The organism is Thermomonas haemolytica (assembly GCF_004346265.1).
GTDB classification, from domain to species: domain Bacteria; phylum Pseudomonadota; class Gammaproteobacteria; order Xanthomonadales; family Xanthomonadaceae; genus Thermomonas; species Thermomonas haemolytica.
The window spans coordinates 596,110-651,389 of the sequence record NZ_SMAP01000001.1; the positions used below are offsets into that span (position 1 = coordinate 596,110).

At 68.4% G+C, this 55,280-nt stretch carries 56 protein-coding genes and 1 tRNA gene (1 of these 57 running past the window's edge); 20 read left to right on the top strand and 37 right to left on the bottom strand.

Annotated elements, in window-relative coordinates:
* Nucleotides 1-86 precede the first annotated feature (86 nt).
* Genes EDC34_RS02775 through surE form a run of 4 tightly spaced genes read right to left on the bottom strand, consistent with a single transcriptional unit; the run spans nt 87 to nt 2,966 of the window.
* A complete protein-coding gene (locus EDC34_RS02775) occupies nt 87-878 on the bottom strand; it encodes a peptidoglycan DD-metalloendopeptidase family protein (RefSeq protein WP_114960180.1) in 792 nt (263 codons plus the stop codon).
* 8 nt (nt 879-886) lie between these two features.
* Nucleotides 887-1,501: a YqaA family protein gene (locus EDC34_RS02780; protein WP_114960106.1), complete on the bottom strand. Its 615-nt coding sequence runs from the start codon at nt 1,499-1,501 to the stop codon at nt 887-889.
* Entirely contained in the window at nt 1,501-2,181 is a 681-nt protein-coding gene (locus EDC34_RS02785; protein WP_162797691.1) for a protein-L-isoaspartate(D-aspartate) O-methyltransferase, read from the bottom strand. Before EDC34_RS02785 ends, EDC34_RS02780 begins: the two co-directional genes overlap by 1 nt.
* Nucleotides 2,178-2,966, bottom strand: a complete 789-nt coding sequence (surE, locus tag EDC34_RS02790; RefSeq protein ID WP_114960107.1) for a 5'/3'-nucleotidase SurE — start codon at nt 2,964-2,966, stop codon at nt 2,178-2,180. Before surE ends, EDC34_RS02785 begins: the two co-directional genes overlap by 4 nt.
* A gap of 72 nt (nt 2,967-3,038) precedes the next feature.
* On the opposite strand from surE, the gene EDC34_RS02795 reads away from it, so the two are divergent.
* Nucleotides 3,039-3,602: a Smr/MutS family protein gene (locus EDC34_RS02795; protein ID WP_114960182.1), complete on the top strand. Its 564-nt coding sequence runs from the start codon at nt 3,039-3,041 to the stop codon at nt 3,600-3,602.
* A 64-nt stretch (nt 3,603-3,666) separates the two neighbouring features.
* Here EDC34_RS02795 and truD read toward each other — a convergent pair whose 3' ends face one another.
* From truD to EDC34_RS02840, 9 genes are all read right to left on the bottom strand, one after another.
* On the bottom strand, nt 3,667-4,755 hold the full coding sequence (gene truD / locus EDC34_RS02800; protein ID WP_114960108.1) for a tRNA pseudouridine(13) synthase TruD: 1,089 nt from the start codon (nt 4,753-4,755) through the stop codon (nt 3,667-3,669).
* On the bottom strand, nt 4,752-5,234 hold the full coding sequence (gene ispF, locus EDC34_RS02805; protein WP_114960109.1) for a 2-C-methyl-D-erythritol 2,4-cyclodiphosphate synthase: 483 nt from the start codon (nt 5,232-5,234) through the stop codon (nt 4,752-4,754). The genes truD and ispF overlap by 4 nt, the downstream gene beginning before the upstream one ends.
* A complete protein-coding gene (ispD, locus tag EDC34_RS02810) occupies nt 5,231-5,917 on the bottom strand; it encodes a 2-C-methyl-D-erythritol 4-phosphate cytidylyltransferase (RefSeq protein ID WP_114960110.1) in 687 nt (228 codons plus the stop codon). Before ispD ends, ispF begins: the two co-directional genes overlap by 4 nt.
* Complete coding sequence (gene ftsB, locus EDC34_RS02815; protein WP_162797692.1) at nt 5,914-6,249, bottom strand: cell division protein FtsB; 336 nt, start codon at nt 6,247-6,249, stop codon at nt 5,914-5,916. Before ftsB ends, ispD begins: the two co-directional genes overlap by 4 nt.
* A gap of 17 nt (nt 6,250-6,266) precedes the next feature.
* The gene (gene eno, locus EDC34_RS02820; RefSeq protein ID WP_114960112.1) at nt 6,267-7,559 is read right to left on the bottom strand and encodes a phosphopyruvate hydratase; all 1,293 of its coding nucleotides are present in this window, start codon (nt 7,557-7,559) and stop codon (nt 6,267-6,269) included.
* 23 nt (nt 7,560-7,582) lie between these two features.
* Complete coding sequence (gene kdsA / locus EDC34_RS02825) at nt 7,583-8,416, bottom strand: 3-deoxy-8-phosphooctulonate synthase (protein WP_114960113.1); 834 nt, start codon at nt 8,414-8,416, stop codon at nt 7,583-7,585.
* An 8-nt stretch (nt 8,417-8,424) separates the two neighbouring features.
* Nucleotides 8,425-10,092, bottom strand: coding sequence for a CTP synthase (gene pyrG, locus EDC34_RS02830; RefSeq protein WP_114960114.1), 1,668 nt, complete (start codon nt 10,090-10,092; stop codon nt 8,425-8,427).
* Nucleotides 10,093-10,242: 150 nt separating this feature from the next.
* The gene (locus EDC34_RS02835; protein WP_114960115.1) at nt 10,243-11,274 is read right to left on the bottom strand and encodes a glucokinase; all 1,032 of its coding nucleotides are present in this window, start codon (nt 11,272-11,274) and stop codon (nt 10,243-10,245) included.
* A gap of 72 nt (nt 11,275-11,346) precedes the next feature.
* Nucleotides 11,347-11,760 carry a globin domain-containing protein gene (locus EDC34_RS02840; RefSeq protein ID WP_114960116.1) on the bottom strand — a complete coding sequence of 138 codons (414 nt, stop codon included), beginning with the start codon at nt 11,758-11,760 and terminating at the stop codon, nt 11,347-11,349.
* A 169-nt stretch (nt 11,761-11,929) separates the two neighbouring features.
* On the opposite strand from EDC34_RS02840, the gene parE reads away from it, so the two are divergent.
* Both parE and EDC34_RS02850 read left to right on the top strand, forming a co-directional pair.
* On the top strand, nt 11,930-13,819 hold the full coding sequence (gene parE / locus EDC34_RS02845; RefSeq protein WP_114960117.1) for a DNA topoisomerase IV subunit B: 1,890 nt from the start codon (nt 11,930-11,932) through the stop codon (nt 13,817-13,819).
* Nucleotides 13,820-14,423: 604 nt separating this feature from the next.
* Nucleotides 14,424-16,367 (top strand): alpha/beta hydrolase family protein, encoded by a 1,944-nt coding sequence (locus EDC34_RS02850; RefSeq protein ID WP_162797693.1) that lies wholly within the window; start codon nt 14,424-14,426, stop codon nt 16,365-16,367.
* 91 nt (nt 16,368-16,458) lie between these two features.
* Here the strand turns inward: EDC34_RS02850 and EDC34_RS02855 are convergent, their stop codons facing one another.
* From EDC34_RS02855 to rsmD, 6 genes are all read right to left on the bottom strand, one after another.
* The gene (locus EDC34_RS02855) at nt 16,459-16,851 is read right to left on the bottom strand and encodes an MAPEG family protein (protein WP_114960119.1); all 393 of its coding nucleotides are present in this window, start codon (nt 16,849-16,851) and stop codon (nt 16,459-16,461) included.
* A gap of 9 nt (nt 16,852-16,860) precedes the next feature.
* On the bottom strand, nt 16,861-17,751 hold the full coding sequence (locus tag EDC34_RS02860; RefSeq protein ID WP_114960120.1) for an MBL fold metallo-hydrolase: 891 nt from the start codon (nt 17,749-17,751) through the stop codon (nt 16,861-16,863).
* 43 nt (nt 17,752-17,794) lie between these two features.
* On the bottom strand, nt 17,795-19,516 hold the full coding sequence (gene ggt, locus EDC34_RS02865) for a gamma-glutamyltransferase (protein WP_114960121.1): 1,722 nt from the start codon (nt 19,514-19,516) through the stop codon (nt 17,795-17,797).
* Between the two features lie 142 nt (nt 19,517-19,658).
* On the bottom strand, nt 19,659-20,147 hold the full coding sequence (locus EDC34_RS02870; RefSeq protein ID WP_114960122.1) for a hypothetical protein: 489 nt from the start codon (nt 20,145-20,147) through the stop codon (nt 19,659-19,661).
* Between the two features lie 56 nt (nt 20,148-20,203).
* Nucleotides 20,204-20,704 (bottom strand): pantetheine-phosphate adenylyltransferase, encoded by a 501-nt coding sequence (gene coaD / locus EDC34_RS02875; protein WP_114960123.1) that lies wholly within the window; start codon nt 20,702-20,704, stop codon nt 20,204-20,206.
* 22 nt (nt 20,705-20,726) lie between these two features.
* Nucleotides 20,727-21,323 carry a 16S rRNA (guanine(966)-N(2))-methyltransferase RsmD gene (gene rsmD, locus EDC34_RS12350; RefSeq protein ID WP_240311087.1) on the bottom strand — a complete coding sequence of 199 codons (597 nt, stop codon included), beginning with the start codon at nt 21,321-21,323 and terminating at the stop codon, nt 20,727-20,729.
* Between rsmD and ftsY the strand changes: the two genes are divergently transcribed.
* From ftsY to EDC34_RS02900, 4 genes are read left to right on the top strand one after another with little or no spacing between them, the layout of a single operon-like run.
* A complete protein-coding gene (gene ftsY / locus EDC34_RS02885) occupies nt 21,228-22,448 on the top strand; it encodes a signal recognition particle-docking protein FtsY (protein WP_425477462.1) in 1,221 nt (406 codons plus the stop codon). The genes rsmD and ftsY overlap by 96 nt on opposite strands.
* Nucleotides 22,445-23,716 carry a hypothetical protein gene (locus EDC34_RS02890; protein ID WP_114960126.1) on the top strand — a complete coding sequence of 424 codons (1,272 nt, stop codon included), beginning with the start codon at nt 22,445-22,447 and terminating at the stop codon, nt 23,714-23,716. Before ftsY ends, EDC34_RS02890 begins: the two co-directional genes overlap by 4 nt.
* Nucleotides 23,713-24,765 (top strand): A/G-specific adenine glycosylase, encoded by a 1,053-nt coding sequence (gene mutY, locus EDC34_RS02895; protein WP_114960127.1) that lies wholly within the window; start codon nt 23,713-23,715, stop codon nt 24,763-24,765. Before EDC34_RS02890 ends, mutY begins: the two co-directional genes overlap by 4 nt.
* Nucleotides 24,762-25,031, top strand: coding sequence for an oxidative damage protection protein (locus EDC34_RS02900; protein WP_114960128.1), 270 nt, complete (start codon nt 24,762-24,764; stop codon nt 25,029-25,031). The genes mutY and EDC34_RS02900 overlap by 4 nt, the downstream gene beginning before the upstream one ends.
* Here the strand turns inward: EDC34_RS02900 and EDC34_RS02905 are convergent.
* The gene (locus EDC34_RS02905; RefSeq protein WP_114960129.1) at nt 25,013-25,456 is read right to left on the bottom strand and encodes a DUF6491 family protein; all 444 of its coding nucleotides are present in this window, start codon (nt 25,454-25,456) and stop codon (nt 25,013-25,015) included. The genes EDC34_RS02900 and EDC34_RS02905 overlap by 19 nt on opposite strands.
* Nucleotides 25,457-25,605: 149 nt before the next feature.
* Here EDC34_RS02905 and EDC34_RS02910 point away from each other — a divergent pair.
* Nucleotides 25,606-25,681: transfer RNA gene (locus EDC34_RS02910), tRNA-Phe, on the top strand.
* A gap of 195 nt (nt 25,682-25,876) precedes the next feature.
* Here the strand turns inward: EDC34_RS02910 and EDC34_RS02915 are convergent.
* From EDC34_RS02915 to EDC34_RS02970, 12 genes are all read right to left on the bottom strand, one after another.
* Nucleotides 25,877-26,659, bottom strand: coding sequence for a GIY-YIG nuclease family protein (locus EDC34_RS02915; RefSeq protein ID WP_205388058.1), 783 nt, complete (start codon nt 26,657-26,659; stop codon nt 25,877-25,879).
* Nucleotides 26,660-26,779: 120 nt separating this feature from the next.
* The gene (locus tag EDC34_RS02920; RefSeq protein ID WP_114960131.1) at nt 26,780-29,530 is read right to left on the bottom strand and encodes a DEAD/DEAH box helicase; all 2,751 of its coding nucleotides are present in this window, start codon (nt 29,528-29,530) and stop codon (nt 26,780-26,782) included.
* Nucleotides 29,527-31,230, bottom strand: coding sequence for a site-specific DNA-methyltransferase (locus EDC34_RS02925; protein ID WP_114960132.1), 1,704 nt, complete (start codon nt 31,228-31,230; stop codon nt 29,527-29,529). Before EDC34_RS02925 ends, EDC34_RS02920 begins: the two co-directional genes overlap by 4 nt.
* A 7-nt stretch (nt 31,231-31,237) precedes the next feature.
* Nucleotides 31,238-33,556, bottom strand: coding sequence for an AAA family ATPase (locus tag EDC34_RS02930; RefSeq protein WP_114960133.1), 2,319 nt, complete (start codon nt 33,554-33,556; stop codon nt 31,238-31,240).
* The gene (locus EDC34_RS02935; RefSeq protein ID WP_132982838.1) at nt 33,546-33,728 is read right to left on the bottom strand and encodes a hypothetical protein; all 183 of its coding nucleotides are present in this window, start codon (nt 33,726-33,728) and stop codon (nt 33,546-33,548) included. The genes EDC34_RS02930 and EDC34_RS02935 overlap by 11 nt, the downstream gene beginning before the upstream one ends.
* Nucleotides 33,725-36,619 carry an SNF2-related protein gene (locus EDC34_RS02940; protein WP_114960134.1) on the bottom strand — a complete coding sequence of 965 codons (2,895 nt, stop codon included), beginning with the start codon at nt 36,617-36,619 and terminating at the stop codon, nt 33,725-33,727. Before EDC34_RS02940 ends, EDC34_RS02935 begins: the two co-directional genes overlap by 4 nt.
* On the bottom strand, nt 36,616-36,819 hold the full coding sequence (locus EDC34_RS02945) for a helix-turn-helix domain-containing protein (protein WP_114960135.1): 204 nt from the start codon (nt 36,817-36,819) through the stop codon (nt 36,616-36,618). The genes EDC34_RS02940 and EDC34_RS02945 overlap by 4 nt, the downstream gene beginning before the upstream one ends.
* A 551-nt stretch (nt 36,820-37,370) precedes the next feature.
* On the bottom strand, nt 37,371-38,297 hold the full coding sequence (locus EDC34_RS02950) for an aspartate carbamoyltransferase catalytic subunit (protein WP_114960136.1): 927 nt from the start codon (nt 38,295-38,297) through the stop codon (nt 37,371-37,373).
* 36 nt (nt 38,298-38,333) lie between these two features.
* Entirely contained in the window at nt 38,334-38,813 is a 480-nt protein-coding gene (gene ruvX, locus EDC34_RS02955; RefSeq protein WP_114960137.1) for a Holliday junction resolvase RuvX, read from the bottom strand.
* The gene (locus EDC34_RS02960; protein WP_114960138.1) at nt 38,810-39,376 is read right to left on the bottom strand and encodes a YqgE/AlgH family protein; all 567 of its coding nucleotides are present in this window, start codon (nt 39,374-39,376) and stop codon (nt 38,810-38,812) included. The genes ruvX and EDC34_RS02960 overlap by 4 nt, the downstream gene beginning before the upstream one ends.
* Nucleotides 39,377-39,428: 52 nt before the next feature.
* Nucleotides 39,429-40,562 carry a PilT/PilU family type 4a pilus ATPase gene (locus tag EDC34_RS02965; RefSeq protein WP_114960139.1) on the bottom strand — a complete coding sequence of 378 codons (1,134 nt, stop codon included), beginning with the start codon at nt 40,560-40,562 and terminating at the stop codon, nt 39,429-39,431.
* Between the two features lie 24 nt (nt 40,563-40,586).
* Entirely contained in the window at nt 40,587-41,624 is a 1,038-nt protein-coding gene (locus EDC34_RS02970; protein ID WP_114960140.1) for a type IV pilus twitching motility protein PilT, read from the bottom strand.
* A 116-nt stretch (nt 41,625-41,740) separates the two neighbouring features.
* Here EDC34_RS02970 and EDC34_RS02975 point away from each other — a divergent pair, with 116 nt between their 5' ends.
* The 8 genes from EDC34_RS02975 to EDC34_RS03010 all read left to right on the top strand — a co-directional run bounded on the left by EDC34_RS02975 (nt 41,741) and on the right by EDC34_RS03010 (nt 48,597).
* Entirely contained in the window at nt 41,741-42,448 is a 708-nt protein-coding gene (locus EDC34_RS02975; protein ID WP_425477460.1) for a YggS family pyridoxal phosphate-dependent enzyme, read from the top strand.
* Nucleotides 42,445-43,263, top strand: a complete 819-nt coding sequence (gene proC / locus EDC34_RS02980) for a pyrroline-5-carboxylate reductase (RefSeq protein WP_114960142.1) — start codon at nt 42,445-42,447, stop codon at nt 43,261-43,263. Before EDC34_RS02975 ends, proC begins: the two co-directional genes overlap by 4 nt.
* Before the next feature lie 24 nt (nt 43,264-43,287).
* Complete coding sequence (locus EDC34_RS02985) at nt 43,288-43,818, top strand: DUF4426 domain-containing protein (protein ID WP_114960143.1); 531 nt, start codon at nt 43,288-43,290, stop codon at nt 43,816-43,818.
* Nucleotides 43,819-43,920: 102 nt separating this feature from the next.
* Nucleotides 43,921-44,538: an RNA polymerase sigma factor gene (locus tag EDC34_RS02990; RefSeq protein WP_114960144.1), complete on the top strand. Its 618-nt coding sequence runs from the start codon at nt 43,921-43,923 to the stop codon at nt 44,536-44,538.
* Nucleotides 44,539-44,570: 32 nt separating this feature from the next.
* Nucleotides 44,571-45,116: a hypothetical protein gene (locus tag EDC34_RS02995; protein ID WP_114960145.1), complete on the top strand. Its 546-nt coding sequence runs from the start codon at nt 44,571-44,573 to the stop codon at nt 45,114-45,116.
* A 7-nt stretch (nt 45,117-45,123) separates the two neighbouring features.
* Nucleotides 45,124-46,470 (top strand): S8 family serine peptidase, encoded by a 1,347-nt coding sequence (locus EDC34_RS03000; RefSeq protein WP_132982839.1) that lies wholly within the window; start codon nt 45,124-45,126, stop codon nt 46,468-46,470.
* A gap of 426 nt (nt 46,471-46,896) precedes the next feature.
* Complete coding sequence (locus EDC34_RS03005) at nt 46,897-47,535, top strand: hypothetical protein (RefSeq protein ID WP_132982840.1); 639 nt, start codon at nt 46,897-46,899, stop codon at nt 47,533-47,535.
* Between the two features lie 48 nt (nt 47,536-47,583).
* Nucleotides 47,584-48,597 carry a hypothetical protein gene (locus tag EDC34_RS03010; RefSeq protein WP_132982841.1) on the top strand — a complete coding sequence of 338 codons (1,014 nt, stop codon included), beginning with the start codon at nt 47,584-47,586 and terminating at the stop codon, nt 48,595-48,597.
* A gap of 197 nt (nt 48,598-48,794) precedes the next feature.
* On the opposite strand, the gene EDC34_RS03015 is transcribed toward EDC34_RS03010, so the two are convergent.
* From EDC34_RS03015 to pdxH, 3 genes are read right to left on the bottom strand one after another with little or no spacing between them, the layout of a single operon-like run.
* Complete coding sequence (locus tag EDC34_RS03015) at nt 48,795-49,619, bottom strand: cobalamin-binding protein (RefSeq protein WP_114960183.1); 825 nt, start codon at nt 49,617-49,619, stop codon at nt 48,795-48,797.
* The gene (locus EDC34_RS03020) at nt 49,616-49,966 is read right to left on the bottom strand and encodes a YqfO family protein (RefSeq protein ID WP_114960149.1); all 351 of its coding nucleotides are present in this window, start codon (nt 49,964-49,966) and stop codon (nt 49,616-49,618) included. Before EDC34_RS03020 ends, EDC34_RS03015 begins: the two co-directional genes overlap by 4 nt.
* The gene (pdxH, locus tag EDC34_RS03025; protein ID WP_114960150.1) at nt 49,963-50,559 is read right to left on the bottom strand and encodes a pyridoxamine 5'-phosphate oxidase; all 597 of its coding nucleotides are present in this window, start codon (nt 50,557-50,559) and stop codon (nt 49,963-49,965) included. Before pdxH ends, EDC34_RS03020 begins: the two co-directional genes overlap by 4 nt.
* 76 nt (nt 50,560-50,635) lie before the next feature.
* Between pdxH and EDC34_RS03030 the strand changes: the two genes are divergently transcribed.
* Together EDC34_RS03030 and aroB are read left to right on the top strand one after the other, a co-directional pair.
* The gene (locus EDC34_RS03030) at nt 50,636-51,181 is read left to right on the top strand and encodes a shikimate kinase (RefSeq protein WP_114960151.1); all 546 of its coding nucleotides are present in this window, start codon (nt 50,636-50,638) and stop codon (nt 51,179-51,181) included.
* Nucleotides 51,178-52,278, top strand: a complete 1,101-nt coding sequence (gene aroB, locus EDC34_RS03035) for a 3-dehydroquinate synthase (protein WP_114960152.1) — start codon at nt 51,178-51,180, stop codon at nt 52,276-52,278. Before EDC34_RS03030 ends, aroB begins: the two co-directional genes overlap by 4 nt.
* Nucleotides 52,279-52,293: 15 nt before the next feature.
* On the opposite strand, the gene EDC34_RS03040 is transcribed toward aroB, so the two are convergent.
* Nucleotides 52,294-52,674, bottom strand: coding sequence for a VOC family protein (locus tag EDC34_RS03040; RefSeq protein WP_114960153.1), 381 nt, complete (start codon nt 52,672-52,674; stop codon nt 52,294-52,296).
* Between the two features lie 96 nt (nt 52,675-52,770).
* Between EDC34_RS03040 and EDC34_RS03045 the strand changes: the two genes are divergently transcribed.
* Together EDC34_RS03045 and hemE are read left to right on the top strand one after the other, a co-directional pair.
* Nucleotides 52,771-53,025: a WGR domain-containing protein gene (locus EDC34_RS03045; protein ID WP_114960154.1), complete on the top strand. Its 255-nt coding sequence runs from the start codon at nt 52,771-52,773 to the stop codon at nt 53,023-53,025.
* An 84-nt stretch (nt 53,026-53,109) separates the two neighbouring features.
* Nucleotides 53,110-54,171 (top strand): uroporphyrinogen decarboxylase, encoded by a 1,062-nt coding sequence (hemE, locus tag EDC34_RS03050; protein ID WP_114960155.1) that lies wholly within the window; start codon nt 53,110-53,112, stop codon nt 54,169-54,171.
* Nucleotides 54,172-54,208: 37 nt separating this feature from the next.
* Here hemE and EDC34_RS03055 read toward each other — a convergent pair whose 3' ends face one another.
* Nucleotides 54,209-55,280, bottom strand: the end of a protein-coding gene (locus EDC34_RS03055; RefSeq protein ID WP_114960156.1) for a hybrid sensor histidine kinase/response regulator. 2,438 nt of this gene lie beyond the right edge of the window; the window shows 1,072 of its 3,510 coding nt (coding positions 2,439-3,510); its start codon lies off the right edge, out of view; it ends in the stop codon at nt 54,209-54,211.

Here is a 55,280-nt window from a genome sequence, read left to right on the forward strand (position 1 = left end):
CAGTCCGCAGGACTGCACGCCTGCGCGCGCCCGATGCGTATTCGCATCGGGCCGGGGATCCGCCGCCGCAGCAGCGCATGGAGCCCTCAGCGCCTGGGTAGGTACTGGAGCGGATCGACCGGCTTGCCGTTATAGCGGATCTCGAAGTGCAGCATGTCGCGGGTAGCGCCGCTGCGGCCCATTTCCGCGATCTGCTGGCCGGCCTTGACCAGCGCGCCCTCGTTGACCAGGCGCGCGCGGTTGTGGCCGTAGGCCGACAGCCACTGGTCGTTGTGCTTGACGATGATCAGCTCGCCGTAGCCCACCAGCCCGGAGCCGGAGTACACCACCACGCCGTCGGCGGCGGCGCGCACCGGCTGGCCGGCATTGCCGGCGATATCCACGCCCTGGCGGGTGGGATCGCCCGCGGCATAGGTGCCGACCACGCTGCCCTGCGCCGGCCACTGCCAGGCCAGGCTGCTGGCGACCGGCGCGGGTGCAGGAGAGGGCGCGGGCGCGGGAGCGGGCACGGATGCAGGCGGCGGACGCGTGCCGGTGGATGGCGCGGGCGCCGGGCCGGAGGCCACGCTTCCATCGCGCGGATACAGGCGCAGGCGCTGCCCGGGATAGATCGTGTAGGGCGGCACAATGTCGTTCCACAGCGCCAGGTCCAGCGGGGTGATGCCGTTCTCGGTGGCGATCCGGTACACCGTCTGCCCGCGCTGCACCACCACGGTCGCGCCGTACTTGGGCTGCGAGGCCTGCACCGCCGGCGCGGGCGCGCCGACCGTCCTGCCGGGGGCGGCATCGCGTGGCGGCTTCACCACCCGGGTATGGCTGCAACCGGTGCCGGCGAGCGCGGCCACCAGCAGCAGCGCGGGGATTCGCAGCGGGATCATGCCCGCCATCATGCCGCATGCCCGCGCAGGAGCAACCACCCGGCCAGCGCCGCCAGCAGCATCAGCGCCGCCCAGCCGATGTGTTCGATCCAACGGTGCAGCGCGCGCTCGGCGCGCTCGCCGCCGAGCCGGATCACCAGCGCCAGCAGGTACACGCGCTTGCCGCGCCCGACCAGCATCGCGGCCAGGAACGGCAGCAGCGGCACGCCGACCACGCCGCTGGCCCAAGTGAAGATCTTCAGCGGGATCGGGGTGAACCCGGCCAGCACCAGCAGCCAGAACGCCTGCCACGGCGAATGCGCGACGATCGCGCGCAGGTCCTCGACCTGGGCATCGATCCGCTCCAGCCAGCCCAGGGCAGCCAGCGCCGGCTTCACCAGTTCGTAGGCGTAATGGCCCAGCAGGTAGCCGACCACCGCGCCCAGCAGCGAGCCCAGCAGGCTGATCCCGGCGAAGCGGAACGCACGCCGCGGCTGCGCCAGGCACATCGGCGCCAGCATCACTTCGGGCATCACCGGGAACACGATGGCTTCGACGAAGCTGAGCCCGCCCAGCAGCGCGGGCGCCTTCGGATGCCGGGACCAGGCCAGCGCGCGCTGGTACAACGGACCGAACAGGCGCATCAGTCGATCATCCCCGACAGCAGCGGAACGAATACCACCGCGCCCAGTTCCTCGCGCGTGATGCCACCATCGGCCTCCTTGCGCAGGCGCAGCAGGGTCTGCGCGCCGGTCGCGCCGACCGGGGCCACCAGCACGCCGCCGGGGGCGAGCTGCTCCAGCAGCGCGTCCACCAGCGCGGGGGCGGCGGCGGTGACGATGATGGCATCGAACGGGGCCTGCTCCGGCCAGCCGATGCGACCGTCGTCGTGCTTGCTGCGCACGTGCAGGCCAAGCGCGCGGAACCGCTTGCGCGCGGTGCGCAGCAGGTCGCCGATGCGCTCCACCGTGAACACGTCCAGCCCCAGCGCGGCCAGCACCGCGGCCTGGTAACCGGAGCCGGTGCCGACTTCCAGCACCCGCTGCGGGCTGCCATCGCGCAGCAGGGCCTCGGTCATCTTCGCCACCACGTACGGCTGCGAGATGGTCTGCCCATGCCCGATCGGCAGCGCGTTGTTCTCGTAGGCACGGCTGGCCAGCGCCTCGTCCACGAACTGGTGGCGCGGCACGGTGCGGATGGCGTTCAGCACGCGCTCGTCGGCGATCCCGCCGGCGCGCAGGTCCTCGATCAGGCGGTCGCGCACGCGCTGCCCGGTCAGGCCCATGCCGACGTCGGCCGGCTGCAGGCGCAGGCGCGCGATCACGGGCGCGCCTCCAGCGCCGCAGCCAATCCGCCCACCCAGCCGGCCACCTGCTCCAGCGCCTGGTAGCGGGTGAGGTCCACGTGGATCGGGGTGATCGCGATATGGCCGCTGCGCACCGCGTGGAAGTCGGTGCCCGGGCCGGCGTCCTGCTCGTCGCCGGCGGCGCCGATCCACCACCACTGGCGGCCGCGCGGGTCCTGCTGCGGCGTGCACGGCTCGGCGCGGTGGCGATGGCCCAGGCGGCTGGTCTCGAAGCCGCGGATCTCGTTCCAGGGCAGATCCGGCACGTTGACGTTGAGGATGGTGCTGGCCGGCAGCGGATCGCGGCGCAGGCGCTCGACGATCTCCACCGCGGCGCGCGCGGCGCTGGCGTAATGGCGGCCGCGATGGTCCTCGGTCACTAGCGACACCGCCACCGACGGCAGGCCGAGGAAGCGCCCTTCCATCGCCGCTGCCACCGTGCCCGAGTAGATCACGTCGTCGCCCAGGTTGGCGGTGTTGTTGATGCCGGACACCACGATGTCAGGCTCCAGCCCGAGCGCCTCCAGCATCCCGGTGACCGCCACGTGCACGCAGTCGGTGGGCGTGCCGTACACCTTCCAGGTGCGGTCGTCCATGCGCAGCACCCGGATCGGCGCGTCCAGCGTCAGCGAATTGCTGGCGCCGCTGCGGTCGCGGTCGGGCGCCACCACCACCACGTCGTGGCCGGCATCGCGCAGGCCCTGGGCCAGGGCGTGGATGCCGGGGGCATCGACGCCATCGTCGTTGCTGACCAGGACCCGCATCACGGCATTGGAACGATGTGCATGCGGGCATGATACCGGATGCCCGGCGCGCTTCGCGGTACCCTGTGGCGCATGCGCAAGGCCCCGCCCGCCGACGATCCGGCTGCCGCCGAGGACGACGCCAGCCTGTTCCGCGCCGCGATCGGCGCCGATGCCGGCCGGGTGCGTCCGCTGCCGCCCGCACCGCCGCCACCCGCGCCGCCGAGGCCGAAGCCCGCGGCCCGGATGGCCCGCCGCGACGAGGATGCCGCGCGGCAGGAGTTCCGCCAGCTGCTGGTGTCGGCGCTGGAAGCCGGCGACGTGCTGGCCTACCGGCGCGAGGACGTGCCGCCGCGGGTGCTGAAGACGCTGGCGCGCGGCGGCTATGCGGCGCAGGAGGAACTGGACCTGCACGGCCTGCCCGCGCGCACTGCGGAGGCCCTGCTGCGCGCCTTCCTGCGCGACTGCCGCATGCACGGCGTGGCCTGCGTGCGGATCGTGCACGGCAAGGGCCGTAATTCGGAGGAACGCCTGCCGGTGCTGAAGAACCTGGTGGACCGCCTGTTGCGCCAGCGCGGCGACGTGCTCGCCTTCCATTCCCCGCCGGCCGCACAGGGCGGCACCGGCGCGGTGCTGGTGCTGCTGGAGAAGCGCTGAAGGCCCACGGTCTGCTCGATGCGCGGCGCCCCGCTTCGGCGCAATGAGGATGACGACGCGCCCGCTAGACCGATGCCTCGGTCGATGCCGATGGCGCGGCCGCGTCCACGACTTCGCCCAGCTCGCGCAGCACGGTCGTCGCATAGCCGCCGGGCGGCAGCGCGAAGCGCAATTCCAGGACATCCTCCGCCGGCCAGTCCCAGGCCAGGTCTTGCGGGCGCAGGCGCAGAGCGCGGCGTTCCTGGGTGAGGCCCGCCTGTTCCAACCCGCGCCGCAGGCGGGCGGCGGTCTCGCCCTCCAGCGCGGCCAGCTCCAGGGTGCGCGCCGCATCGGTGCTGCGCAGTTCGCCCGCGCCCCACAGCGGGCCGCTGGGATGGATGTCGAACGCCTCCAGCCGCGCCTGCAACTCCGGCGTGAACGGTTCCGGCCCGAACACGCTGCGGCGGCCATCCAGCAGCCACACCTCGCCTTCCAGCGGGCGGTCCCAGCAGTCCTGCGCGACCCGCGCCGCCAGCACCCGGTTGAACAGTTCCGAGCGCGCCGCCGACAGCAGCAGCGCGCGCTCCTCGCGCTTGACCCGGCGCCCGGCGAACATCGCCACCGCCTGCTGCACGTTGCCGCCGCCGCGCCCGAAGCGCTGCTCTCCGACGTAGTTGGGCAACCCACGCGCGGCCAGCGCCTGCAGCCGCGCCTCGATCGCCGCGCGCGCGCCCGCGACCTGCCGCAGCACCAGCACGAAGCGGTTGCCGGCCAGCGCGCCGCGCGGCAGCTTGCGCGCATGCCAGACATGCGCCAGCACGCGCAGATCATCGCTCTCGAGCGCGGCCAGGTCGGGCGCCTGCTTCTTCGGCAGCCACACGCTGAAGCGCTGGCGGGTGACGGCGTGGCGGTCCTTCATCCCGGCATAGCCCACCGCAGACTCCGCCACACCCGCCCACTGCGCGATCCGGCGCGCGGCGAACGCGGTGTTCATGCCGCGTTTCTCGACCGTCAGCAGCAGGTGCTCGCCGGCCCCGCTGGGCGCGAACCCGGGCAGCTCCTCCACGAAGAAGTCCGCGGGCGTGCTGCGCATGCGCGCAGCGAGCACCGGCGCGCCGTGCGCGCGCGGCAACGGGTCGCGCGCGGCCTCCGCCGGCTGTCCGGCACCGCTCACGCGCGCACCAGCAGGCACACCGCCTGCGCGGCGATGCCCTCGCCGCGGCCGGTGAAGCCAAGCCGCTCGCTGGTCGTGGCCTTGACGCTGACCGCATCGGTATCGATGCCGAGGTCGGCGGCGATCGCCTCGCGCATCGCCTGCGCATGCGGGCCGACCTTGGGCGCCTCGCAGACCACGGTGATGTCGCAATTGCCCACCCGCCAGCCGCGCGCGCGCAGCAGCGCATCGCAGTGGCGGACGAAGGCGCGGCTGTCGGCGTCCTTCCAGCGCGCGTCCGACGGCGGGAAATGGCGGCCGATGTCGCCCAACGCCAGCGCGCCGAGCATGGCATCGCACAGCGCATGCAGCGCGACATCGCCATCGGAATGCGCCAGCACGCCGCGATCGTGCGGGATGCGCACGCCGCCCAGCATCACGTGGTCGCCCGCGCCGAAGGCATGCACGTCGAAGCCCTGGCCGATGCGGATGTCGGTCATTCGCGGTTCTCCAGCAGGAAGGCCGCCAGCGCGAGATCCGCCGGAGTGGTCACTTTCAGGTTGTCCTCGCGACCTTCCACCAGCCGCGGGCGCAGGCCCAGGCGTTCGACCGCCATCGCCTCGTCGGTGGCCACCACGCCGTCCGCGCGCGCCGCCAGCAGCGCACGCCGGAGCAGGTCGCGGCGGAACGCCTGCGGGGTCAGCGCGCGCCACAAGCGCTCGCGCGGCTCGGTGGCCGCGATCCGGCCATCGCCGTCCGCGCGCTTGAGGGTGTCGCGCACCGGCGCGGCGAGGATGGCACCCTCCGCGCAGGCCTCGGCGGCCGCGATCAGCCTGCCGATGTCATCCGCGTGCAGGTTGGGACGCGCGGCATCGTGCACCAGCAGCAGCGCATCGTCGGCGACGCTCGCAGGCAGTGCCTCAAGCGCGGCCAGCACCGAATCGGCGCGCTCGCCGCCGCCGGTGCAGGTGATCACCGGCTTGCCCTGGCGCGTGGTCCAGCCAGGCCAGTAGGGATCATCCGCCGCCAGCGCGATCACCGCACCCTCCACCTGCGGATGCGCCAGTAGCGCATCCATTGCGTGCGCGAGCAGCGGCTTGCCGGCGACCTCGAGGTACTGCTTGGGACGCGCACCACCGAAGCGCAGGCCGCGTCCGGCGGCCGGGATCAGCGCCCAGCTCATTGCGAAGGCTCCTCTTCATGCGCAGGCGGCTGCGCCGGCGCGGCCGACGCCGGGCGGTCGATCACCCGGTAGAACGTCTCGCCGGGCTTGACCATGCCCAGCTCGACGCGCGCGCGCTCCTCCACCGCCTCGCCGCCGCCCTTGAGGTCGGCCACCTCCGCCGCCAGCGCATCGTTGCGCGCCTGCAGGCGCGCATTCTCGGCCGCCTGCGCGGCGACCTGCGCCTTGAGCGCGGCTACGTCGCGCTGGCCACCACTGCCATACCACAGCTTGTACTGCAGCGCCGCCAGCAACAGCAGCAGACCCAACAGCAGCCAGCGCATGGGTTTCACCGCCGCCCCGGCCGCCTTCAGCGCCGCAGGGACACGAACGCCTCGCGCCCGGCATAGCGCGCCGCGGTGCCCAGCTGCTCCTCGATCCGCAGCAGCTGGTTGTACTTGGCCACGCGGTCGCTGCGGCACAGCGAGCCGGTCTTGATCTGGGTCGCGGTGGTGGCCACCGCGATGTCGGCGATGGTGGTGTCCTCGGTTTCGCCGGAGCGGTGCGAGACGACCGCGGCATACCCGGCCGCCTGCGCCATCGCGATGGCCTCCAGCGTCTCGCTCAGGGTGCCGATCTGGTTGACCTTGATCAGGATCGCGTTGGCGATGCCATCGGCGATGCCCTGGCGGAAGATGCGCGGATTGGTGACGAAATTGTCGTCGCCCACCAGTTGCACCTGGGCGCCAAGGCGCTGGGTGAGCAGCTTCCAGCCGGCCGCGTCCTGCTCGGCCATGCCGTCCTCGATGCTGACGATCGGGTACTGGCGCACCCAGCCTTCGAGGAACTCGACCATCTGCTCGGCCGACAGGCGCTTGCCCTCGCCGGTCAGCTGGTACTTGCCGTTCTCGAAGAACTCGCTGGCGGCGGCGTCCAGGCCCAGCGCGATGTCCTCGCCGGCCTTGTAGCCGGCCTTGCCGATCGCCTCGAGGATGGTCTCCAGCGCTTCCTCGTTGCTGCGCAGGTCGGGCGCGAAGCCGCCCTCGTCGCCGACCGCGGTGGACAGCCCGCGCCCTTTCAGCACGCTCTTGAGCGCGTGGAACACCTCGGCGCCGGCACGCAGTGCCTCGGAGAAGCGGTCGAAGCCGACCGGCAGGATCATGAACTCCTGCAGGTCCACGTTGTTGTCGGCGTGCGCGCCGCCGTTGATGATGTTCATCATCGGCACCGGCAGCATCGGCGTCGCACCGGTCATGCTGGCCAGGGACTGCCACAGCGCCTGCTTGCGCGAGGCCGCCACCGCATGCGCGGCCGCCATCGACACGCCCAGCAGCGCGTTCGCGCCCAGCCGCCCCTTGTTCTCGGTGCCGTCGAGGTCGATCAGGCGCTTGTCCAGCCCGGCCTGGTCGGCAGCATCGAAGCCGGCCAGCGCCGCAGCGATCGCGCCGTTGACGTTGCCCACCGCCTTCAAGACGCCCTTGCCGCCGTAGCGGGTCTTGTCGCCATCGCGCAGTTCCACCGCCTCGCGGGTGCCGGTGGACGCGCCCGAGGGCACCGCGGCGCGGCCGAAGCTGCCATCGGCCAGGGTCACTTCCGCCTCGAGGGTGGGGTTGCCGCGACTGTCGAGGATCTCGCGGGCGTGGATGCGGGTGATCGTGGTCATCGTGTTGGATCGTCCAGGGATGTTCAGAGGGTCTGTTCCAGGAAGCCGCCGCGTTTGGTCGCCGCGTCCAGTTCCAGCAGGGTTTCCAGCAGCGCTTCCATCTTGCCCAGCGGCCAGGCGTTGGGGCCGTCGGACAGTGCCTTGCTGGGGTCGGGATGGGTTTCCATGAACAGGCCGGACACGCCCACGGCGACCGCCGCGCGTGCCAGCACCGGCACGAACTCGCGCTGGCCGCCCGAGCTCGTACCCTGCCCGCCCGGCAGCTGCACCGAATGGGTGGCATCGAACACCACCGGGCAGCCGGTGTCGCGCATCACCGCGAGGCTGCGCATGTCGCTGACCAGGTTGTTGTAGCCAAAGCTGGCGCCGCGCTCGCAGACCATGATCTGGGTGTTGCCGGTGGACCTGGCCTTCTCCACCACCGGCTTCATGTCCCAGGGCGACAGGAACTGGCCCTTCTTGATGTTGACCGGCTTGCCAGCCTCGCAGACCTTGCGGATGAAATCGGTCTGGCGCACCAGGAACGCCGGCGTCTGCAGCACGTCCACCACCGCGGCCACCTCGTCCATCGGGGTGTACTCGTGCACGTCGGTGAGCACCGGCACGCCCAGCTGGCGCTTGACCTCGGCCAGCACGCGCAGGCCCTCCTCCATGCCCGGGCCGCGGAAGCTGTGCAGCGAGGTGCGGTTGGCCTTGTCGAAGCTGGACTTGAAGATGAAGTGGATCCCGAGCTTGCCGGTGATCTCCTTCAGCTGCCCCGCCACGTCGATCTGCAGCTGCTCGCTCTCGACCACGCAGGGGCCGGCGATCAGGAACAGCGGTTGGTCCAGCCCGACCTTGAAGCCACAAAGATCCATGGATGCGCTCACTTCTGCTTGCCCGCCCGGCGTTCGCGGGCGGCGCGGATGAAGCCGATGAACAGCGGATGCCCGCTGCGCGGCGTGGACAGGAACTCGGGATGCGCCTGGCAGGCCAGGAACCACGGATGCACGGCCTGCGGCAGCTCCACCATCTCCACCAGCAGATCATCCATGGACACGGCAGAAATCACCAGGCCGGCGGCCTCCAGCTGGGTGCGGTAGCGGTTGTTGAATTCGTAGCGGTGGCGATGGCGCTCGGCGACCACGTCCTTGCCGTACAGCGCGTGCGCCAGCGTGCCCGGCTTGATGCGCTGCTCCTGCAAGCCCAGGCGCATGGTGCCGCCGAGGTCGGAATCCTCGCTGCGACGCTCGACCTCACCGCTCTGGGTGCGCCATTCGGTGATCAGGCCGATCACCGGATGCGCGGTGTTGCGGTCGTTCTCGGTGCTGTTGGCGCCGGCCAGCCCGGCCTCGTGGCGGGCCATGTCCACTACCGCCGCCTGCATGCCGTAGCAAATGCCGAAATACGGCAGCCCGGTGGCGCGCGCGTACTGCGAGGTCAGCACCTTGCCTTCGAAGCCGCGGTCGCCGAACCCGCCCGGCACCAGCACGCCGTCCACGTCGGCCAGCAGCGCGGCCGCACCCTCGCGCTCGACGTCGCCGGCCTCCAGCCACTTCAGGTTCACCCGCGTGCGCTGGCGCAGGCCGCCGTGCTTCAGCGCCTCGGCCACCGACTTGTAGGCGTCCTTGTGGTCGATGTACTTGCCGACCACCGCGATCGTCACCTCGTCGTCCGGGTGCTCGGCGGCATCCACCACCGCGTCCCATTCCGACAGGTCTGCCGCGCGCGCCTTGTCCTGCAGGCGCAGCTGCTCGACCACGATCTGGTCCAGCGCCTGCGCATGCAGCCAGCGCGGGATCTTGTGGATATTGTCGAGGTCGATCGCCGACACCACCGCCTTCTCCGGCACGTTGGTGAACAGCGCGATCTTGCGGCGCTCCCCCTCTGGCAGCGGCTTCTCGCTGCGGCACATCAACACGTCCGGCTGGATGCCGATGCCGCGCAGCTCCTTCACCGAGTGCTGGGTGGGCTTGGTCTTGAGCTCGCCGGCGGCGGCGATATAGGGCACCAGGGTCAGGTGCATGAACATCGCCTTGTCCGCGCCGCGCTCGATGCGCAGCTGGCGGATGGCCTCGAGGAACGGCAGCGATTCGATGTCGCCCACGGTGCCGCCGATCTCCACGATGCCCACGTCGAAGCCGGCGGTGGCGGCGTCGATGCAATGCTTGATCTGGTCGGTGACGTGCGGGATCACCTGCACCGTGCCGCCCAGGTAATCGCCGCGGCGTTCCTTGCGGATCACCGTGTCATAGATCTTGCCGGTGGTGATGGAATTGCGCCCGGACAGACGGGTATTGACGAAGCGCTCGTAGTGGCCGAGGTCGAGGTCGGTCTCGGCGCCATCGTCGGTGACATAGACCTCGCCGTGCTGGAACGGGCTCATCGTGCCCGGATCGACGTTGAGGTAGGGATCGAGCTTCATCATCGTGACCCGCAGGCCACGGGCTTCGAGGATGGCCGCGAGCGAGGCGGCGGCGATGCCCTTGCCAAGCGAGGACACCACGCCCCCGGTCACGAAGAGGAGGGGCGTATGGGAGGCTGGGGAAGTCATGTCGGCAGCGCGGCGCTGGAAATGCACATTCTAGCGGCAAGCCCCGGGCGCGTGCACGGCGCCCGCCACGCTGCGCAGGCTTAAGCCATTGATCCGGATACACAAAGCGGGCTGCCAGCGGCTCCGCCGACGGGGCAGACGCCGCCCGCCTCAGGCGCGCGGCTGCGCCGCGAGCCAGGCTGCGGCCCCGACCAGGCCGAGGTCGCCGTGCTCCAACGCGTGCACCGGGACCTGGCGCAGGGTGTCGGACAGCACGCCCTTGTCGAGGAAACGCCGCATGAACGCGCCATCGCGCAGGTGTTGCAGCAAATGCCCGGTGAGGCCGCCCGCCAAGCACACCGAGCGCGCGCGGAAGACCAGCGCCAGGTCGCCGGCGAAGCTGCCCAGCCAGCCGCACAGCAGGCTCAATGCCTCGGCGGCGAGCGGGTCCTGTCCGCCGTCCGCTGCCGCCACCACCTCGGCCGGCGCCTGCCAGCGCGTCGGCACACCGCGCAGCGTGCCCAGCGCCTGGTATAGCGTCACCAGCCCGGGCCCGGAGAACACCCGCTCGCTGGCCACATGGCCCAAACGCGCCTGCAACAAGCCTACGACCTCCAGCTCGAGCGGCGTGCCCGCCGCCAGCGCGGCCTGCCCCGCCTCGCTGGGCTGCACGATCAGCCGCCCCGCGTGCTCCACCAGCAGCGCGGCGCCCAGCCCGGTGCCCGGACCCAGCAGCAGGACCGGCAGCGGCAGGCCGCGCGCATCTCCCAGCGGCTGGAACTGCGCCCGCGGAATGCGCGGCAGCGCCCACGCCAGCGCCTCGAAATCGTTGACCAGATGCAGTTGCGCGATGCCGGCATCGCGCCGGGTCGCCGCCAGCGATACCGGCCAGGCCAGATTGCCGTTGAGCAGGGCATCGCCCTGCAATACGCCGGCAATGGCCACCACGCAGACCTTCGGGATGTCACGCTCGCCCGCCGCCTCGGCCTCGTGGCGAAACTGGCGCAGCACCGCCGCCAGGCTGGCGAAGGCCGCGCATGCGTAGCGGCGGTGGAAGCCGACGCGGAACCCATCGTCCGCAAGATCCACCAGGCCCAGCCGCGCATAGGTGCCGCCGACGTCGGCCGCGAGCACGCGCAGGGCGTGCGGCGCTGCGGCTCCGCCTGCGCCCCGTGCCAACGTCTCGCCCGTGCCTGCCGCCATCCCTTGCTCCGAAGAACCGCGCCGAACGGCGATTCGGCCGGATTGTAGGCGATCGCCCCGGGCGGACCGGCCTCAGTGGCCGGGGTAACGTTCGGTGAAGGTGGCGCAGACCACGCCCATCGCCGTGCGCCAACGCGCCAGCAGGGCCGGCGTGGCCTCCGGGTCGGTCTCCGCGATGACCGCAAGCAGGCTGTCGATCCAGTACGGGTACAGCGCCGGATCAACCGGCGCGCGGCCGTGGCGGGCGTGCACGTCGGCCATCTGCTCGGTGGTCCGCCGCGACAGCCCGCTGCCGGCCGCGTGCAGGATCGCCACGCTGATACCGCGCCGCAGCGCCACGCGCTGGGCGCCGAAGTCGGTCCTGGCGAACATCGGCGGGATCGCCGGATGGCTGGCCATGAACACCTCGTAGAAACGTTCGATGAAGCGCTTGTCGCGCAGGCAGCGGCCGTAGCTCTGCTGCAGGTCTTCGTACTGGTCGGCCATCGCCGGCCTCCGTGGTGGGGAACGCGCGGCATGGTCGCGTCCACCGGCCATGCAGGCGTTGATCTGGCGCAAATCCGGCGCCTTGCGTGCCACGGTTCGCGGCCGCCGTCCACCTTGACCACGCCGGGCGGCCCGCCCATCCTGCACCGTCCCCACGCAGTCAGCACGCATGAACACCCGCTACAACGCCGCCGACATCGAAGTCCTCTCCGGCCTGGACCCGGTCAAGCGCCGGCCCGGCATGTACACCGACACCAGCCGCCCCAACCACCTGGCGCAGGAAGTGATCGACAACGCAGTGGACGAGGCGCTGGCCGGGCACGCGAAGGGCATCGAGGTGACCCTGCATGCCGACGGCAGCTGCGAGGTGGCCGACGATGGCCGCGGAATGCCGGTGGACATCCACCCGGAGGAGAAGATCCCCGGGGTCGAGCTGATCCTCACCCGCCTGCACGCGGGCGGCAAGTTCAGCAACAAGAACTACACCTTCAGCGGCGGCCTGCACGGCGTGGGCGTGAGCGTGGTCAACGCGCTGTCATCGAGGGTCGATGTCTTCATCAAACGCGACGGCAACGAATACCACATGGCGTTCGCCAACGGCGAGCGCGCATCGGAGCTGGAGATCGTCGGCAGCGTTGGCAAGAAAAACACCGGCACCCGCCTGCGCTTCTGGCCGGACCCGAAGTACTTCGACACCCCGAAGTTCAACCTGCGCGCGCTCAAGCACCTGCTTCGCGCCAAGGCCGTGCTGTGCCCGGGGCTGACCGTCTCCCTGTTCGACGAGGCCAGCGGCGAGCGCGTGCAGTGGCATTACGAGGACGGCCTGCGCGACTACCTCAAAGGCGAGCTCGAAGGCCGCGAGCTGCTGCCGCCGGAGCTGTTCGTCGGCTCGCTGAAGAAGGACACCGAAATCGTGGACTGGGCGGTGGCCTGGGTGCCAGAGGGCGAGCTGGTGCAAGAGAGCTACGTCAACCTGATCCCCACCGCCCAGCACGGCACCCACGTCAACGGGCTGCGCACCGGCTTCACCGAGGCGCTGCGCGAGTTCTGCGACTTCCGCAACCTGCTGCCGCGCGGCGTCAAGCTGGCGCCCGAGGACGTGTGGGATCGCGTCAGCTTCGTGCTGTCGCTGAAGATGACCGACCCGCAGTTCTCCGGCCAGACCAAGGAGCGCCTGTCCTCGCGCCAGGCCGCTGGGTTCGTGGAAGGCGCCGCACACGACGCGTTCTCGCTGTGGCTGAACCAGCATGTCGAGCTCGGCGAGAAGATCGCGCAGCTGGCCATCGAGCGCGCCGCGGCACGCCTGAAAACGGAAAAGCAGATCGTCCGCAAGAAGGTGACCCAGGGCCCGGCCCTGCCCGGCAAGCTGGCCGACTGCATCAGCCAGGATCTCTCACGCACCGAGCTGTTCCTGGTCGAGGGCGATTCCGCCGGCGGCAGCGCCAAGCAGGCGCGCGACAAGGAGTTCCAGGCCATCCTGCCGCTGCGCGGCAAGATCCTCAATACCTGGGAAGTCGCCTCCGGCCAGGTGCTGGCCTCGCAGGAAGTGCATGACCTGGCAGTGGCGATCGGCTGCGACCCCGGCAAGGACGATATCTCCGGCCTGCGCTACGGCAAGATCATCATCCTGGCCGACGCCGATTCCGACGGGTTGCACATCGCCACCCTGCTCAGCGCGCTGTTCCTCAAACACTTCCCCGCGCTGGTGCGCGCCGGCCACGTGTTCGTGGCGATGCCGCCGCTGTTCCGGGTGGACGTGGGCAAGCAGGTGTTCTACGCGCTGGACGAGGAGGAAAAGCGTCTGCTGCTGGAGAAGATCCAGCGCGAGAAGCTCAAGGGCCCGGTCAACGTCACCCGCTTCAAGGGCCTGGGCGAGATGAACCCGCAGCAGCTGCGCGAATCCACCATGCACGTGGACACCCGCCGCCTGGTGCAGCTGACCGTGGACGACGATGCCGCCACGCACGGGCTGATGGACATGCTGCTGGCCAAGAAACGCGCTGCCGATCGCAAAGCCTGGCTGGAGCAGAAGGGCGATCTGGCGACCCTCGAAGTCTGAGCCCGGCGAGCCATTGCCCTCGGCCGTCGCGACGGCGCCACCGTCATTGCCGCGGATGATCCCCCGCGGCGCGGCTGGAGCAGAAGGGCGACCTGGCGACGCTCGAGGTCTGAGCCCGGCGAGCCACTGCCCTCGGCCGTCGCGACAGCGCCACCGTCATTGCCGCGGATGATCCCCCGCGGCGCGGCTGGAGCAGAAGGGCGACCTGGCGACGCTCGAGGTCTGAGCCCGGCGAGTCACTGCCCTCGGCCGTCGCGACGGCGCCACCGTCATTGCGGCGGGTGATCCCCCGCGGCGCGGCTGGAGCAGAAGGGCGACCTGGCGACCCTCGAAGTCTGAGCCCGGCGAGCCATTGCCCTCGGCCGTCGCGACAGCGCCACCGTCATTGCGGCGGATGATCCCCCGCGGCGCGGCTGGATCAGAAGAGCGACCTGGCGATGCTTGAGGTGTGAGCTGGAAGACGCCTCTTTTGCTCGTTATCGCGACGATGACCTCCGCCCCTCCTTCAGGCCGAGGAATTCAAGTCCTAGCTGCAGCCTGGGGTCTGCGGTTATCCTCGCAAGCAGGGATTGTTTTAACTCGGGGAAAGTTCATGCGTCGTTTTATGTTCACGATCTTGGCTGCGATGACCATTCTTGCACCCGCAGCGCAGGCACAATCGATACCGGCCGAAGAATTCACCAAGCGCCCAGAAGCATGGGAAGTGGAGCTATCGCCTTCCGGCGAATACATTGCCTTTGCCGTGCCTTCGGCCGATGGAATGGAAACGACCCTGGAAGTGACGCGGCTGTCCACCGGAAAATCACAGATCATGCGGTTCGGCCGGCAGCAGCACGTCTCGGACATTTATTGGACGGCGGATGACCAGCTGGTGGTGTCACGCGCCGCAATGGAACCCCTGAAGGCGCGACCGGTCTCGCAGGGCGAGCTATACACCACCGACATCCACGCCAAGAACCAGGACGTCCTGTTCGGCTTCGTTCCCGACAACCAGACCAAGCGCGGCAAGCGCAAGGATCGCGGTTGGTCGGTCATCGCCAAAGTGCTGCACGATGAACCCGGCATGGCGCTGGTGGATTTCACTTGCTGGGACTGTGGCGAGGAGCCAGGCACCACGATATTCAGGGTGAACACCCTCACTGGCGAGCGCAAGGAGATCGAACGCAGCAGCGGGCTTGCGTCCTACCAGTTCGACAATAGCGGCGAACCACGCTTCAGGACCACCTGGGACGAAAATGACGAGCCAGTGCTGGCTTATCGCAAGAACAAAGGCGGCGCTTGGGAGCCCTTACCGAAGTCGATCGCAGGGCGGATGCTTTACTCGGCCAGGTTCGCGCCCGACGGCAACACTGTCTATGCGCTGGTGACCGATGCGCTGGAGCCGGCACAAGCGTACAAGATCGACCTCCAAGCGGGAACGCGCACCAAGCTCGCCGGCGATCCCGATGTCGCCGTCAGCGGATTCCTCTATTCCGGCCTTGATGGAATTCCGTTCGCGGTGACCTACGATGCCGCGAAACCGGCACTCCAATACATCGACCCGAATTCGGAGTGGGCCAAGCTGCATGCGGGACTTATGGCCGCTTTTCCGGGCTACATGGTGTCTTTCACTGGCTTCAGCCGCGACGGCAACAAGGTGCTGTTCTCCACCTGGTCGGACCGCGACCTGGGCAGCTACTACATCTATGACCGCACGACCAGGCAAGTGCAGAAGATCATCGATTACAAGCCGTGGTTGAAGCCCGAGTCGATGGCGCAGACCCGCCCCATTGAGTTCACCAACCGCGGCGGCCAGAAGATATTCGGCTTTTATACTGCCAAGGGCGATGGACCGAAGCCCATGGTCGTGATGGCGCACGGTGGGCCTTTTGGCATCTATGACAGATGGGGCTTCGACGAATACGTGCAGTTCCTCGCCAGCCGTGGTTATGCCGTGCTCCAAGTCAACTACCGGGGCTCCGGCGGGCGCGGCGAAGAGTTCCAGCGCAGCGGCTGGCAGGGCTGGGGCACCAAGATCCAGGATGACATCACCGACGGGGTGCGCTGGGCCATTGCCAACAAGCTAGCCGATCCTGCCCGCATCTGTACTTTCGGCGGCAGCTTCGGCGGATACACCGCGCTGATCCAGCCAATCCTCAACCCTGGCATGTACAAGTGTGGGATCGGCTACGTAGGCGTTTACGATCTTCCTCTGATGCGCAAGACGGACAAGAACCAGGGCATTTCCAAGCGGTCCCTCCGCTTCCTCGATCGGACTCTCGGCACCGACATGGACGCGCTAGCCAAAGTATCTCCGGTACAACGCGCCAGCGAGATACAGGTACCCGTGTTGCTGGCCCATGGCCGCAACGACAAGACCGCTGACTTCAATCAGTTCAAGGTCATGGAAGCAGCCCTGAAGGCGCAAGGAAAATCCGTCGAATCGTTCGTCGTGGACGGCGAAGGCCATGGCTTCGTCGACCCCAAGAACCGCGCTGAATTCTATCGCCGCATAGAAGCTTTCCTGGGCAAATACATCGGCCAGGGCGCAGCGCCTGCAGGCAATTGAGCGCGGGGCTGGAACCACCGCGCATATCGGAGGGGGCGGCGCGAGCCGCCCCTTCTTGCATCTGTAGTCCTGCAGCCAGGGCGGCTCAGCTTCACCCCTGGCGCAGCGCCAGCCACACCCCGGCAAGAGCCATGACCAGCAGCACCAGCCAGGTCAGGGCGGTGCCCCAGAAGCGGCCGAAGGAGTGGCCGCTGCGGCGCGAGAGGCCCTGCGCGTGCAGCACGCGGCCCAGCAGCAGGGCGGCGCCGAAGCCCCAGACCCAGCCCGAGGGCAGGCCGCAAAGCTCCAGCAGGGCGAGCAGCAGCAGGGCGATCGGCGCGTGCTCGACGAAATTGCCGTGCACGCGGATGCGCCGCACCAGGTCCGGATCGCCGCCGTCGCCGAGGCCGATGCCGCGCGCGTGCCGCACCTGCGAGATGCGCGCCAGCAGCACCAGCATCAGCAGCACGTGCAGGCCGGTGATGAGCAGGGTGATCCGGGGCATCGCGATTCCTCAGGCCGCCAGCGGGCGGGCGTGCAGTTCGGGGTATTCGTGCGCGGTGGCGAAGCGGCCCTTGTCGTCGCGCACCACCTGCGCCAGCGCGCAGCCGGGATCGTGGGTGAAGAACAGGCGCACGTCGCGGGCCAGCTTGTCCTCGAGGAAGGCGCGCTTCTCGTCGATCAGCAGCTCGGGGTTGCGGTCGTAGCCCATGGTGATCGGCACGTGCACCCATGGCCGGCCCGGGATCAGGTCGGCGCAGAACACCACGCCGCCGTGCGGCTGCCCGTCCACCGTTTCCGGGCCGACGATCTCGGCCAGCAGCAGTCCCGGCGTGTGGCCGTCGCTGTGGTGGAAGCGTACGGCCTCGCCCAGCGCAGCGCTGTGGTCGCCGTCCACCAGTTCCAGCCGGCCGCTGGCCTCCAGCAGCGCGGGCAGTTCCGGAATGAAGCTGGCGCGGTCGCGCGGGTGCGGATGGCGCGCGCGCTCGAAGTGGTCGCGGCCGACCACGAAGGTGGCGTTCGGGAACAGCAGTTCCGGCGCTCGGCCCTCCGCCCACGGCGCGAGCAGCCCGCCGGCGTGGTCGAAATGCAGGTGGCTGAGCACCACCACATCGATGTCCTCGTGCGAGAACCCGGCCGCGGCGAGCGAATCCAGCAGCACGTGGCGGCCTTCCACCACGCCGTAGCGCTCGCGCAGCGGCGGCGGGAAGAACGCGCCGATGCCGGTCTCGAACAGCACGGTCTTGCCGTTCAGCGGGCTGGCCAGCAGCGCGCGGCAGGCCAGGTCGATGCGGTTGTCGGCGTCCACCGCCATCCAGCGCGCCCACAGCGCCTTGGGCGCGTTGCCGAACATCGCGCCGCCATCGAGCTTCTGCGAATTTCCCAGCAGGGACCAGAGTTTCATGGGGATGCCTCCTGCGCGGTGGCGCGGGGATGGCGCGCGCCGGTCAGGGCTGCGCCAGTACCGCGGCCTTGCCTTCCGGATTGCGCGGGTCGCTGCCGCCGCGCATGACGTTGGCGCGGCGATCCCACTCCACCGTCTGCAGATTGCCCCAGACATGGCTGGAGCCGCGTCCGCCCTCGGCGCGATCCGGCGGCAGCTCGATGGTATGCCCCATCGCCTGCAATGCCTGCGCGGCCTCGGCGGAGATCGCCTTGGGCTCGGCGTCGATCACATCCGGCAGCCACTGGTGGTGGTAGCGCGGCAGCGCGGCGACCTGCGGCGCTTCCAACCCGGCGTCATAGCCAAGGATGCCCAGCAGCACCATCGTGATGATGCGGCTGCCACCCGGCGTCCCCAGCACCACCACCTTGTCGCGGGACTCCATGAAAGTGGGCGTCATCGAGCTGAGCATACGCTTGCCCGGCTTGGGCGCGTTGGCCTCGTAGCCCATCACCCCGAACGCATTGGGCGTGCCGGGCTTGAGCGCGAAGTCGTCCATCTCGTCGTTCAGCAGCACCCCGGTGCCGGGCGGCACCAGGCCGGAGCCGAACAGCAGGTTCACGGTCTGGGTGGCGGCCACCCGGTTGCCGTCGGCGTCGATGATCGAGAAGTGGGTGGTCTCCTCGTCTTCCAGCGGGGTCGGCTGGCCCGACAGCAGGTTGCTGGGGGTGGCCTTGTCGGGGTCGATGCCCGCGCGCAGGCCGGCGGCGTAGTCGGGCGACAGCAGCAGCCGCTGCGGGATCTTCACGAAATCCGGATCGCCCAGGTAGAAGGTGCGGTCGCGGAACGCGCGCCGCATCGACTCCACCACCATGTGCACGCGCTCGGCCTCGGGCATGGCCTTGAGGTCGTAGGGCGCGAGGATCTGCAGCATCTGCGCCAGCGCGATCCCGCCCGAGGACGGCGGCGGCGCGGTGGTGATGTTCCAGTCGTGGTAGCGGAAGTGGATCGGCTCGCGCTCCTTGATCCGATAGGCGGCCAGCTCCTCCAGCGTCCATTGCCCGCCCGCGGCGTTCACGCCCGCGACCAGGCGCTTGGCGGTGGTGCCGCGGTAGAAGCCGTCGAAGCCCTGCGCGGCGAGGCGCTCGAGTGTGGCGGCCAGGTCCGGCTGGCGGAAGACATCGCCCTCGCGGATCGGCTTGCCGCCCGGCGAGAACACCGCGCGGGTGCCGGGATAGCGGTCCATCACCTGGCGCTTGACCGCGTAGCCGTTGGCCATCCGCGCATACACCGGGAACCCCTCGCGGGCGATCCGGATGGCCGGGGCCAGGCTCTGCTTCAGCGGCAGGCGGCCGTATTTCTCGGCCACGTGCACCAGCATCGCCGGCAGGCCGGGGATGCCGGCCGACCACGGGCCGTTTTGCGACCGCTGCGGGTCGAGGTTGCCCTTGGCATCGAGGAATTTGTCCGGGGTGGCCGCGGCCGGGGCGGTCTCGCGCCCGTCCACGAACACGTCGCGCCCGCTCTTGGCATCGTGCAGCAGCCACATGCCGCCGCCGCCCAGGCCGGAGCTGATCGGTTCCACCACCGACAGCACGCCGGACACCGCCACCGCGGCGTCGAACGCATTGCCGCCCTGGCGCAGGATTTCGATCCCGGCCTCGGTGGCCAGATGGTGCGCGGAGGCCACCGCGGCGCCGGGCGGATGCGCGGCGGGCGCGGCCGGGCCGGCGGCAGCCGCCAGCGGAAGCAGGAAGGCCAAGAGCAGCCAGGCGATGCGGTTCATGCGTTCACTCCTTGCGGTACCACGGGCAAGACGGCGGCCGCCGGGGCGGCGCGCCGGAGTGGCGATGGACGGCGCGCACCGGCGTCGGCCCTGCGCCTGCGTCCGTCGCGGGGCGGGCCCGCGGCGGACGGTTGCTGCCGGCTTACTTGGCTTCTTCGAAGATGTAGCTGACGCCGGCCGGCTCGACCGCGGCCTTCACCCGCTCGCCCAGGATCGGGGTGCCGATGAAGACCACCTTGACGCCCTTCATGCTGCCCTGGGGCACGTCCTTGAAGGCGGCCTCGATCATCTCGACTTCCTTCTCCGGCGCCGGCGAGGCGAACACCAGCATCACGCCCTCGGTCATGCCGCGGCCGAGGTCGGTCTGCAGCTTCTCCAGCTGGCGCTGGTACTTGCCGTCGAAATCTTCGGTATCGGCCTTCGGCAGGAAATACACGTAGGGGCTGCTGGTGATGCCGCCCATGTGCGGGGTGAGCTTGTATTCCAGGTAGGGCTTCCAGTCCTTCTGTTCGCTGCTGGTGGGCAGCGGCGGCGCGACCTGCGCCTGCGCCTGCGGGGCTTCTTCCTTCTTGCAGGCGGTGAACGGCAGCACCAGGCAGGCGACGACGAGCAAACGGGACAACAGGTTCATGGGCTTTCCCCCGGGCGTGGCAGTGGATGTGGATGCAGCGGTGGCGGCGGCCTGGCTCATGTGGCCCGGCCACGCCAGTGGGCCTCGAGCGCCGCCGCGACCGCGGGCGGGACGAAGCCGGAGACATCGCCGCCGAGGCGCGAGATCTCGCGCACCAGCGACGACGAAATGAAGCCGTATTGCTCGGCCGGGGTCAAAAACAGCGTTTCAACCTCCGGGATCAGGTGGCGGTTCATGCTCGCCATCTGGAATTCGTATTCGAAGTCGGACACCGCGCGCAGGCCGCGCAGCAGCACGCCGGCGCCGATGTCGCGCACGAAGTGCGCCAGCAGGCAGTCGAAGCCGCGCACTTCCACGTTGGCGTGGTGGCCCAGCGCCTGCCGCGCCAGCCCCACCCGCAGTTCCAGCGGTAGCGCCGGCCCTTTCGACGGGCTGGCCGCCACCCCGACCACCAGGCGTTCGAACAGCGGCGCGGCCCGGTCCACCAGGTCCAGGTGGCCATTGGTGATCGGGTCGAAGGTGCCGGGATAGACCGCGGTGCGTGCCGCCACGCTCATGTCGTCGTCGAACCGCCGCTGTTCAGGATTGCCCCAGTGTACCGCGCCGGTACAGCGCATAGCGCACCTGGCGGGTGTGGTTTTCGCGATGCAGTGCCCACTCCGCGGGCAGCTCCAGTGCCTGATCGGCCGGACTCTCCACGTACAGCCAGGCCTGCGCCGCCAGCCGCGCCGGCAGCAGTTCCAGCACCGCCGGCCACAGTCCGGCGGCGAACGGCGGATCCACGAAGGCGATGTCGAACGGGGCACCGGCATGCGCGCGCAGGAACGCCAGCGCATCGCCCTGGTGCACCGCCACCCGGCGCTGCGGGTCCAGCCGCGCGGCGGTGCCCGCCAGCGCCTGCGCCAGCGACGGCTCGGCCTCCACCAGCTGCACGTGCGCGGCCCCGCGCGAGGCGGCCTCCAGCCCCAGCGCGCCGCTGCCGGCGAACAGGTCCAGCACGCGTGCCCCCGGCAGCACCGGCTGCAGCCAGTTGAACAGGGTCTCGCGCACGCGGTCGGAGGTGGGCCGCAGCCCGGGGCGATCCGGCACCGGCAGGCGCGTGCCGCGCCACTGCCCGGCGATGATGCGGACGCTGCCGGGCCGCGCCACGGAAGGGTTTGCGCGGGCGCGGTTCATCGGGAAGGGGCAAGGGCGGGTGCTACCATGCGCGCCATTCTCCGCTATTCCCCCGGCCTCATGGTCAGCTGGTTCCGCCGCAAGCAACCCGACCCGCAAACGCCTCCGCCGGAGACGCCCGCGCCGCCCGCCGTCCCGGCCGCGGCCGATGTTCCCGCCCCCGCCGCGCCCGCTGCCGAGGCCGAGCTGCCCGCCCCTGCCGCCGCCGGCAAATCCGGCTGGCGGCAGCGCCTGCGCGGCAGCGCCTTCGCCCGCACCTTCAGCGGCCTGTTCTCGCGCAACCCGCGCCTGGACGACGACCTGCTGGACGAGATCGAGACCGCCCTGCTCACCGCCGATGTCGGCGTGACCGCCAGCAGCGCGCTGGTGGAAGGCCTGCGCAAGCGCATGCAGGCGCGCGAGTTCGCCGACGCCAATGCCCTGCTGTCCGCGCTGCGCGCCGAACTGGTGGCGCTGCTGCGGCCGGTGGCGCGCCCGCTGCGCATCGATCCGGCGAAGAAGCCCTTCGTGCTGCTCACGGTCGGCGTCAACGGCGCCGGCAAGACCACCACCATCGGCAAGCTCGCGCGCCGCTACAAGGACGAAGGCCGCAGCCTGATGCTGGCCGCCGGCGACACCTTCCGCGCCGCCGCGGTCGCGCAGCTGCAGGCCTGGGGCGAGCGCAACGGGGTCGCGGTGGTGGCGCAGGGCCAGAACGCGGATGCCGCCTCGGTCGCGTTCGATGCCCTGCAGGCGGCGCGCGCGCGCGGCATCGACGTGCTGATCGCCGACACCGCCGGCCGCCTGCACACCCAGGGCGGGCTGATGGACGAGCTGGCGAAGGTCGCGCGCGTCCTGCGCAAGCTCGACCCGGAAGCGCCGCACGAGGTGCTGATGGTGATCGATGGCACCACCGGCCAGAACGCGATCAACCAGGTGCGCAAGTTCAGCGAGAAGCTGCCGGTCACCGGCCTGGTGGTGACCAAGCTGGATGGCACCGCCAAGGGCGGCGTGGTGTTCGCACTGGCGCGCGAGTTCGGCATCCCGATCCGCTACGCCGGCATCGGCGAACGCCCGGAGGACCTGCGCGAATTCGACGCCGAGGCGTTCGTGGACGCGCTGCTGCCGGAGTCGCTGGGCGGGTGAGCGCGGCGCTGCCCGCCGGCCCGCGCCCGCGCCGGTGGCTGCGGCTGGCGGCACTGGCCATCGTGCTGGCGCTGGCCCTGCTGCTACTGCTCATGGCCTGGCTGGCCCCGGCCCCGCGCGCCGGACGCGCCCTGCTGGCGCTGGCCGGCGATGCGCTGGCGCTGGATCTTGAGGCCGACGGCTTCGACTACCGCCTGCGCGGCACCCCGCAGCTGGAACTGCGCGGGCTGGTCGCGCGCGAACCTGGCGCCGCCCGTGCCCTGCTGCGCGCGCGCCGCGTGTTCGTCGCGCTGCCGTGGCGCACCCTGCGCACCCGCGGCACCGACCTCACCGTGCAACGGATCGAGCTGGACGCCCCGGTGCTGGACCTGCCGGCGCTGCAGCATTGGCTGGCCGGGCGGCCACCCGGCGAGACCCGGCTGCCCACCCTCGTCGCTGGCCTGCGCGTGCGCGACGGGCGGATCGACAACGACGACTGGCGGATCGAGGCGCTGGCCATCGACCTGCCCGCGCTGCATCCGCGCCAGGTGCTGCACCTTAACGTGCGCGGCCGCTACGCCGCAGGCACGTTCACCCTGCCGGCCGCGCTCGCGCTTTCGCTGGATACCCCGCAGCGGCTGCTGGAGCGGCAGCCGGCGCAGCTCTCCGCGCGCGGCCGCCTGGAGTTTTCGGGCGAGGGCTGGCGGATGCCGGCGCAGGTGTTCCTGGCCGGGCCGCTGCGGATCGGGCGCGATTCGGCGCTGATGCAGCCGGTGCGGCTGGGGCTGGATGCGCGCTACCAGTCGGCCGGCGGCAGCACCGCGTTCCGGCTCGGGCTAGCCGCGCCGATGGCCTTCAACGATGCCCGCTGGCGCTTCGTACCGGCCAGCGTGGTGCTGGAAGGCGATCCTCAGGTGCCACGGGCCAGCGCGCGCGGCAGCCTCCGCCTGGGCGCGCGCCTGCGCCTGCAGCTGACCGGTGAGATCGCCGCCTGGCCGCCGGGCTGGCCGCCACTGCCGGCACCGCTGCACGCGTCCTCCACGCCGCTAAGCTTCACCCTCGCCTACGACGGCGCGCCGGATGCCTCCGGCCCGGCCCGCCTCACCCTGCGCCGCGACGCCACCGCGCTGGAGGCGGGCTTCCGCCTCCCCGAGATGCTGGCGTGGCTGGACGCTGGCGGTAGCGGCTCGCCGTTGCCGCCACTGGCCGGCACCCTGACCACCCCGCATCTGGTGCTGGACGGGGTGACGCTGGACGGGGTGCAAGTGCAAATCGACGACGCGCCATGAGCGCCGCACCCGACATCACCGCGCACCTGCTGGCGTGGTTCGATCGCCACGGCCGCCACGACCTGCCCTGGCAGCACCCGCGCACGCCGTACCGGGTGTGGCTGAGCGAGATCATGCTGCAGCAGACGCAGGTATCGGTGGTGGCGGGCTATTTCGAGCGCTTCGTCGCCGCCCTGCCCGACCTGCCGGCACTGGCGCGCGCGCCGCAGGACGAGGTCCTCGCGCTATGGTCGGGCCTGGGCTACTACGCCCGCGCCCGCCACCTGCATACCGCCGCAAAGCTGTGCCTGGAGCGCCACGGCGGCGAGCTGCCGCACGACCTCGATGCACTCATCGCGCTGCCCGGCATCGGCCGCAGCACGGCCGGAGCGATCCTCGCCCAGGCCTGGGGCGATCCCGCACCGATCCTCGACGGCAACGTCAAGCGCGTGCTGTGCCGGGTGTTCGGCATCGAAGGCTGGCCGGGCCAGCCGGTGGTGGAGAAGCGCCTGTGGGCGATCGCCGAATCCCTGCTGCCGCCCACGCGGCTGGCCGACTGGACCCAGGCGCAGATGGATTTCGGCGCCACGTTGTGCACCCGCGCCAATCCCGCCTGCGCGCTGTGCCCGCTGCAGGACGTTTGCGTTGCGCGGCGCGACGGTCGCATCGCCGACCTGCCTGCGCCCAAGCCGGGCAAGCCGTTGCCGCAGCGCGAAGCGCACCTGCTGCTGGCCGAGGATGGCGAGGGCCGCGTGCTGCTGCAGCGGCGCCCGCCCACCGGGGTCTGGGCCGGGCTGTGGTCGCTGCCGCAGCTGGACGATGCGGCGCAGGCACGCGCCTGGTTCTGCGACCACCTGCGCGGCGATGCCAGCGCAACGCAGGCGCTGCTCCCGATCGAACATGCCTTCAGCCACTACCGCCTACGCCTGCACCCGCTGCGCGCGCGCGTCGAGGGCCTCAAGCCGCGCATCGCTGATAATGACGGCCTGCGCTGGGCTCGCCGCGCGGAGCTTTCCGCGATCGGCCTGCCCGCCCCCATTCGCAAACTTCTGCAGGAGCAAACCGCATGACCCGCCAAGTGCATTGCGTGGTGGACGGGATCGACACCGACGGCCTGGACTTCCCGCCGTGGCCCGGCGAGCTCGGCCGGCGCGTGTTCGAGACCGTCGGCAAGCCGGCCTGGCAGCGCTGGCTGGCACACCAGACCATGCTGATCAACGAAAACCGGCTGTCGCCGCTGAACCCGCAGCACCGCGCCTTCCTCGAAGGCGAGATGGCCAAGTTCCTGTTCGGCGGCGGCGCCGACAAGCCCGCCGGCTACGTGCCGGAGGCCTGAGCCTTCGCCTGCGCGCGCTGCGCGTTCTCCGCGGCGCGCACCGCCTTGGCATCGAGCGGGCGGATCTCGCGGATCTGGCAGCTCATCGGACCGCCCGGCACCTGCACCCGATCGAACGTGGACAGGGTCATGCCGTCGCTGGACACCACCTTCAGGAACGGCGACCCGCCGGCCCAATCCAGGCACGGCCCCGACAGCGTCAGCAGCCAGGTCTCGTTCGGCCGCATTTGCAGCGCGACGTGCTGGCCATCCACGCGCTCCCAGCCGATCGGGTCGTAGTAGCGCACCTGCGACACCGGCGCGCCGGCATGCGCCTGGTACAGCGCCAGGCGCTGGCCATCGTCGATCCGCGCAGTGGCGCAACCGGACAAGACCAGCGCGGCGATCATGGCAACGGGCAGGGACTTGGCAGTGATGGCGTTCATCGCACGACTCCGTGGTGGCCTGCAGGCATCATCCGCGCGCCTGCCGCAACCCAAGCTTAGCCAGTCGCGCGCGCCCTGCCCATGTTCACCCCGCAGACGGCTTGCCGCGGACGCGATCACCCCGTATCATGCGCGGCTCGCACGCCCATGGCCGGGTAGCTCAGTTGGTAGAGCAGGGGATTGAAAATCCCCGTGTCGGGGGTTCGATTCCCTCCCCGGCCACCATGTTCAAACGCAATCCCTGCAACGGTTCCAGCCGATGTGGGGCTTTTTGTTTAGTAATTCCTAGCCAAACCGGACCAGATCAACGAGCGTAAGCTCCGCCGTCAAGCGGACATTTCAAAAGTAGAACATCTGGCGGGTTGGTTGCTCGCCGTGAAGCAGAAGCGCGAATTCTGTCGGCCTGAATCCCCCCAGGGTTTAGGCCCAGACTTCATCCAGATTCTTGGCCGCCAACAACTTTTCCCGCAGCGCGTAGCGGGACGACTGCATATTGATCTCGCTGTTCTCCGGGCGCGGGATCGGGACAATCGCAGTCGCAGGCCCTTTGAACTTGATCAAGTACTTCCCTGTGTCATTGTAAGGCAGGATGGCCTCGACCTCGGCAATGTGGGTGATCGCTGCGACGGGGGCGACCTGATAGGCAGCGATGAACTTCAGCTTCGGGATGTGCTTCGCATTGATCCGAACGGCAAACCAGCAGTGCTCGTTCAGGAAGCGCTGCTTGAATCCTTCCTCGCGTGCGGGAACAACGATGGTGTCGAACTTGTCGTTCTCCGAACCAACTGGCTGCACCTGATCGCTCGGGTCTTCCTGTTTCGGCGGGGTGAAAGCGTTGATGCCCAGCATCGGCAGGATCAGCAACATGTCGGCCAGGAAGGCCTGCGCCGTGGCCTTGGCTGCCGGGGCCATCGTCGGAGCAGTCGGGTTGTTCTTGTTCAGCAAAATGGCCCGGTCATGCTTCTTGGCCAGCGCCACCAGTGCCGACTCCAGGTATTGGACTTCGGTCTTGCCGATCTTGTGGTTGCGGTCGAAGAAGTAGACGCCCAACACCCAACCTTCCTTGTTCGAGACGTGGTTCTTCAGCCGGTCACCGACCGGGTCGGCCTCGCCGATGTAGATCGTTTCTTCGGCGGCATTCCCGACGAGGATGTAGATGCCAGCCTGCGAGAAGCCCGGCTCCTGCTTCAGCTGATGGAACAACTCCTTGGTGAAGACGACGCCGTAGCCCGACCAGTTCGACTTGTCGACGTGACGAATCCCTTCGGGGTCACCGGAGGTTGCGAAAAGCGTGATGGAGAACGGTTGTATGGGTATCCCGCCTCAACTCTTCTCTTCGAAGCGCAGGAAGTCGGCCAGCCGCTCCGATTCCATGATTTCATCGTGCGGCACCAGGATGTACTTCCACGGCTTGCTGCCGACGCTCTTGGCGTACTCGGTCGCGTGCTGGCACCAGCGCACCGCCGCAGCGGCCTTGGCCTTCACTTCATCGGTGCCCAGGTCGTCCCGCTTCTTGGTCTCGGCCATCAGGATGCATGCATCCATCTCCACCACGAAGTCAGGAACGTACTCCGGCTGCTCGGTGCCGAGCTTGTAGTAGATCTGGAATTGCCCCTTTGCCGGCTTAAACCACTTGCTGGCGTCGCGCTCCAGAATGACGGCGAAGCGACGTTCGCTGTCCGAGTCGAACTTCTGCAGCGGGTACAGGCATTTCGTGAACCCGCCGAACAGCATTTGGCGGATCGCGCTCACGTCCTCCACCGTCTCGCGGAAATGGCGCGGGTCCTGTCCTGCCGTGGCGGTGTAGGTGCAGGGTTTGAGCGCCGTGAAGCCGCGACTGACCTGCACCTCGAACTCGGTCGCCTCCTCATAGAAGTGCGCCATCATTTGCGCGTGGATTTCCCGCGCGATGAGTCGCCTATCCCGATCCAGTACGCGGATCACGTCGTCCGGTGACAAATAGCCCTGTAGGTGCTGCACCATCTGCCCTGCCAGGTCGTAGAGCAGATCGGCCTGGGTGAAGTAATCGATGTCGTCGAAATCCACCAGCGCGTGGACGATGTAGTCCTCAGGGCGTTGTTCTTTGAGGCCAATTTCAGCGGCCAGCGTGTCCTGCTCGTTGGTGTGCAGGTTGTGGATCACGATTTCACGTTCACCGGGTTGGAGGTGAAGCTGGCTCACATCGAGCCGGAAAGGACGAAAGCCGGTCGTGACCTCACCCTTGGGCACCACGGTGATGCGCGGGATGTCGATGGTCTGCTGAACGACGATCTCCGCCGTTTTGGCCACCACGGCCGAGAGGTCCAGCACAGCAACAGCCTCATCCACGCCCGCCAGCAGCTCGCCCTGCATCGGCTTCAGCCGCTCCGCCACTTCCGCGAGGATGGCGGCTTGCACCTCGGGGTTGAGCAGCGCACGGCTGGTTGGCACCTGGTCGCGCCTGACCTCGTAAGTGCCGATGACGTCCATGACAACGCGCGCAGCCTGCTTCTCCGCTTCGCTGGTGAACACCGGCGTCGGTGCGGGTGTGGCCCGGCCGCCCTCCGATCCGCCGTGGGTCGCCGCCGAAGCGTGGTCGACGGCGGGAGCGGCATCCGTGAGGCCCAGCCGCACCGCAGCACCGGAGCTGACCTGCACGCTGACCTTCTTATCGTCCGCGCTCGGCGCGTCGAGAATGACCTGCTTGAGGCGAATCGGCGAGTCGCCCCGGTTGGCTTCGTCGATGATCTCCTGGAATTTGTCGTGCGCGACGATATTGAGCCGATCCACCGCCGCCACGCCGGTGCGTTTGCCATAAGGCAAGCGCAGGCCGCGCCCGATGCTCTGCTCGATCAGCGTGCGCGCGTTGGCGGCGCGCAGCGGCACGATGGTGTAGAGGTTGGTCACGTCCCAACCTTCTTTGAGCATGTTGACGTGAATCACGATCTCGGTCGGCTCACTCACGCTCTCCACGGCCAAGAGGCGCGTGATCATTTCCTCCTCTTCCGCCCCGGTGCGGCTGGAATCGACCTGGATCACCTTGCCTGCGTAGCGCCCGTCATAGAACGCCTCCGACTCGATCAGCGCCTTGAGCTGCGCCGCGTGCGTGGTGTCGCGCGCAATCACCAGCATGAAAGGCTTGACGGGCTTGACGCCGTTTTCGCGGGCGTAGGTGGTGAGTTCCACCTTGGTCGTCTCGTGCAGGCGCACGCCGTCTTCCAGTTTGATCTTTTCGACTTCCTCCGGCGTGTGGTCGCTGGCCTTGAAGTTGCGCTGGGTAACGACTGCCGGCTCCTTGACGAAGCCGTCTTCCAGCGCCCGCGCCAGCGGGTAGTCCATCACCACGTTCTTGAACGGCACTGGCCCGCGGCTCGATTCCACGAAGGGCGTGGCCGTCACCTCCAAGCCGAACAGCGGCTTCAATTCGTTGATCGCTCGCATGCCCGCCTGCGCCCGGTAGCGGTGCGACTCGTCCATGAGCAGCACCAGGTCAGGCAGGTTCGCCAGATGGTTGAAGTAGCTGTCGCCCAGCACCTCGCGCATCCGCTTGATGCGCGGCTCCTTGCCGCCGCGCACCTCGGAATTGATCTTCGAGATGTTGAAGATATTGATGCGCACGTCGAAGCCCAGCCCCAGCGCGGTCTCATCCACCACCGCGCCGGTCTGGTCATAGTTGTCGCCGGTGATGATGAGTGGCGGGCGTTGTGCGAACTCGGCAATGCCCTTGAACACGTACTTGGGCGTATTGGGCGTGAAATCCGTGATCAGCTTGTCGTAGATGGTGAGATTGGGCGCGAGCACGAAGAAGTTGTGGATGCCATGCGCCAGGTGCAGATAGGCGATGAATGCCCCCATCAGCCGCGTCTTGCCCACGCCCGTGGCCAGCGAAAAGCACAGCGAAGGAAACTCGCGCTCGAAGTCCTCCAGGGTGGGGAACTCGGCTTTGAGCGTGGACAGGATGACCGCAATATCCCGTTCGTGGCCCAGCATCTGCGGCGCGGCCTCGATCGCGCGAGCCAGCTTCGAGAGTGATTCCGCCTGCGGCGGGCGCAGAGAAAGACGGCCGGTGACGGCATGCAGGACGCGGCTGTTCATTGTTTGTCCTCCCCGCCGTTCCGCTCGAAAAGGCTGCCCTGATCCGCGCTCGCAGCGGATCCTTTTCTGCTCCGGGTTTTCCTGCTCGCCTCGGCTGCTGCGGAAGATTCAACCGGGTCGGGCTTGGCCATCGGCAGGTTCGCCACGTTCAGGCTGTAGTCGTCATGCCCCCATTCGCAACGCGCCAGCACCGCCTTGGGGATTTTCTTGAGCGTCAGATTCGGCCAGCGCAGGGCCGCCTCACCTGCCGTCACGCCGCGAAACGCGCTGCACACCACGAGTAGGCTGCGTTCGCTGCCCACCTCATCGGAAAGCGCCTGCAAGCGCTCGGCAGAGAGGTTTTGCGTGGTCACGTAGATGAAATCCCGCTCGCTGGAGTGCCCGTGCTGCCACCAGAACACCTCCGAAGGCGCGTAGGTAAAGCCCTCCAGCTTGCACAAGGCTTCCGCCAGCATCGCCGCGTTGTATTCGGGGTTGATGATGGGGTTGCCCCAGCGGTCGTTGACGATGAGCGTGGGCGCGAGCTTGAAGTAGCGAAAGCCGCCACCGCCCTGCCAGCCCACGGCCTTCGTGATGCCGCCCGGGTCTTCGCCGTCGATGACCTTTTTCAGGCGCGGAATGATGTGCGTGTGGCAGTGCTCACCCAGCTCCACCATGATCCAGCGCCGGCCCATTTTGTGGGCGACGGCACCGGTGGTGCCGGAACCGGCGAAAGAGTCGAGGACGAGGTCGCCGGGGTTGGTGGCAAGTTCGATCACGCGTTTTATCAGCCTTTCAGGCTTGGGAGTGTCGAAAAAATCGCCTTCGACAAATGCTCGAACCTCGGCGCTTGCCTCTCTGGTTGTGCCGACATCTTTTGCAAACCAGATGGTCTCCGGGACGCGTCCTTCCTGATCAGCCAAGTAAATTTTCCGTATGATGCGCGTCTCATCATCGGAGAACTTAATCTTCCCCTCTGCAAGTTCCTTTTCAAACGTTTCTCTACTAAACCTCCATCCCTTTGGCGGGTGACGAATCAGCTTTCCGCTTGGCGTCACAATGTCATACATGAGATTTGGCCGCACAAGCGAATTTCGCACGTCTCCTGCGCGCCATGGGCCGCGAGGGTCGTTGTCTGGATTGGAGTAATTGACATTGTGCTCCTCCTGTCTTGGCAGGTCTTTCAGCACAAACTCAGATGACTTCTGGTAAACAAGAATGTAGTTGTGATGGACAGAGAATTTACCTCTATAACCCTTAGACTGAACGCTGTGATTCCATACCGAACATGACAAAAAATTTCTCCGCCCAAAAATCTCATCGCACAATACCTTGAGGTAATGGCATTCGTTGTCGTCGATGGTGATCCACAGCGAGCCATCCTCCGACAAGAGCCGCCGGATGATCTCCAGCCGGTCGCGCATGAGCGACAGCCAGATCGAATGCTCCAGCCCGTCGTCGTAATGCGTGAACGCGCTGCCGGTGTTGTACGGCGGGTCGATGAACACGCATTTCACCTTGCCGGTGAACTCCGCCTCCAGCGCCTTCAAGGCCAAGAGGTTGTCGCCAAAGATCAGCCGGTTATCGAAAAGATCGTTTTTCGTCACGCGCTGCTTGGCGTGGTAGGACTTTTCCAGGTCTTCCAGCAGGATGCGCGGCTCCAGCTTGGGGCGCTTGTCCTTGCCGATCCAGGTGAGTTCCAGTTTTTGTTTATTGTTCATCGCTCTTTCAGCCAGGTTTCTTTAGCGGGTGCAATCGACGGGTATCGCCGCCATTGCGCCAGTAGCTGCCCGTGTCCTTCATAGGTCGCCCATGATCGGGGCAGACAAGGGCATCAGACAGTTGCTCAACTAACTTGGCAAAGCGGATGCCATCTTCAGGGTAAAGATCGAAGCCGGTTTGGTTGAAGTGCGCACCCAACACATTCCTGGTTTGGGCCACCTGCATGATCTCATCCAGGATGGGTTTCAGTGCAACGGTGGTGACGACATTGCCGGCAGTAGTCTGGTCCAGGACTTCAACCTTTAGTGCCGCAAGCAGCTTGCCATTTACTGCGCCCAGTAAATCACCCAGCACATAGGTGTTGCCGTGCTTTCGAGGCACGGCGCAGGCATATTGCAGCGTGAGGAAGTCGAGCAACGCCTCCAAGATAACGCCCGCCTTGCCCGTGACGGCCTGAACATCAGGGTTCGGGTCAGCCAAGAGCATCTTTAACCGAGTGATCTCTGGGATTATGGCGCCACTCAAGCTGATGCCTTTGTCAAGGCCCCACTTGCCGAGTTCGACGAAGTGACAGGTCTGATCGGGCTTCAACATGCCCCAGCGAAACTTCTCGCGCCAAGGCCGGTAGTGCGTAGTGACTACAGCGTGCCGGAACTTCTGAAGCACGTCGTAGATCATTCCAATAATGCGTTCGACGTGCGGCTCGTCAACGCTGCCCAGTACATCGTCGAGTACTAGCAGCTTTTCTTCCGGAGCGTCGCGCTCAGCCAAGGCCAGAAAGATGCACAGTCCCAAGGTATCCAAGTGCGAGTCGCTGAAATACGCCTGTGGCGGCGCATCCTTCTTACCGCAGAACTCCGTGGCTATTTCCAAGGAAGCCCGTTTGGCGGCATCCAGCGCCAAGACGATCTTGTCGAGCCCTTCATTCGGGTGGATGGCGTCGTAGAGTTCTCCGACTCTGCTGGAAATCGCGCTCAAGATGTCGTCGGTGAACTTCTTCCGCTGCTCTGCAACTAGTTCGGCCACTTCCTTGATGCGCGGGACAAGGGCTTCTAGCTCCTTTGCGATCCTTTTGTTGGCCGCCAGCGTATCAAGGGAGGTGCGCAAGGTGTTGATGAACTTTTTGTCGGCTACACAGTCGTTCGAGGCTTTTTCCCAGGCAGTTCGTTTGTTCTGATTAGCCTTTATCCACTGCACCAAATTTGTGAGATCGTCGGGCACCGGAAGCGTTGGGATAACCAAGTCCAGCGACAATTCGCCGCTGCCGCAGAGCGTTACAAATGCTGCCGCATCCTCGCGGATCTTCTTCTCTGCGTCGGCCAATCGCTGATTTGCAGCATCAAGCGCCTTTTCCTTGGATACAACATTCTGCTTCGCGGCTTCGAGCTTCCTGTGGGCATCTTGAGATCGAATGCGGTGATTGACTTTCTCTACTAGCCCAGCGACCTTTTCGCTGCTTTCGCACAAAGGGCAAACGGTCGGGTTCGGATGTGATTTAAAGTGTGCTTGTGCAGCCTTCAACAGATCGAGCACTGCCAAGTAGTCGTTTGCCACCGTTCCTGTGATGTCCGCGAGTTCCTTTTTAGCTTGCTGGTGAGCAGATTCAGCGACCTTCGCCTGATTGGCAAGCGCGGCTAATTTGTCCGGGTGCGCTGCCAAAGCATCCCAAGCAGCGATGAGTCGATCGATCATGGCCTTTCGGGTGTCGAGATAGCTCTGATCTTTCTGCACTTCCTGCGTAGCCCAATCTAGCGCATTGGCGCCTGGGCTTCCTGCCTGCCGCCAGAACCGTTCGATTTCACCCAGATTTTCCGAAACGCGCGTGGTCGCGGTTTCGTACTCCTTGCCCTTATCTATTGCCAACTTTCGGAGTGTGCCCTCAGCGGACTCGACACCTGTGACATCCACGAACCGTCTGATCTGCTCATAGCGATCAGCCGGCTTGGCTTCAATCAGACCCAAGATTTCACTTCGCCGCAGAACGGCTACCTTTGGGCGAAGGTTATCGTTCGAAACCACGATACCCTTCTTATCGAGGGCAACGCTGCATGCCCCGGCTTGCGTTTCCAACGTTACTTTAACCTCGGTCGCAGTCTTGCCAATGGAGGGCCAGAACTTCTGCGTCGGGCCGAGCCCTCTGCGATCCAGCGAGCCGACGTTGCCGTTTCCGAGGAAGTCGAATGCATCCGCCACAGTGGACTTGCCCGTGCCGTTCTCGCCATAAATTATGGTGAGCTTCTTGTTCTTCTCGAAGGTCAGCTTGAAGGGCGTGACAGACCCGCGCAGGTTTTCGATCTGGATGCTGATCAAGGGGTTAGTGTTCATGAGTCGCCCCCTTTTGCAGCGCCTTCTCGATGGCGAGCAGCCAGTCTTCCGGCTTCATCGTTCCAGTCGCGATCTTGTCTCTGTACTTCTGCGCGTCTTCTTGTAGAAAGAGCTTGGTTTCGACCAAGTGCAATACAATACGATCTGTCAGTGCTTCTGATGGCGTCGTCATGCCAACTCCCATTCGATGGTAAATAGCGGGCGCTCTTCGACCTGCTGGTGGAGCTGCGCCTCCAGCTGGCTGATGAGGTCGTTGCGTTTTGCTTCGACTTCATCTTGCCGGATGAACAACTCGCGCCGCAGCTTGCTGCGCCTGGCCTCCAGTTCGCGCTGCTTTTTTTGCCACGAGAGCTTTTCTTCCAGTGTGGGCGAGGTCGCTGCCGTGCGGCGCACTTCCTTGATCTCGCGATCGATTTCCTTGATTTCCTGCTCCAGCCCCAGCTTGAGGTCGTCCGCCCAGGCGTCCAGCTTCTGCACTTCCTGCTCGAAGTAGCCGAGGTTGCGCTGGTTGATCTCCCGCAGCATTGCGGTCTTTCGACCTTCCACGTCGGCGTCCAAGGTGGCGTTGCCCGCGTTGTGGAACAGGCCCACCGGACGTAGGGTGGCAGGCAGGCGCAGCAGCTTCTCTGGGTCTTCCTCGGCCAAGGCGACGCCATCGGTGGTGACGGCTGCGACCAGTAGGTGCTGTTCCTGACGACCCAGCGCTTCGACCGTCAGCAGCTTGCAGGTGAGCCATCCGGCTTTACCGCGATACGGCTCCAGGGTGCTGATTCGGGTGCCGTGGGCGCCATAGTCGAACACCAGTTTGGCTTCCCCCAGCTCGCGGCATTTGGCGCGATGGATCACCCATTGCGCCAGCGGGTGATGGATGCGGTAGAGGTGCGCTTCGCCAGAACGACGCGGCAGTTCGTAGCGGCCAAGATCGATGCCCTCGATGCCACTGGCCGCGATGCCATCTGGTGCGCGTCGCAGCGTGAAGCCCTCATCGTCGAAGTCGGCGCAACCGTCCAACTCCGTCCGGGTTAGATCCATCAATATGCGCTCGAAGCGATTACGCGCACTGCGGCTGTCCTCCGCGCGGACGCGGAGCTTGTCCTGCACCTCCTCGTCGAAGTTCTCCAGCAAAATCTGCCGCGCTTTGACCATGGCCTCGTTGATCTCGCTGGAAAGCTCGAGTTGGAGCTGCTCGAAGCTGGCCTTGATCTCATGGGGTTCACGGCAGTTTTGATAGATCTCCGCGATTCGCCGCTCGAAGTCCACGCCCGATCCGATCGCGCCCAGCACTTCGTCGCTGGCCCCGAACACGCCTTCGAAGAGTTGGAACTTTTGTGACAGCAATTCATAGACGCGTCTGTCCGCCTCGTTGGTCAAGTCGACGAAATTGACCACGACCACGTCGTGCTTCTGCCCGTAGCGGTGGCAGCGCCCGATGCGCTGTTCGATGCGCTGCGGATTCCACGGCAGGTCGTAGTTGATGACGAGTGAGCAGAATTGCAGGTTGATGCCTTCCGCGCCCGCTTCGGTGGCGATCATCACCGTGCCACGTTCTTTGAAGTGCTCAACCAGTGCAGCGCGGGTGTCGGCGGTCTTGGAGCCGGTGATGCGGTCCGTGCCCTCGTGGCGTTTGAGCCAATCCTTGTAAATGGCTTGCGCGCGGGCATCGCTGTTGGTGCCATTGAAGAGGACGATGCCGTCTCCGTAGGGCGTGTCAGCCAACAGGCTCAAGAGGTAATCCTGCGTGCGTCGGGACTCGGTGAAGATGATGGCCTTTTTGGCCGCACCCAGCCGTTCCAGTTCAGCGAAGGCCTTGTCCAAGGCCGTGAGCAGTGCGCGGCCCTTGGCGTTTTCTCGAATACGAGTGGCCAGGTTCCTGAAATGGCGCAGCTCGTCAATTTCGGTCGAGATGGCGGCGCGTTCTTCCTGGCTGAGCGCTGCAGTATCTGGTTCTGGAGCTTCCACGCTCTCGACAAATTCCTCGGCGGTCTCGTCCAGCGACTCGTAGTCTTCGTCCAGTTCGTCCGTCAGGTCGACGACGGGCGATGCGTCGAGCACGCCTTGCAGGCGCTTGGCCATCGTTTCCAGCGCGCCCGCAATGGCGTGCGTGCTGGACGCCAAGAGCTTCCACAGCACAAGCGTGATCAGCTGGCGCTGGCTCTGTGGCAGCGCCTTGAGGTTGGGGCGACGCAGGTATTCGGCGACGAGACGGGAGAGCTCTTGTTCCTCGCTCGATGGGGTGAACTCCTGCACGATGGCGCGCCGCGCCGTGTAGGAAACATAGGGCTGCACCTGGCGGCGCAAAGTACGTTTGCAGACGGCGGCCAGCCGTTCGCGTAAAGCGCCGAAGGCTTGATCCCGGCCATTGGCGGCGAACTGCGTGCGGAAGCTGTCCAGATCACCGAAGACACGATCGTCGATGAGGCTGACAAGGCCATAGAGTTCCAGCAACGAGTTCTGCAAGGGTGTGGCCGTGAGCAGCACCTTGGAATGGACGTGGGCCAAAGCCTCCTTGAGCGTTCTAGCGATGACGTTGCTGGTCTTGTAAACGTTGCGCAGGCGATGGGCTTCGTCAAGGACGACCAGGTCCCACTCGATCTCTTTGATGTCTTTGGCCTTTGCCTTGGCGAACTGGTAGGAGCAGATCACGGGGCCGGAGGGCATCAGAAACGGGTTTTGCCGCTCCTGCTTGGCGATGCGGTTGTAGCTCTTGGCTTCGAGGATCAACCCCTGCAGGCTGAACTTGTCTTGCAATTCCTGATGCCACTGCTTGCGCAGGTTGGCCGGGACGATGATGAGAATCCTGCGCCGCCGCTCCGCCCAGCGCTGGGAAATCACCAGGCCCGCTTCAATGGTCTTGCCGAGGCCGACTTCGTCGGCAAGGATGACTCCGCGCGAGAGCGGGTTGCGGCAAGCGAAGAGGGCCGCATCGACCTGATGCGGGTTGAGATCGACCTGCGAATCGACCAACGTCGAGGCCAACGACTCCACGGTGTCGCCCGCCGCGCGGCGCGTGAGCAGCCACGCGATGTACTGGCTTTGATGCGGCGTCAGTAGCGGTTGCGTCATTTCCGTCCCTTGGGCTTTACCTCGTTGATGCTTGCGGCGATCCAGCGATCCAGCTCGGAACGCCGGAAACGCCACGTCCCGCCGAGCTTGAACGCAGGAATCTCCCCGCTTGCTGCGAGCCGATAGATCGTGCGCTTGCCCGCCTTCAGGTAGGCCGCGACCTCGTCCAAGGTCAGGATGTCGCCATCAGGCTCTGCCATTGCCGTTTCTGCGCAAACGTTGAAGTTTTACTGCCAAAGTTTGCAAATTCTCCCACATAGGGGCGACGCTGAACAGTTTGACGCGCCACCCGATCACAAAACGGTTATCGGTCGCGAACTGCAGCAGAAGGCCCACGCGCTGGTAGGCGCTCTGAGTATCGAAACGGCCAAATTCTCTAATCCTTGTCCGCAAGGATGCGCGCGTTAGCATTTGCGTCGGGAATGGGGCGCGGGTTTGGTTCCGGGTTCCGCCACCACGTTTCCACGCCCACCCTTCTCGGTTGGGCGTTTTGCTTTGGGCCTTGCGCGACACCACGCGGGCTGCGGTGTCGATCTGCGTGTGCCACGCTAGGTGGTGCCGCGCCTGAAGTCACCAGGTTGGACTCTCTATTTGCTCTTAAGTTCTCTCGAAACCTGCGCTAGCTTCTTCGCGCCAGCACACACGACGCCCCCTCTTTCGAACAGCACCGCGATCTGGAGTCCAATCCCCGACGATAAGGAGATTGGACGTGAAGAAGCGTTGTACCGAAGCATGCGGGCAGCCGCGCCGGTCAGCCGAGTAGCGCTTCCAGCACTGCCATGCGCACGGCGACGCCGTTAGCGACTTGGGCGAGGACGCGCGATTGCGGGCCGTCGGCGACGGCATCGGTGATTTCCACGCCGCGGTTCATCGGGCCGGGGTGCATGACGATGGCGTCCGGGGCGGCGCGGCGCAGGCGGGCCTCGGTGAGGCCGTAAGCGCGGTGGTAGTCGTCGAGCGACGCGACCAGGCCCTCGGCCATGCGCTCGCGCTGCAGGCGCAGCATCATCACCGCGTCCACGCCGTCCAGCGCGGCGTCGAGGTCGTGGCTGACCGCGCAGCCGGCCAGGGTGTCGTCGTCCGGCAGCAGGGCCGTCGGACCGCACACACGGATCTCACCGCAGCCCAGCGCGCGCAGGGCATGCAGGTCGCTGCGCGCGACCCGGGAGTGCTTCACGTCGCCGACGATCACCACTTTGAGCTTCGAGAAATCCTCGCCCTTGGCCTGGCGCAGGGTGAGCATGTCCAGCAGGCCCTGGGTGGGATGGTGGCTGCGGCCATCGCCGGCGTTGAGCACCGCCACGCCGGGGTTCGCCGCCTCGGCCAGCGCCGCCACCGCGCCATCACCCTTATGCCGGATGATGAACCCGCGCACGCCCATCGCCTGGATGGTGCGGAAGGTATCGAGGTCGGTCTCGCCCTTGGTGGTGGAGGCGGTGGAGGCATCGAAATTGAGCACCTGCGCGCCCAGTCGCTGCGCGGCGAGCTGGAAGCTGAGGCGGGTGCGGGTGGAGGGCTCGAAGAACAGCGTGCACACCGCCACCCCGGCCAGCGCGGCGGGCGCCTGCGCGCCCTCGGCGAACATCTGCGCGCGGCGCAGCAGGGTGTCGAGGCGTGCGGCCGGCAGGCGGACGAGATCAAGCAGGTGATGGGCGTGGTCGGTGCTGGAAGGGATCATGTGGGCGGGTGGCGGGGATGCGGGAAAGCGGAAGGATCAGGGCAACGGATGGGCATCGCGCGGCGCGGCCAGCCAGCGCTCGACGATCACCGCCGCGGCCACCGCGTCCAGCACCTCGGCATCGCGCCGCTTGCGGCGGCCATCGGCGCGGGCGGCGGCGAACCGGCGCGCGGCCTCCTGCGAGCTGTTGCGTTCATCGACCATCACCACCGGCAGCCCGCTGCGGCGCTGCAGCTCCAGCGCGAACGCGCGCGCGGCCTTGCGGATCGGCTGGTCGCCGCCGTCCAGGGTCATGGGATCGCCGACCACCAGGCCGTCCGGGCGCCACTGCCGCAGCAGGCGCTCGGCCTGCGCCCAGTCCGGGCCGGCGGCATGCACGTCGATCACCGCGACCGCGCTGGCGTTGCCAGTGAGCGCGTTGCCCACCGCCACGCCGATCCGGCGCAGGCCGACGTCGAACCCCAGCACGGTGCCGTCGGCGCGGATGGCGGGCGCGGCGGCGGGCGGCGTGCTCATGCGTGCCCGCTGTGGCTGGCGTGGTTCAGCAGGTCGATGCCGATGCTGCCGGCCGCGGCCTGCCAGCGTTGCGCCAGCGGCAGATGGAACAGCACGTCGGCGCGGTTGGGGGCCAGCAGCCAGCTGTCGTCCAGCAGCTCCTGCTCCAGCTGGCCGGCGCCCCAGCCGGCGCAACCCAGGGCCACCAGCGCCTGCGGCGGGCCCTCGCCGCGCGCCATCGCCTCCAGCACGTCGCGCGAGGTGGTCAGGTAGAGGCCATCGCCCACCGCCAGGCTGGAATCGTAGGGCTGCCCGCCGTCGTGCAGGACGAAGCCGCGCTCCGGGTGCACCGGGCCACCGGCCAGCACCGCCTGCGCCTGCAGCGCGGGATCCTCGCTGGCGATGCCCATCTGCCGCAGCACCTCGCCCACGGTGTACTCGGAGGCGCGGTTGACGACGATGCCCATCGCGCCATCGGCATCGTGCTGGCAGATCAGGGTGACGCTGCGTTCGAAATAACGGTCGCGCAGCGAAGGCAGCGCGATCAGCAGGTGGTTGCCGAAGTTCTGGCGGGGCGGTTCCATGCGCGCATTCTAGCGCGCGGCCGGCGCCCGCCAGCGCCCCCGTGGGCCGCCGTCAGCGCCCGACTTCGGCCACTTCCACCCCGTCCAGGCCCTGCGCCAGGGTGCGCACGTCGCCGCCCTGCGCCAGCTTGATGCGCAGCCGCACCTCGTTGGCGGAGTCGGCGTAGCGCAGCGCGTCCTCGTAGCTGATCTCGCCGGCCTGGTACAGCTCGAACAGGCTCTGGTCGAAGGTCTTCATGCCGAGCTGCACGGATTCCTTCATCACTTCCTTCAGCTTGTGCACCTCGCCGTCGCGGATGTAGTCCTGCACCAGCGGGGTGCCCAGCAGGATCTCCATCGCCACCCGCCGCGCCTTGCCGTCGGGGGTGGGGATCAGCTGCTGCGCCACCACGCCCTTGAGGTTGAGCGAGAGGTCCATCAGCAGCTGGTTGCGACGGTCCTCGGGGAAGAAGTTGATGATGCGGTCCATTGCCTGGTTGGCGTTGTTGGCATGCAGGGTCGCCAGCACCAGGTGGCCGGTCTCGGCGAACGCGATCGCGTGGTCCATGCCCTCGCGGGTGCGGATCTCGCCGATCATGATCACGTCGGGGGCCTGGCGCAGGGTGTTCTTCAGCGCGTTCTCCCAGCTGTCGGTGTCGATCCCGACCTCGCGCTGGGTGATGATGCAGCCGTCGTGCTTGTGCACGAACTCGATCGGGTCCTCGATGGTGATGATGTGGCCGGTCGAGTTCTGGTTGCGGTAGCCGATCATCGCCGCCAGCGAGGTGGACTTGCCGGTGCCGGTGGCGCCCACGAACAGGATGATCCCGCGCTTGGTCATCGCCAGGGTCTTGATGATCGGCGGCAGGTTGAGCTCCTCGACCGTGGGGATCCGGGTCTCGATCCGGCGCAGCACCATGCCCACCTGGTTGCGCTGGTAGAAGCAGCTCACGCGGAAGCGGCCGACCCCGGCCACGCCGATCGCGAAATTGCACTCGTGGGTCTTCTCGAACTCCTCTCGCTGCTGCGGCGTCATCACGTTGAGCACGAGGTCGCGGCTCTGCTGCGAGGTCAGCGGGTTCTGGGTGATCGGGCTGATCTTGCCGTTCACCTTCATCGACGGCGGCATGCCGGCGGTGATGAACAGGTCCGACGCTTTCTGGTGCGCCATCAGCTTGAGGAACGAGGTGAAGTCGATGCTGCTCATCGGAATGCTCCTGCGCGGGGGCGCTTATTCGAACAACCGCTTGTCCTTGGCGTATTCGCGGGCCTGCTGGCGGCTGACCATGCTGCGCTTCACCAGCTCCTGCAGGTGCTGGTCCAGGGTCTGCATGCCCTGGCCCTGGCCGGTCTGGATGGCCGAGTACATCTGCGCCACCTTGTCCTCGCGGATCAGGTTGCGGATGGCCGGGGTGCCGACCATGATCTCCCACGCCGCGGTGCGGCCGCCGCCGATCTTCTTCAGCAGCGCCTGGCTGATGACCGCGCGCAGGGACTCCGACAGCATCGAGCGCACCATCGGCTTCTCGCCGGCCGGGAACACGTCGATGATGCGGTCGATGGTCTTGGCCGCCGAGCTGGTGTGCAGGGTCGCGAACACCAGGTGGCCGGTCTCGGCCGCGGTCAGCGCCAGGCGGATGGTCTCGAGGTCGCGCAGCTCGCCGACCAGGATGTAGTCCGGGTCCTCGCGCAGCGCCGAGCGCAGGGCCTCGTTGAAGCCGTGGGTGTCGCGGTGGACCTCGCGCTGGTTGATCAGGCACTTCTGCGAGGTGTGCACGAACTCGATCGGATCCTCGACCGAGAGGATGTGCGCGTATTCGTTCTTGTTGATGTGGTCGATCATCGCCGCCAGGGTGGTCGACTTGCCCGAGCCGGTCGGACCGGTCACCAGGATCAGGCCCTGCGGCTGCTCGATCAGCTCCTTGAACACGCGCGGGCAGCCGAGATCCTCCAGGGTCAGTACCTCAGAGGGAATGGTGCGGAACACCGCGCCGGCGCCGCGGTTCTGGTTGAACGCGTTGACGCGGAAGCGGGCCAGCGAGGGGATCTCGAACGAGAAGTCCACCTCGAGGAATTCCTCGTAGTCGCGGCGCTGCTTGTCCGACATGATGTCGTAGATCAGCGCGTGCACCTGCTTGTGGTCCAGCGCGGGGATGTTGATCCGGCGCACGTCGCCGTCCACGCGGATCATCGGCGGCAGCCCTGCGGAAAGATGCAGGTCCGAGGCCTTGTTCTTGACCGAAAATGCCAGAAGTTCGGCGATATCCATGCGTAGCTCCCCAACGCGTCCTGATCGGTAGTCGCCGCCGTGCGGCCCAGCGCACGGTAGCATCGGTGGCACCCCGCAGGCAGTATGAGCACCATCCGCGCCCGCATTCAACCTCCGTGAGCACTTCCGCCGCCGCCCCGCCACCCCTGCAGGCGATCCTGTCTGCGATCGCCAACGCAAAACCCCGCCCCGGCAGGCCAGCCGCCCGCCTGCTGGCGGTGTCCAAGACCCGCGGCGCCGAGGCGGTGGCGGCGCTGGCGGTGCAGGGCCAGCGCGCGTTCGGCGAGAACTACGTGCAGGAGGCCCTGCCCAAGATCGCCGCCCTGCGTGCGCTCGGGCTGGAATGGCACCTGATCGGCCACCTGCAGTCGAACAAGGCGCGCGAGGCCGCGCAGGCCTTCGACTGGGTGCAGAGCGTGGACCGCCCCAAGCTGGTCGAGGCGCTGGCCCGCCACCGCCCGCCCGAGGCCGGCCCGCTGAACGTGCTGGTGCAGGTGAACATCGACGACGAGGCCAGCAAATCCGGCTGCCGGCCGCAGGACGTGCCCGCGCTCGCGCAGGCGATCGCCGCCCAGCCCGCGCTGCGCCTGCGCGGGCTGATGGCGATCCCCGCCCCGGACCCGGACATGGCGCGCCGGCGCGCCGCGTTCCGCGCGATGTCCGCCCTGTTCGACACCCTTGCCGCGCGCCACCCCGGGGTGGATACCCTGTCGATGGGGATGAGCGAGGACTACCTGGACGCGATCGCGGAAGGTGCGACCATGGTGCGCATCGGCAGCGCCCTGTTCGGGCCACGCCCGCCCAAGCAGGAGAAACCCGCATGAACCACGACATCGCCTTCATCGGCGGCGGCAACATGGCACGCAGCCTCATCGGCGGACTGGTCGCGCGCGGGCACGCCCCGGCCGCGATCCGCGTGGCCGAACCAGTGGCGGCGCTGCGCGCGGCGCTGCAGGCGGATTTCGGCGTGACGGCTTGCGAACACGGCGCGCAGGCGGTGGCCGGCGCCGGCACCTGGGTGCTGGCGGTCAAGCCGCAGGTGATGCGTGCGGTCTGCGAAGAACTGGCGCCGCTGGCGCAGGCACAGCGCACGCTGGTGGTGTCGATCGCCGCCGGCATCACCACCGCCCAGATCGACCGCTGGCTGGGGTGTGGCCTGCCGGTGGTGCGTGCGATGCCGAACACCCCCGCCCTGCTCGGCGCCGGGGTCACCGGGCTGTATGCCGGCCCTGCGGTGGATGCCGCCGGACGCGACTTCGCGCAGGCCCTGCTGTCCGCGGCCGGCACCACGGTGTGGATCGACAGCGAGGCGCAGATGGACGCGGTCACCGCCGTCTCCGGCAGTGGTCCGGCCTATGTCTTCCTGCTGGCCGAGGCGATGGTCGACGCCGCCCAGCGCGAAGGCCTGCCGCCCGAGGCCGCACGCGCCCTGGTCCTGCAGACCGTGCTGGGCGCGGCGCGCATGCTCACCGAATCCGATGCCGATGCCAGCGAACTGCGCCGCCGCGTCACCTCGCCCGGCGGCACCACCCAGGCCGCGATCGAGACCTTCGAAGCCGGCGGCCTGCGCGCGCTGGTCGCCGCCGCCATCCATGCCGCGCGCGTGCGCGGCGCCGAACTGTCCGCCGCCAACGACTGAACACCGCCCACCGGGAGCGCCATCATGCCCCTGCCGCCTCGCCCGCTCTTCCCTGCATCTTCAGCGCTGGCCAGCGTGCCGGCCGGCGCGCTGCCGCTGCTGGCCGCCCTGCTGCTGGCCGGCTGCGGCGGAACCTCGGTGCCGCAACCGGCCGGCGCACAGCTCGCCGCCAGCGCCAGCCATGCCACCACCACGGCCACCGCGGGCGACGCGGTGCTGCAGGCCACCGCGCTCGACATCGCCCAGCTCGATCCCGCCATGGCCGCGCGCTACGGGCTGGATGCGCGCCAGCAAGGGGCGCTGCTGCTGGTGACCCTGCGCGACGCCAACGGCGATGCACTGGCGCCCGACGACCTGGTCCTGACCGCCACCGCCAGCGTGCTGCCGGATCCGCCGCGGGGGCTGGCGCTGCAGCCGATCCGGGTGGACGGGCTGACCGACTACATCGGCGTGTTCGCCGCGCGCCCACCGGCCAACGTGCGCTTCCACCTCACCGCCACCCGCCACGGCGCCCGCGCCGAATTCGACGCCAGCGCCGACCTATATCCGCGCTAGCGCCTGCCTGCGCGTACTGTCGTCCCCTGCCCCCATCAGCCACTCCTGCGACGGCCGGGCGTCTGGATCGGATGGCTGGCCCCGGACAGAATTGGACGGCGCATGGGAGGGGATTTCCAGATGGAGCAAGACACAACGACTTGCGCACTACAACCACCTCATGACCGCCACCTTCTGGAGCGCACGGCAGCTGGCGACCAGGATGCGCTGCGGCAGATACTCGACCTGCATGGGCAGGCGGTGTTCGCCTTTGCCCTACGCCGGCTTGGCTCACCCGAAGATGCCCGCGACGTCCTCAATGACACCCTGCTGGCGCTGTGGCAGCAGGCGCATCGCTCGCTGGCAAAGACATCCTCGCTGCGCGCCTGGTTGCTTGGCATCGCCCGCCACAAGATCGCAGACATCCTGCGGGCACGTGGGCAGGCATGGCGGGAGATTGCAGACGAGGACGGAACCCTGCTCGCCACCGCCACCGATCCGGACCCCTCACCGCTGGAACGACTGTGTCAGGCATGCGATGCCTTCCGCCTGGAGGAGGCCTTGCAGACCCTGCCGGAAGTCCAGCGCGAGGCCCTGTATCTGTTCACCTACGAAGGCTTGTCCTTGGCCGACATCGCCGCCATCCAGCAGGTGCCGCAGGCAACCGTCGGCACCCGGCTGCATCTGGCGCGCCAGCGTTTGCGGCAGCGCCTGGCGGACGGCGCCAAGAATCCGCGTTGAAAAAAACCATCCTCCCCAGCGACTCTGATGACATGGACGAACACGACGCCCGCCTGCCACGCGACGATGCGCTCGCCCATCGCCTGCGCCAACACTGGGATGCCGCCACCCCGCGCGTGGACCAGCGCGAAGCCTGGCGGCGGTTGCAGGCCCAGCTCCCCCCCGCTCCGGCGGCCCGGAAGCGGCCGCGCCTGGCCGAGCGCCTGGCCGAATGGCGGTCCTGGTGGCTGCCGACGCTGAGCTTCGCCAGTGGCGCCGCCTGCGCGGCGCTGGCGTTGGCTCTGCTGGCACCGATGACGCTCTCGCCTGCCCGCGCGCCAGCGGCGTTCGAGCCGCTGGCGGGCCCGGCCGCAACGACGCCCGCGGCGGGTACGCGCCTTGCGGTGGCCTTTGCCGCGGATGCACGCCTGGCCGACATCAACACCCTGCTGCTGCAACTGCAGGCCAGCGTGGTGCAGGGGCCGAGCGCGCTCGGGCTGTACACCCTGGAAGTGGCGCCGGACATGGCCGAGCAGGCACTGCAACGCCTGCAAAGCAGCCCGCTGGTGGACAGTGCGACCCTGGCCCCGGCGTCGTGAGCGCGCCATGATGCCTCGCCAGCGGCCTGCCATTGCGCGGTTTTCAGCATGGCTGCTGGCGCTGGCCAGTCTGCCGGCACTGGCGCAGACCACCCCCGGCACGCCGCCCAAGCCCCCTGCGCCGCCTCCCGTCCAGCAGCCCACGGACGCAGGCCGCAGCCACAGCAGCGCCGTCGGCGTTGGCGTGGGCATGCAGATCGATCTGAATCAGGTGCTCCGGCTCGGTCGCCGCCTGTTCGATGCGCCATCACCGCCACCCGCCTACGCTCCGGGGCGGGCGCTGCTGGCGTTCGCGGCTGACGGCGGGCTGGACCCGGCCCAACTGGCAGCAGAGGCAGGGTTGCAACTGGTGGAAAGCACCTCCCTGGAAGCGCTGGGCCTGGTGGTGGCCGAACTGCAGGGCGCGCCCGACACCCTGCCCGAGGCACTGCAGCGGCTGCGTGCAGCGCATCCTGACGTCACCGTGGATCTGGCCCCGCTGTGGCGCCCGCAAACGGTGGCCGCCCCGGCTGCGAATCCGGCGCCGCTGCCGGGCCAACATCCCGGCCGGCTGTATGCCGCCGCGCTGCTGGGAGTCCAGGCAGCGCAGCCGCTCGCCCGCCCGGTGCGGGTAGCCCTCATCGATGGCGCGGTGGATCCGGCCATCGGCCTGGAACTGGCCGGCTTCAGCCAGGCCCGCTTCGGCAACGGCGGCGATCCCGGCCAGCATGGCACCAGCGTGGCCTGCCTGCTGGCCTGCCAGAGACGCGGCACGTCGCAACCGGGCTTCTTCGGCCTCAGCCCCGGGGTGATGCTGCTGAACGCCGCCGTGCTCGGCACGGATGCGCGCGGCCAGGCGCAGGCGCGCGCACTGGATGTCCTGCGCGGCCTGGATTGGGCCTTGCGGCAGAACGCCGAGGTGATCAATGTCAGCCTGGGCGCCGCCCCGGATGCCGTGACGGCCCGCGCTTTCACGCTGGCACAGGCGAAAGTGGCGGCACTCATCGCGGCGGCCGGCAACGGCGGCCCGCAGGGCGGGCTGACATATCCTGCCGCTTTGCCGGGCGTGATCGCGGTCGCCGCCGTGGATGCCCAACGCCGCCCCTACCGCGACGGCACCCGCGGCAGCTGGATCAGCATCGCCGCGCCCGGCGTCGAGGTCTGGGTGCCTGCACTCGATGTCTCGGGCGGCCGCTATCTGACCGGCACCTCGTTCGCCGCCCCGTTCGTCACCGCCTGGGCCGCGCAACGGCTGGCGCGCGGCCTGCCGGCAACGGCGGCCGTGCTGTGCGCGCAGGCCATCGACCTGCCACCGGCCGGACGCGACCCGCAGACGGGCTGCGGCCTGTTGCGCTGGCAACCAGACGCGCCCTGACCTCCTCACGCATAGCGAGCCGCGCCGGTCCGGCGCAGAAGGCAAGCTGCGGCATCCCTCATGCAAGCCGCCCGCGCCCGCAATCCGGGACGGCGCAAGACGCAGCGCATCCACGCACCTGCGCAGCGGCGCTGCACGGATCTACCCAAGAAACCGAAGAAGCCTCGGATCACAACTCAAAAGGGCTCCCTAAGGCCATGGTTGGCCGGTCGCGCATCGATCATGCAGGCGATCGATGCGCGTGCGTCGAATCCGCACCCGTGCCGGATCTGGCGTTGGCCAGACTTTCCTGAACGCTTCCCACAAGACGGATCCGTTCTGTCTGGCCTTCAAAAAAAACGTTGCGCTTCCTCCGATTTCTCGCACGTGTGCCACCTGCACCTACCGCGGTTTCCATCGCCCCGCATAGTTTCAAGGAGCTTCGTCATGGATCTGCTTGCCCGCCGCCACTACCTGCCGTTCTCCGTTCTGCTGGGTCTTGCGTCCCTCGCCCCGGCCCAGGCGCACCCGTCTTCCGTCGGGCAGGAGCAGGCCGCGCAAGCCACGCCTGCATCGCCAATCTCCGCGCGCCATCAAAAACAATGGCTGCCTTCGAATTTCAGACTGCAGCAGTCCACACCAGGCGCCTCCGGCAACGCGGCCGGCACCATGGGGCCGGCCAGCCGGCAACCCGCGCCGGTGGATGCCATCGCCGCCGGCGCCAAGCTCACCAAGGCCGACGCGGCGCGGAGGAAAAATTCAGCCAGCGTAGGTCTTGGAGATCATCGCGATGCAGACAGCCAGGCGACGCGGATGCAAACGCCAGCGCCGGCGCCGGCCGATGCAGCGCAGCTGCGCGGGATCGAGAAAAAGGACATCCGCCGCGGCATGGTCATCGCAAAACCCGGCTCGATCACGCCGCACACCCGCGAAGCTGATGCAAACCGCCCCTGCCCGCCGCTGTGTGGGGAGCAGATCGCGCCCGGGATGGCCACCGACCCCCTCACGGGCAAGCAGACGGCACCTGCCCAGCCGCTCAAAACCAAGCATGACACCGTCAAGAACTCGATCAGCAACATCCGCTGATCGCAGGCATCACATGCCTGCTGCGCTGTGACTGACCCTACCCCCACGGTGGGGATACACAGCCCCACCGCGCCTTTCCACGTTCTTCAATCGACTGACAAGGAACTTGCCATGTCCAGAACATTCCATCTTCCGCTGCTGCTCGTCCTGGGCTCGCTCAGCCTGGGTCTGGCCCACGCGCAAAGCACTGACAATGGGCAATCCAGCGCACAGCGCATCACCATCAAGCAGCCCAGCAGCAATGAGAAATGGTGCAAGCCGTGGCCGGATTGCAGGTATAACCCCGATAATCGCCGCACGCTGCCGCCGCAGGCGCCGGGAAATGCCGCGCCCGGCCTCCCGCGCCAGCCGGGCATGCAGGACGATCCGCCCCCGCCGCCGCACCCGGTCGACCCCCTGCCGCCCAAGCCGCGCAGCGTCGGTGGCGCGGTCGAACTGCCCACCGCACCGCATCTGCCGCGTGATCCCGGCATGGGCAATGGCCAGATGCCGCGTGATCCCGGCATGGGCAATGGCCAGATGCCGCGCGACCCGGGCATGGGCAATGGCCAGATGCCGCCGGCACCGCGGCCGCTGCCCAAGCCCGGCGTCGGCAATGGCGGCATCATCCCGAACCCGGGCGGCAACCCGGTGGAACCGGCCCTGCCTTGTCCTCCCGGCTACGTGGTCGTCCACCTGAAGAACGGCCAGACCAGTTGCGCGAAGCCCACGCCGACCAATCCAACGCCGCCCGCCGCGACGGCCAAGCAGGCCGCCTCCGGGCAGGATCACGTGCAGATCTGCCCGCCCTACTGTGGCAGCAACGGCCCGCAGGCGACGGACAAGCAAGACAAGCCCGGACGGCCGGTACTGATCAACCGTCCTGAAGCGCCCAAGCCGATCGAGGATCGCCTGGCGCGTCCGAATGGCCCTGGCAGTGAACAGGTTGCGATTCCGGTCAAGTCGGCCGATGGCAGCACGGCCAAGCGCAGCGCCGGCCCGACGATCAGCAAATGCCCGGCGGGCTGGCACTGGGTGTCATTCAAGGGTCACTGCGAGCGCGACGGCACCCAGACGCAGTGAGACCGCAGCCGCATGATTGATCCGGGAAGGGGTGTGATGGGCCGGTGATCGCCGCCATCGCATCACCACGGCGGCGCCGGGTTCGCGCCGCCGGGGGCAGGGACGCCCCACCCTCTCCGGATCGCCCCGCTGCTTCATCGCAAGCCGGGCAAGGCGGTGCGTGTAAGGCGTCTCGCGCCTCTTTCTCCGTTCCGGGATCAGTCGCCGCCGGCCGCTCCCCCAGCCGATGCCTGCCGCGCCGCCCAGGCGCGCACGATGCGGGCGATCTCTGCCACCCCATCGGTCAACGCCGCCGGCCCCGGCTGCAGGATGATGGGCGATTTGATCTCGAACAGCTGCCCGTCCCGCACGGCAGGGATCGCCGACCAGCCGGGACGGGCAGCCACCTTTTCCGGGCGGAACTTCTTGCCGCACCAGCTGCCGAGGATGATGTCCGGCGCGCGGCGGATCACTTCATCGGCGTCCTCGAGGATGCGCGCCTTCGCCAGCGGCTCGCGCGCGCGTTCGGGGAAGAGGTCGTCGCCGCCGGCGATCCGCACCAGCTCGGCCACCCACTGGATGCCGGTGATCGGCGGCTCGTCCCACTCTTCGAAATAGACCTTCGGCCGCCGCGGCAGCATTGCCGCTTCGCGCTCGATGGCTTCCAACCCGCGGCGCAGGCCATCGACATACGCATTCGCCTTGTCGCCGGCACCGACCAGCGCGCCGAGCCGGCGCACGTAGTCGAAGATGCCCGCCACGCTGCGATGGTTGCTGATCCACACCTCCACGCCCCGGCGAACCAGTTCAGCGGCGATGTCGGCCTGGATGTCGGAAAAGCCGACCACGAAGTCCGGCGCAAGCTTCAGGATCTCGTCGATCCTGGCCGAGGTGAACGCGCTGACCTTGGGCTTCTCGCGCCGCGCCTGCGGCGGGCGCACGGTGAAGCCGCTGATGCCGACGATACGGTCCTGCTCGCCCAGCGCGTAGAGCACCTCGGTGGGCTCTTCGGTCAGGCAGACGATGCGGCGCGGCCCGCTCATGACGGCGGCGCCCAGATCCAGCACTCATCCACGAAGATCGCCGGCACTTCCCAGGGATGGTGCGGGCGGATGCCGGCCTCGATCACCCGCGCCAGGCGCTCGGGATCGCGCGGCAGGACGAACACCAGGCGCACGCTGGGCACCTTCGCCAGCTCACCGATGCGGCCATAGCCGGGATGCGCACCCGGCAACGGACGGAACTGCTCCTCGCCGACCGCGTCGATCCACATCACGCGGTCGTAGTGGCCACCCCGCAGGGGTTCCACTGCACAGATTCCCTCCTGCACCGCCTGCAGATGTTCGGGTGGCACCTGCACGCTGACGCGGTAAGCCGGCTGCAAGGTCATGGATACAGCATCCGCTCGGTCCAGCGGCCGTCCGCATCGCGCGTGTGCAGATGCCGCTCGTGCAGGCGGTATTGCGCGCCGTACCAGAACTCCACCGCATGCGGTACCACCCGGAACCCGGTCCAGCGCGGTGGGCGCGGCACCTCGCGCCCGGCGAACTGGCGCTCGAATTCGGCCAGACGCGCCTCGAACACCGCGCGCGACTCCAGCGTCTCGGACTGCCGCGAGGCCCAGGCACCGAGCTGACTGCCGCGCGGACGGGTCGCGAAATAGGCATCGGCCTCGGCATCGGAGACCAGCTCCACCGCACCCTCGATCCGCACCTGCACCCCCTCGCGCACGCGCGGCCAGTGGAACAGCAGCGCCGCGCGCGGATTGGCCTGCAGCTCGCGCCCCTTGCGCCCATCGAGGTGGCTGTAGAACACGAAGCCGCGGGCATCGTGCGCCTTCAGCAGCACGGTGCGCGCCGAAGGCACGCCGTCGCGCGTGGCGGTGGCCAGGGTCATCGCGGTGGGGTCGGGCTCACCTGCCGCCGCGGCCTCGGCGAACAGGGCATCGAAGGTGTGCAGGATGACATCGGGCAGTGTGCTCATGCCCCCATTGTCGCGCGCGCCTGGCATCCCTGCACCTTGGCAGTGATCGCCGGACCAGCGCTGCTAGCATGTGCACATGCCTGCGCCCGCCCTTGCATCCGCCCCCATCGTCCTGATCGGCCCCATGGGCGCGGGCAAGACCACCCTCGGCCAGGCGCTGGCGGCGCGGCTGGGGCGTAGCTTCGTGGACCTGGATGCGCGCATCGAAGCCGAGGCCGGGCAGACGGTGGCGGCGATCTTCGCGCAGGAGGGCGAGGCGGGCTTCCGCCGGCGCGAGGCGCAGGCGCTGGCCGCCGCGCTGGAGACGGCGGAGGCGGTGATCGCCACCGGCGGCGGCGCGGTGCTGGATGCCGGCAACCGTGCGGCGATGCGCGCCAAGGCCACGGTGGTGTATCTGACCGTCGCGCCGGCGCTGCAGCTGGAGCGTCTGCGCGACGACCGCAGTCGCCCGCTGCTGGAAGGCGCCGACCCGGCGGCGCGGCTGGCGCAGCTGCAGGCGCAGCGCGAACCGCTATACCGCGAGGCCGCGCACCTGCTGTTCGACGCCGGCACGCTCGCCCCGGACGCCGCCGCCGCCGCGCTCGCCGCACGCCTGGCCGAGCGCGAGGCAGTGCCGGCATGAGCGCGCCGATGCGCACGGTCGAAGTCGGCGGGGTGGCCCCCTACCGCATCCACATCGGCGCGGGCCTGCTCGCTGATGGCACGCTGCTGGCGCAAACCCTGCGCGGCCGCCATGTGCTCGTCGTCAGCGACAGCCACGTGGCGCCGCTGTATGCGCAGGCGGTGGAGGACGCGCTGCACGCGGCGCATCCGGAGCTGCGCATCGGCCGCCACGTGCTGCGCGCCGGCGAGGCGGAGAAGACGCTGGCCAACTTCGGCGCGGTGATCGACGCCCTGGCCGCGCTCGGCGCCACCCGCGACGCCTGCGTGTTCGCGCTCGGCGGCGGGGTGGTCGGGGATCTCGCCGGCTTCGCCGCCGCGTGCTGGATGCGCGGCATCGACTGCGTGCAGTTGCCCACCACCTTGCTGGCGATGGTGGACTCCTCGGTGGGCGGCAAGACCGCGGTGGACATCCCGCAGGGCAAGAACCTGGTCGGCGCCTTCCATCCGCCGCGCGCGGTGGTGGCCGATACCGCCACCCTGCGCACGCTGCCGCCGCGCGAACTGCGCGCCGGGCTGGCGGAGGTCATCAAGTACGGCGCGATCGTGGATGCGCCCTTCCTCGCCTGGCTCGAGGCACATGCCGAGGCGCTGCTGGAAGGCGATACCGCCGCGCTGGCCGAGGCCATCGCCCGCAGCTGCCTGCACAAGGCCGCGATCACCGAACGCGATCCGCACGAGCACGGCGAACGCGCGCTGCTCAACTTCGGCCACACCTTCGCCCACGCCATCGAGGCCGAGCAGGGCTACGGCCGCGGCCTCAACCACGGCGAGGCGGTGGCGGTGGGCATGCTGCTGGCCGCGCGCCTGTCGGCGACGCTGGGGCTGGCCTCATGGGCCGACGCGGAGGCGCTGCGCACGCTGCTGCTGCGCTTCGGCCTGCCGGTGGCGCTGCCCGCCGGGCTGGCGCCGGAGGCACTGCTGGCCCGCATGCATCTGGACAAGAAGGCACAGGCCGGCGGGCTGCGCTTCATCCTCTGGAATGGCCCCGGGCTGGCGCACGTGGTGTCCGGGGTGGACGAAGCCGCGGTGCGGTCGGTGCTGGGTGAGGCCAGCTGACCATCCGCGCGGGACTCATTGCCCCGGCGGCGGCTCCCACAGCTCGACCTTGTTGCCGTCCGGGTCCATCACCCAGCCGAACTTGCCGAATTCCGAGTCCTCGCGCTTGTCGAGCACCTCGCAGCCCTCCGCCCGCAGCGCGGCCAGCAGGGCGTCGAGGTCGGCGACCCGGAAATTCACCATGAACGGCGCGGCGCTGGGAGCCATGACGTCCGTGTCCGCGGCGAACGGCGTCCACAGGGTCATGCCGGGCGCGCCATCGGGCCCGCCCCACGTGAACACCGCGCCACCCCAGTCGGCGACATCCACGCCCAGATGCGTCCGGTACCAGGCGCCGAGACGCTTGGGATCCGGGGATTTGAAGAAAATGCCGCCGATGCCGGTCACGCGCTGCATGTCGCTCTCCAGAAGTGATTCCCGTCCAGCGCGTCCGGCCGGCGCAAGAGCGCCGGAGCGTACGGGCGCCGGTCCTGCACCTTACAATGCCGCCCCATGCGCCTGCTGCTGCAACAACGCCCCGATGGCCGCGAAGCCCCGCGCTTCGTCCAGCTCCAGCTCCAGCCCGACCTGCTGGGCGGCTGGGAACTGCTGCGCGAGAGCGGCCAGACCGGCGGCCGCAGCACCCTGCGGCGCACGCTCTACCCCGACCAGGCCAGCGCACTGGCGGCGCTGGAGAAGGAGCGCGACGCCCAGCTGCGCAAGGGCTTCCAGCTGATGTTCGCGCAGGGCGCCGATGCGCCGAAATAACCGCTGCGCGGCGGCTGCCGCCCGCCGCCCGGCCCACCACCGGCCCGCGCCTGCGGGCCGGCCGTCTTACCCGGAGAGTCCCACGTGTCCACGCCCCTGAAGAACGACCGCTTCCTGCGCGCGCTGCGCCGCGAGCCGGTGGACTGCACGCCCGTCTGGCTGATGCGCCAGGCCGGCCGCTACCTGCCGGAATACCGCGCCACCCGCAAGGCCGCCGGCAGCTTCCTGGCGATGGCCAAGACCCCGGAACTGGCCTGCGAGGTGACCCTGCAGCCGCTGCGCCGGTTCCCGCTGGACGCGGCGATCCTGTTCTCCGACATCCTTACCGTGCCCGATGCGATGGGGCTGGGGCTGCACTTCGTCGAGGGCGAAGGCCCGAAGTTCGAGCGCCCGCTGCGCAGCGTCGCCGACATCGACGCGCTCGCGGTGCCGGACATGGAGACCGAGCTGCGCTACGTGATGGACGCGGTGCGCCTGATCCGCCGCGAGCTGGACGGGGCCGTGCCGCTGATCGGTTTTTCCGGCAGCCCGTGGACGCTGGCCTGCTACATGGTGGAAGGCGGCGGCAGCAAGGAGTGGGGCAAGGTCAAGGCGCTGGCGCTGAACGAACCGGCCGCGATGCACCGCCTGCTGGGCACCGTCACCGACGCGGTGATCGCGTATCTGGCCGCGCAGCGTGCGGCCGGCGCGCAGGCGCTGCAGGTGTTCGACACCTGGGGCGGGGTGCTGTCGCCGGCGATGTACCGCGAATTCTCGCTGCCCTATCTCACCCGCATCGCGCGCGAGCTGAAGTCCGATGACGTGCCGGTGATCCTGTTCGGCAAGGGCAACGCCCCGCACCTCGACGCGCTGTTCGGCAGCGGCGCGGACGCCATCGGCGTGGACTGGACGGTGACCCTGGAGGATGCCGCGCGCCGCGCCGGTGGCCGCGTCGCGCTGCAGGGCAACCTGGACCCGGCGATGCTGTACGGCAATCCCGAGGCGGTGCGCGCGCAGGCGCGGGCGGTGCTGGACAGCTACCGCGACGGCAACGGTGGCAGCCGCGAAGGCCACGTCTTCAACCTCGGCCACGGCATGTCGCCGGACATGAACCCCGACCACGTGGCCGCGCTGGTGGACGAAGTGCACGCCTACAGCGCGCGCTGAGCGCCGACCGGGCACGCATGCCCCTGCCCGGCCATGCTCAGGCCGGCGGCGTGCGCCCGGCCAGTACCGACCCCAGCGCCCGCGCCAGCATCGCGCCGGTCACCGGCTTGCGCAGGAAGGCATCGAACCCGGCGGCGCGCGCCTGCGCCTCGGCCTGCGCATCGGAGCGCGCGGTGACCGCCAGCAGCGGCGCGGTGAAGCCCTGGGTGCGCAGCATCCGCGCCAGCGCCAGGCCGTCCATCCCCGGCAGGTCGAGATCCAGCAGCGCGGCATCGAAGCGGCAGGCCGCCGCCTCCGCCAGCGCGCCCAGCCCGTGCCCGACATGCGCGACCGCATGCCCCTGCGCCTGCAGCAGGCCGGCGATCGCCTGCGCCACGATCGGGTCGTCCTCCACCAGCAGCAGCTGCAGGTCGCGCACCGGCTCCACGGGCTCCACCGGCGCCTCCTCCTCCGGTGCGGCGGCCGGTGCCAGCGGCAGTTCCACTACGAACCGCGTGCCCTGCCCGGGCGTACTGTCCACGGTGATGCGGCCGCCCATCGCCGCCGCCAGCTCCTGCGAGATCGCCAGTCCCAGCCCGCTGCCGCCGTAGCGCGCCGCGGTGCGCGCGCCCTCGGCCTGCTCGAAGCGGCGGAACAGGCGCTCGCGCTGCTCCGGGTTCAATCCCGGCCCGGTGTCCGCCACCACGCAGCGGATGCCCTGCGGCTGCAGTGCCTCCACCTCCAGCGTCACCTGCCCGATCTCGGTGAACTTCACCGCATTGCCGAGCAGGTTGAGCAGGATCTGCTGCACGCGGGTGCGGTCGCCATGCACGGCGACCGGAACGTCATCAGCGATGTGCTCGAAGAAGGCCAGCCCCTTGCGCGCGGCCAGCGGTGCCATCAGCGCGCCGATTTCCTCCAGCAGCGGCCGCAGGGCGAAATCGGCGGGCACCAGCTCCAGCTTGCCGGCCTCGATCCGGGCCAGGTCCAGGGCATCGTTGACCAGCCGCAGCAGGTGCTCGCCGGCGCGCCGGATGGCCTGCACGTAGCCGCGCTGCAGTTCGTCCAGCGGCCCTTCCTGCAGCAGCTCGGCCATGCCCAGCACGCCGGTCATCGGAGTGCGCACCTCG

Coding starts and splice junctions, on each gene's coding strand:
- ispF (WP_114960109.1), bottom strand. CDS start 5,234: ATGACCGACATCCGCATCGGCCAGGGCTTCGACGTGCATGCCTTCGGC.
- EDC34_RS02835 (WP_114960115.1), bottom strand. CDS start 11,274: ATGGCGGCAGGCACGGGCGAGACGTTGGCACGGGGCGCAGGCGGAGCC.
- EDC34_RS03020 (WP_114960149.1), bottom strand. CDS start 49,966: ATGACCTTGCAGCCGGCTTACCGCGTCAGCGTGCAGGTGCCACCCGAA.
- EDC34_RS02960 (WP_114960138.1), bottom strand. CDS start 39,376: ATGGAACCGCCCCGCCAGAACTTCGGCAACCACCTGCTGATCGCGCTG.
- kdsA (WP_114960113.1), bottom strand. CDS start 8,416: ATGGATCTTTGTGGCTTCAAGGTCGGGCTGGACCAACCGCTGTTCCTG.
- EDC34_RS02990 (WP_114960144.1), top strand. CDS start 43,921: ATGGGAGGGGATTTCCAGATGGAGCAAGACACAACGACTTGCGCACTA.
- EDC34_RS02985 (WP_114960143.1), top strand. CDS start 43,288: ATGCCCCTGCCGCCTCGCCCGCTCTTCCCTGCATCTTCAGCGCTGGCC.
- pdxH (WP_114960150.1), bottom strand. CDS start 50,559: ATGAGCACACTGCCCGATGTCATCCTGCACACCTTCGATGCCCTGTTC.
- parE (WP_114960117.1), top strand. CDS start 11,930: ATGAACACCCGCTACAACGCCGCCGACATCGAAGTCCTCTCCGGCCTG.
- EDC34_RS03005 (WP_132982840.1), top strand. CDS start 46,897: ATGGATCTGCTTGCCCGCCGCCACTACCTGCCGTTCTCCGTTCTGCTG.
- EDC34_RS02940 (WP_114960134.1), bottom strand. CDS start 36,619: ATGACGCAACCGCTACTGACGCCGCATCAAAGCCAGTACATCGCGTGG.
- ggt (WP_114960121.1), bottom strand. CDS start 19,516: ATGAACCGCATCGCCTGGCTGCTCTTGGCCTTCCTGCTTCCGCTGGCG.
- EDC34_RS02855 (WP_114960119.1), bottom strand. CDS start 16,851: ATGCCCCGGATCACCCTGCTCATCACCGGCCTGCACGTGCTGCTGATG.
- EDC34_RS02870 (WP_114960122.1), bottom strand. CDS start 20,147: ATGAACCTGTTGTCCCGTTTGCTCGTCGTCGCCTGCCTGGTGCTGCCG.
- EDC34_RS02780 (WP_114960106.1), bottom strand. CDS start 1,501: ATGCGCCTGTTCGGTCCGTTGTACCAGCGCGCGCTGGCCTGGTCCCGG.
- EDC34_RS02860 (WP_114960120.1), bottom strand. CDS start 17,751: ATGAAACTCTGGTCCCTGCTGGGAAATTCGCAGAAGCTCGATGGCGGC.
- EDC34_RS02930 (WP_114960133.1), bottom strand. CDS start 33,556: ATGAACACTAACCCCTTGATCAGCATCCAGATCGAAAACCTGCGCGGG.
- ispD (WP_114960110.1), bottom strand. CDS start 5,917: ATGAGCTGGGCGCTGATCCCGGCCGCCGGACGCGGCCTGCGCTTCGGT.
- EDC34_RS02905 (WP_114960129.1), bottom strand. CDS start 25,456: ATGAACGCCATCACTGCCAAGTCCCTGCCCGTTGCCATGATCGCCGCG.
- coaD (WP_114960123.1), bottom strand. CDS start 20,704: ATGAGCGTGGCGGCACGCACCGCGGTCTATCCCGGCACCTTCGACCCG.
- eno (WP_114960112.1), bottom strand. CDS start 7,559: ATGACCACGATCACCCGCATCCACGCCCGCGAGATCCTCGACAGTCGC.
- proC (WP_114960142.1), top strand. CDS start 42,445: ATGAACCACGACATCGCCTTCATCGGCGGCGGCAACATGGCACGCAGC.
- EDC34_RS03015 (WP_114960183.1), bottom strand. CDS start 49,619: ATGAGCGGGCCGCGCCGCATCGTCTGCCTGACCGAAGAGCCCACCGAG.
- pyrG (WP_114960114.1), bottom strand. CDS start 10,092: ATGACTTCCCCAGCCTCCCATACGCCCCTCCTCTTCGTGACCGGGGGC.
- mutY (WP_114960127.1), top strand. CDS start 23,713: ATGAGCGCCGCACCCGACATCACCGCGCACCTGCTGGCGTGGTTCGAT.
- EDC34_RS02925 (WP_114960132.1), bottom strand. CDS start 31,230: ATGAACAATAAACAAAAACTGGAACTCACCTGGATCGGCAAGGACAAG.
- EDC34_RS02795 (WP_114960182.1), top strand. CDS start 3,039: ATGCGCAAGGCCCCGCCCGCCGACGATCCGGCTGCCGCCGAGGACGAC.
- EDC34_RS02850 (WP_162797693.1), top strand. CDS start 14,424: ATGTTCACGATCTTGGCTGCGATGACCATTCTTGCACCCGCAGCGCAG.
- EDC34_RS02920 (WP_114960131.1), bottom strand. CDS start 29,530: ATGAACAGCCGCGTCCTGCATGCCGTCACCGGCCGTCTTTCTCTGCGC.
- EDC34_RS02935 (WP_132982838.1), bottom strand. CDS start 33,728: ATGACGACGCCATCAGAAGCACTGACAGATCGTATTGTATTGCACTTG.
- EDC34_RS02995 (WP_114960145.1), top strand. CDS start 44,571: ATGGACGAACACGACGCCCGCCTGCCACGCGACGATGCGCTCGCCCAT.
- aroB (WP_114960152.1), top strand. CDS start 51,178: ATGAGCGCGCCGATGCGCACGGTCGAAGTCGGCGGGGTGGCCCCCTAC.
- EDC34_RS02970 (WP_114960140.1), bottom strand. CDS start 41,624: ATGGATATCGCCGAACTTCTGGCATTTTCGGTCAAGAACAAGGCCTCG.
- ruvX (WP_114960137.1), bottom strand. CDS start 38,813: ATGAGCACGCCGCCCGCCGCCGCGCCCGCCATCCGCGCCGACGGCACC.
- surE (WP_114960107.1), bottom strand. CDS start 2,966: ATGCGGGTCCTGGTCAGCAACGACGATGGCGTCGATGCCCCCGGCATC.
- rsmD (WP_240311087.1), bottom strand. CDS start 21,323: ATGAACCGCGCCCGCGCAAACCCTTCCGTGGCGCGGCCCGGCAGCGTC.
- EDC34_RS02775 (WP_114960180.1), bottom strand. CDS start 878: ATGATCCCGCTGCGAATCCCCGCGCTGCTGCTGGTGGCCGCGCTCGCC.
- EDC34_RS02900 (WP_114960128.1), top strand. CDS start 24,762: ATGACCCGCCAAGTGCATTGCGTGGTGGACGGGATCGACACCGACGGC.
- EDC34_RS02965 (WP_114960139.1), bottom strand. CDS start 40,562: ATGAGCAGCATCGACTTCACCTCGTTCCTCAAGCTGATGGCGCACCAG.
- EDC34_RS03000 (WP_132982839.1), top strand. CDS start 45,124: ATGATGCCTCGCCAGCGGCCTGCCATTGCGCGGTTTTCAGCATGGCTG.
- EDC34_RS02945 (WP_114960135.1), bottom strand. CDS start 36,819: ATGGCAGAGCCTGATGGCGACATCCTGACCTTGGACGAGGTCGCGGCC.
- EDC34_RS03040 (WP_114960153.1), bottom strand. CDS start 52,674: ATGCAGCGCGTGACCGGCATCGGCGGCATTTTCTTCAAATCCCCGGAT.
- EDC34_RS03045 (WP_114960154.1), top strand. CDS start 52,771: ATGCGCCTGCTGCTGCAACAACGCCCCGATGGCCGCGAAGCCCCGCGC.
- EDC34_RS03030 (WP_114960151.1), top strand. CDS start 50,636: ATGCCTGCGCCCGCCCTTGCATCCGCCCCCATCGTCCTGATCGGCCCC.
- EDC34_RS02950 (WP_114960136.1), bottom strand. CDS start 38,297: ATGATCCCTTCCAGCACCGACCACGCCCATCACCTGCTTGATCTCGTC.
- EDC34_RS02840 (WP_114960116.1), bottom strand. CDS start 11,760: ATGGCCGACCAGTACGAAGACCTGCAGCAGAGCTACGGCCGCTGCCTG.